The sequence below is a fragment of the Streptomyces sp. NPDC014676 genome (assembly GCF_043084105.1).
GTDB lineage: Bacteria > Actinomycetota > Actinomycetes > Streptomycetales > Streptomycetaceae > Streptomyces.
In genome coordinates, this window is the sequence record NZ_JBIBZI010000019.1 from 20,153 (window position 1) to 76,636 (window position 56,484).

Annotated in this window: 50 protein-coding genes, 9 tRNA genes and 1 other RNA gene (1 of these 60 running past the window's edge); 32 read left to right on the forward strand and 28 right to left on the reverse strand. The window is 72.1% G+C overall.

What is annotated here, in order from left to right; all coding sequences use genetic code 11:
* The 3 genes from ACF1DX_RS34820 to ACF1DX_RS34830 all read right to left on the reverse strand — a co-directional run.
* The coding region (locus ACF1DX_RS34820; protein WP_391795166.1) for a DEAD/DEAH box helicase at positions 1-1,599 on the reverse strand (1,599 nt) is incomplete at its 3' end.
* A 251-nt stretch (positions 1,600-1,850) separates the two neighbouring features.
* Positions 1,851-2,393 (reverse strand): hypothetical protein, encoded by a 543-nt coding sequence (locus ACF1DX_RS34825; protein WP_391795167.1) that lies wholly within the window; start codon positions 2,391-2,393, stop codon positions 1,851-1,853.
* A 95-nt stretch (positions 2,394-2,488) separates the two neighbouring features.
* On the reverse strand, positions 2,489-2,839 hold the full coding sequence (locus ACF1DX_RS34830; protein ID WP_159534388.1) for a metallopeptidase family protein: 351 nt from the start codon (positions 2,837-2,839) through the stop codon (positions 2,489-2,491).
* A gap of 84 nt (positions 2,840-2,923) precedes the next feature.
* Between ACF1DX_RS34830 and ACF1DX_RS34835 the strand changes: the two genes are divergently transcribed.
* The 7 genes from ACF1DX_RS34835 to ACF1DX_RS34865 all read left to right on the forward strand — a co-directional run bounded on the left by ACF1DX_RS34835 (position 2,924) and on the right by ACF1DX_RS34865 (position 10,035).
* Entirely contained in the window at positions 2,924-4,522 is a 1,599-nt protein-coding gene (locus tag ACF1DX_RS34835) for a metallophosphoesterase (protein WP_391795168.1), read from the forward strand.
* Positions 4,523-4,602: 80 nt separating this feature from the next.
* Positions 4,603-4,675, forward strand: a tRNA-Glu gene (locus ACF1DX_RS34840).
* 37 nt (positions 4,676-4,712) lie between these two features.
* Positions 4,713-4,787, forward strand: a tRNA-Asp gene (locus tag ACF1DX_RS34845).
* Between the two features lie 24 nt (positions 4,788-4,811).
* Positions 4,812-4,885, forward strand: a tRNA-Phe gene (locus ACF1DX_RS34850).
* A 163-nt stretch (positions 4,886-5,048) separates the two neighbouring features.
* The gene (gene hrpA, locus ACF1DX_RS34855; RefSeq protein ID WP_391795169.1) at positions 5,049-9,029 is read left to right on the forward strand and encodes an ATP-dependent RNA helicase HrpA; all 3,981 of its coding nucleotides are present in this window, start codon (positions 5,049-5,051) and stop codon (positions 9,027-9,029) included.
* A gap of 118 nt (positions 9,030-9,147) precedes the next feature.
* A tRNA-Asp gene (locus ACF1DX_RS34860) sits at positions 9,148-9,222 on the forward strand.
* 627 nt (positions 9,223-9,849) lie between these two features.
* The gene (locus tag ACF1DX_RS34865; RefSeq protein WP_391795170.1) at positions 9,850-10,035 is read left to right on the forward strand and encodes a DUF6274 family protein; all 186 of its coding nucleotides are present in this window, start codon (positions 9,850-9,852) and stop codon (positions 10,033-10,035) included.
* A gap of 437 nt (positions 10,036-10,472) precedes the next feature.
* On the opposite strand, the gene bldC is transcribed toward ACF1DX_RS34865, so the two are convergent.
* Complete coding sequence (bldC, locus tag ACF1DX_RS34870; protein ID WP_003949541.1) at positions 10,473-10,679, reverse strand: developmental transcriptional regulator BldC; 207 nt, start codon at positions 10,677-10,679, stop codon at positions 10,473-10,475.
* A gap of 539 nt (positions 10,680-11,218) precedes the next feature.
* Positions 11,219-12,061, reverse strand: a complete 843-nt coding sequence (locus ACF1DX_RS34875; RefSeq protein ID WP_391795171.1) for a hypothetical protein — start codon at positions 12,059-12,061, stop codon at positions 11,219-11,221.
* Positions 12,062-12,280: 219 nt separating this feature from the next.
* On the opposite strand from ACF1DX_RS34875, the gene ACF1DX_RS34880 reads away from it, so the two are divergent.
* Together ACF1DX_RS34880 and ACF1DX_RS34885 are read left to right on the forward strand one after the other, a co-directional pair.
* Positions 12,281-13,369: a Leu/Phe/Val dehydrogenase gene (locus tag ACF1DX_RS34880; protein WP_391795172.1), complete on the forward strand. Its 1,089-nt coding sequence runs from the start codon at positions 12,281-12,283 to the stop codon at positions 13,367-13,369.
* A 319-nt stretch (positions 13,370-13,688) separates the two neighbouring features.
* Complete coding sequence (locus ACF1DX_RS34885; RefSeq protein WP_030872124.1) at positions 13,689-13,937, forward strand: DUF3073 domain-containing protein; 249 nt, start codon at positions 13,689-13,691, stop codon at positions 13,935-13,937.
* A 117-nt stretch (positions 13,938-14,054) separates the two neighbouring features.
* Here ACF1DX_RS34885 and purM read toward each other — a convergent pair whose 3' ends face one another.
* From purM to purS, 7 genes are all read right to left on the reverse strand, one after another.
* Positions 14,055-15,122, reverse strand: a complete 1,068-nt coding sequence (gene purM, locus ACF1DX_RS34890) for a phosphoribosylformylglycinamidine cyclo-ligase (RefSeq protein ID WP_391795173.1) — start codon at positions 15,120-15,122, stop codon at positions 14,055-14,057.
* Between the two features lie 33 nt (positions 15,123-15,155).
* Positions 15,156-16,682 (reverse strand): amidophosphoribosyltransferase, encoded by a 1,527-nt coding sequence (purF, locus tag ACF1DX_RS34895; RefSeq protein ID WP_391795174.1) that lies wholly within the window; start codon positions 16,680-16,682, stop codon positions 15,156-15,158.
* Between the two features lie 62 nt (positions 16,683-16,744).
* Entirely contained in the window at positions 16,745-17,530 is a 786-nt protein-coding gene (locus tag ACF1DX_RS34900) for an META domain-containing protein (RefSeq protein ID WP_391795175.1), read from the reverse strand.
* A 49-nt stretch (positions 17,531-17,579) separates the two neighbouring features.
* Positions 17,580-18,377: a sterol carrier family protein gene (locus tag ACF1DX_RS34905; protein ID WP_391795176.1), complete on the reverse strand. Its 798-nt coding sequence runs from the start codon at positions 18,375-18,377 to the stop codon at positions 17,580-17,582.
* Between the two features lie 244 nt (positions 18,378-18,621).
* Positions 18,622-20,880: a phosphoribosylformylglycinamidine synthase subunit PurL gene (gene purL, locus ACF1DX_RS34910; protein ID WP_391795177.1), complete on the reverse strand. Its 2,259-nt coding sequence runs from the start codon at positions 20,878-20,880 to the stop codon at positions 18,622-18,624.
* Positions 20,877-21,557, reverse strand: a complete 681-nt coding sequence (gene purQ / locus ACF1DX_RS34915; protein ID WP_383347031.1) for a phosphoribosylformylglycinamidine synthase subunit PurQ — start codon at positions 21,555-21,557, stop codon at positions 20,877-20,879. Before purQ ends, purL begins: the two co-directional genes overlap by 4 nt.
* Positions 21,554-21,817, reverse strand: coding sequence for a phosphoribosylformylglycinamidine synthase subunit PurS (gene purS, locus ACF1DX_RS34920; protein ID WP_006133353.1), 264 nt, complete (start codon positions 21,815-21,817; stop codon positions 21,554-21,556). The genes purQ and purS overlap by 4 nt, the downstream gene beginning before the upstream one ends.
* A 353-nt stretch (positions 21,818-22,170) precedes the next feature.
* On the opposite strand from purS, the gene ACF1DX_RS34925 reads away from it, so the two are divergent.
* The 8 genes from ACF1DX_RS34925 (at position 22,171) to ACF1DX_RS34960 (ending at position 26,733) form a co-directional block, all read left to right on the forward strand.
* Positions 22,171-22,488, forward strand: a complete 318-nt coding sequence (locus ACF1DX_RS34925; protein WP_030872140.1) for an Lsr2 family protein — start codon at positions 22,171-22,173, stop codon at positions 22,486-22,488.
* 148 nt (positions 22,489-22,636) lie between these two features.
* Positions 22,637-22,708 (forward strand) — tRNA-Gly (locus ACF1DX_RS34930).
* Between the two features lie 80 nt (positions 22,709-22,788).
* Positions 22,789-22,864: transfer RNA gene (locus ACF1DX_RS34935), tRNA-Gly, on the forward strand.
* Between the two features lie 126 nt (positions 22,865-22,990).
* Positions 22,991-23,953, forward strand: coding sequence for an ABC transporter ATP-binding protein (locus ACF1DX_RS34940; RefSeq protein WP_391795178.1), 963 nt, complete (start codon positions 22,991-22,993; stop codon positions 23,951-23,953).
* Complete coding sequence (locus ACF1DX_RS34945) at positions 23,950-24,750, forward strand: ABC transporter permease (protein WP_391795179.1); 801 nt, start codon at positions 23,950-23,952, stop codon at positions 24,748-24,750. The genes ACF1DX_RS34940 and ACF1DX_RS34945 overlap by 4 nt, the downstream gene beginning before the upstream one ends.
* Positions 24,751-24,779: 29 nt before the next feature.
* Entirely contained in the window at positions 24,780-26,024 is a 1,245-nt protein-coding gene (locus ACF1DX_RS34950; protein WP_391795180.1) for a sensor histidine kinase, read from the forward strand.
* The gene (locus ACF1DX_RS34955; protein ID WP_030872152.1) at positions 26,021-26,635 is read left to right on the forward strand and encodes a response regulator transcription factor; all 615 of its coding nucleotides are present in this window, start codon (positions 26,021-26,023) and stop codon (positions 26,633-26,635) included. The genes ACF1DX_RS34950 and ACF1DX_RS34955 overlap by 4 nt, the downstream gene beginning before the upstream one ends.
* A 22-nt stretch (positions 26,636-26,657) precedes the next feature.
* Positions 26,658-26,733, forward strand: a tRNA-Gly gene (locus ACF1DX_RS34960).
* Between the two features lie 43 nt (positions 26,734-26,776).
* On the opposite strand, the gene ACF1DX_RS34965 is transcribed toward ACF1DX_RS34960, so the two are convergent.
* From ACF1DX_RS34965 to ffs, 6 genes are all read right to left on the reverse strand, one after another.
* Positions 26,777-27,676, reverse strand: a complete 900-nt coding sequence (locus ACF1DX_RS34965; RefSeq protein WP_391795181.1) for a phosphoribosylaminoimidazolesuccinocarboxamide synthase — start codon at positions 27,674-27,676, stop codon at positions 26,777-26,779.
* A gap of 69 nt (positions 27,677-27,745) precedes the next feature.
* Positions 27,746-29,272 carry a N,N-dimethylformamidase beta subunit family domain-containing protein gene (locus ACF1DX_RS34970; RefSeq protein WP_391795182.1) on the reverse strand — a complete coding sequence of 509 codons (1,527 nt, stop codon included), beginning with the start codon at positions 29,270-29,272 and terminating at the stop codon, positions 27,746-27,748.
* 171 nt (positions 29,273-29,443) lie between these two features.
* Positions 29,444-31,351, reverse strand: a complete 1,908-nt coding sequence (locus ACF1DX_RS34975) for a hypothetical protein (protein ID WP_391795183.1) — start codon at positions 31,349-31,351, stop codon at positions 29,444-29,446.
* Between the two features lie 293 nt (positions 31,352-31,644).
* Positions 31,645-32,907 carry a phosphoribosylamine--glycine ligase gene (purD, locus tag ACF1DX_RS34980; protein WP_391795184.1) on the reverse strand — a complete coding sequence of 421 codons (1,263 nt, stop codon included), beginning with the start codon at positions 32,905-32,907 and terminating at the stop codon, positions 31,645-31,647.
* 88 nt (positions 32,908-32,995) lie between these two features.
* On the reverse strand, positions 32,996-35,185 hold the full coding sequence (locus ACF1DX_RS34985) for a DNA polymerase III subunit gamma and tau (RefSeq protein WP_391795185.1): 2,190 nt from the start codon (positions 35,183-35,185) through the stop codon (positions 32,996-32,998).
* 47 nt (positions 35,186-35,232) lie between these two features.
* Positions 35,233-35,331, reverse strand: an RNA gene (ffs, locus tag ACF1DX_RS34990) — signal recognition particle sRNA small type.
* Positions 35,332-35,404: 73 nt separating this feature from the next.
* Between ffs and ACF1DX_RS34995 the strand changes: the two genes are divergently transcribed.
* A tRNA-Ser gene (locus ACF1DX_RS34995) sits at positions 35,405-35,492 on the forward strand.
* A 97-nt stretch (positions 35,493-35,589) separates the two neighbouring features.
* Here ACF1DX_RS34995 and gap read toward each other — a convergent pair.
* Positions 35,590-36,588 carry a type I glyceraldehyde-3-phosphate dehydrogenase gene (gap, locus tag ACF1DX_RS35000; RefSeq protein WP_391795186.1) on the reverse strand — a complete coding sequence of 333 codons (999 nt, stop codon included), beginning with the start codon at positions 36,586-36,588 and terminating at the stop codon, positions 35,590-35,592.
* A gap of 113 nt (positions 36,589-36,701) precedes the next feature.
* Entirely contained in the window at positions 36,702-37,658 is a 957-nt protein-coding gene (locus tag ACF1DX_RS35005) for a GlxA family transcriptional regulator (RefSeq protein WP_391795187.1), read from the reverse strand.
* A gap of 143 nt (positions 37,659-37,801) precedes the next feature.
* On the opposite strand from ACF1DX_RS35005, the gene ACF1DX_RS35010 reads away from it, so the two are divergent.
* A complete protein-coding gene (locus ACF1DX_RS35010) occupies positions 37,802-38,467 on the forward strand; it encodes a maleylpyruvate isomerase family mycothiol-dependent enzyme (RefSeq protein ID WP_391795188.1) in 666 nt (221 codons plus the stop codon).
* A 28-nt stretch (positions 38,468-38,495) separates the two neighbouring features.
* Here ACF1DX_RS35010 and ACF1DX_RS35015 read toward each other — a convergent pair whose 3' ends face one another.
* The 6 genes from ACF1DX_RS35015 to ACF1DX_RS35040 all read right to left on the reverse strand — a co-directional run bounded on the left by ACF1DX_RS35015 (position 38,496) and on the right by ACF1DX_RS35040 (position 45,429).
* Positions 38,496-39,065 carry a DM13 domain-containing protein gene (locus ACF1DX_RS35015; RefSeq protein WP_391795189.1) on the reverse strand — a complete coding sequence of 190 codons (570 nt, stop codon included), beginning with the start codon at positions 39,063-39,065 and terminating at the stop codon, positions 38,496-38,498.
* Positions 39,066-39,192: 127 nt separating this feature from the next.
* Complete coding sequence (locus tag ACF1DX_RS35020) at positions 39,193-40,971, reverse strand: copper resistance CopC/CopD family protein (RefSeq protein ID WP_391795190.1); 1,779 nt, start codon at positions 40,969-40,971, stop codon at positions 39,193-39,195.
* 220 nt (positions 40,972-41,191) lie between these two features.
* Entirely contained in the window at positions 41,192-41,959 is a 768-nt protein-coding gene (locus tag ACF1DX_RS35025; RefSeq protein ID WP_391795191.1) for an SDR family NAD(P)-dependent oxidoreductase, read from the reverse strand.
* Positions 41,956-42,435, reverse strand: coding sequence for a cupin domain-containing protein (locus ACF1DX_RS35030; protein WP_391795192.1), 480 nt, complete (start codon positions 42,433-42,435; stop codon positions 41,956-41,958). Before ACF1DX_RS35030 ends, ACF1DX_RS35025 begins: the two co-directional genes overlap by 4 nt.
* Complete coding sequence (locus tag ACF1DX_RS35035; RefSeq protein WP_391795193.1) at positions 42,432-43,040, reverse strand: GNAT family N-acetyltransferase; 609 nt, start codon at positions 43,038-43,040, stop codon at positions 42,432-42,434. The genes ACF1DX_RS35030 and ACF1DX_RS35035 overlap by 4 nt, the downstream gene beginning before the upstream one ends.
* Positions 43,033-45,429: a penicillin acylase family protein gene (locus ACF1DX_RS35040; RefSeq protein WP_391795233.1), complete on the reverse strand. Its 2,397-nt coding sequence runs from the start codon at positions 45,427-45,429 to the stop codon at positions 43,033-43,035. The genes ACF1DX_RS35035 and ACF1DX_RS35040 overlap by 8 nt, the downstream gene beginning before the upstream one ends.
* Positions 45,430-45,547: 118 nt before the next feature.
* On the opposite strand from ACF1DX_RS35040, the gene ACF1DX_RS35045 reads away from it, so the two are divergent.
* The 3 genes from ACF1DX_RS35045 to ACF1DX_RS35055 all read left to right on the forward strand — a co-directional run bounded on the left by ACF1DX_RS35045 (position 45,548) and on the right by ACF1DX_RS35055 (position 47,746).
* Positions 45,548-46,270, forward strand: coding sequence for a siderophore-interacting protein (locus ACF1DX_RS35045; protein ID WP_391795234.1), 723 nt, complete (start codon positions 45,548-45,550; stop codon positions 46,268-46,270).
* A 431-nt stretch (positions 46,271-46,701) separates the two neighbouring features.
* Complete coding sequence (locus ACF1DX_RS35050; protein WP_004943146.1) at positions 46,702-46,998, forward strand: type II toxin-antitoxin system VapB family antitoxin; 297 nt, start codon at positions 46,702-46,704, stop codon at positions 46,996-46,998.
* 136 nt (positions 46,999-47,134) lie between these two features.
* A complete protein-coding gene (locus tag ACF1DX_RS35055) occupies positions 47,135-47,746 on the forward strand; it encodes a LytR C-terminal domain-containing protein (protein WP_391795235.1) in 612 nt (203 codons plus the stop codon).
* A gap of 10 nt (positions 47,747-47,756) precedes the next feature.
* On the opposite strand, the gene upp is transcribed toward ACF1DX_RS35055, so the two are convergent.
* Positions 47,757-48,392 carry a uracil phosphoribosyltransferase gene (upp, locus tag ACF1DX_RS35060; protein ID WP_217128816.1) on the reverse strand — a complete coding sequence of 212 codons (636 nt, stop codon included), beginning with the start codon at positions 48,390-48,392 and terminating at the stop codon, positions 47,757-47,759.
* 137 nt (positions 48,393-48,529) lie between these two features.
* Between upp and ACF1DX_RS35065 the strand changes: the two genes are divergently transcribed.
* The 8 genes from ACF1DX_RS35065 to ACF1DX_RS35100 all read left to right on the forward strand — a co-directional run bounded on the left by ACF1DX_RS35065 (position 48,530) and on the right by ACF1DX_RS35100 (position 53,163).
* Positions 48,530-48,733 carry a hypothetical protein gene (locus ACF1DX_RS35065; RefSeq protein ID WP_391795194.1) on the forward strand — a complete coding sequence of 68 codons (204 nt, stop codon included), beginning with the start codon at positions 48,530-48,532 and terminating at the stop codon, positions 48,731-48,733.
* Between the two features lie 368 nt (positions 48,734-49,101).
* Positions 49,102-49,647, forward strand: a complete 546-nt coding sequence (locus ACF1DX_RS35070; RefSeq protein ID WP_391795236.1) for a hypothetical protein — start codon at positions 49,102-49,104, stop codon at positions 49,645-49,647.
* A 65-nt stretch (positions 49,648-49,712) separates the two neighbouring features.
* Complete coding sequence (gene tadA / locus ACF1DX_RS35075) at positions 49,713-50,144, forward strand: tRNA adenosine(34) deaminase TadA (protein WP_391795237.1); 432 nt, start codon at positions 49,713-49,715, stop codon at positions 50,142-50,144.
* A gap of 45 nt (positions 50,145-50,189) precedes the next feature.
* A tRNA-Ser gene (locus ACF1DX_RS35080) sits at positions 50,190-50,274 on the forward strand.
* Positions 50,275-50,364: 90 nt separating this feature from the next.
* Complete coding sequence (locus ACF1DX_RS35085; RefSeq protein ID WP_385192317.1) at positions 50,365-50,541, forward strand: hypothetical protein; 177 nt, start codon at positions 50,365-50,367, stop codon at positions 50,539-50,541.
* Positions 50,541-50,834: a Dabb family protein gene (locus ACF1DX_RS35090; RefSeq protein ID WP_391795195.1), complete on the forward strand. Its 294-nt coding sequence runs from the start codon at positions 50,541-50,543 to the stop codon at positions 50,832-50,834. The genes ACF1DX_RS35085 and ACF1DX_RS35090 overlap by 1 nt, the downstream gene beginning before the upstream one ends.
* Before the next feature lie 177 nt (positions 50,835-51,011).
* The gene (locus tag ACF1DX_RS35095) at positions 51,012-52,013 is read left to right on the forward strand and encodes an RNA polymerase sigma factor SigF (protein WP_391795238.1); all 1,002 of its coding nucleotides are present in this window, start codon (positions 51,012-51,014) and stop codon (positions 52,011-52,013) included.
* A 247-nt stretch (positions 52,014-52,260) separates the two neighbouring features.
* Positions 52,261-53,163 (forward strand): RNA polymerase sigma factor SigF, encoded by a 903-nt coding sequence (locus ACF1DX_RS35100; RefSeq protein ID WP_030857287.1) that lies wholly within the window; start codon positions 52,261-52,263, stop codon positions 53,161-53,163.
* 105 nt (positions 53,164-53,268) lie between these two features.
* Here the strand turns inward: ACF1DX_RS35100 and ACF1DX_RS35105 are convergent, their stop codons facing one another.
* Positions 53,269-53,466, reverse strand: coding sequence for a hypothetical protein (locus ACF1DX_RS35105; RefSeq protein WP_344569486.1), 198 nt, complete (start codon positions 53,464-53,466; stop codon positions 53,269-53,271).
* A 287-nt stretch (positions 53,467-53,753) separates the two neighbouring features.
* On the opposite strand from ACF1DX_RS35105, the gene ACF1DX_RS35110 reads away from it, so the two are divergent.
* Both ACF1DX_RS35110 and ACF1DX_RS35115 read left to right on the forward strand, forming a co-directional pair.
* On the forward strand, positions 53,754-54,245 hold the full coding sequence (locus ACF1DX_RS35110) for a MarR family winged helix-turn-helix transcriptional regulator (RefSeq protein ID WP_391795196.1): 492 nt from the start codon (positions 53,754-53,756) through the stop codon (positions 54,243-54,245).
* Between the two features lie 13 nt (positions 54,246-54,258).
* Positions 54,259-56,484: the 5' portion of an MFS transporter gene (locus tag ACF1DX_RS35115; RefSeq protein ID WP_391795197.1), read on the forward strand. Its footprint extends 315 nt past the window's final position; only the first 2,226 of its 2,541 coding nucleotides appear in the window; the start codon lies at positions 54,259-54,261; its stop codon lies off the right edge, out of view.

A 56,484-nucleotide genomic window follows, 5' to 3' on the forward strand; every position in this document is an offset into this window, starting at 1 on the left:
ACGCCCACCACGGTCGTCACGACGGTCGTCACGACGGAAACCGCCACGGTCGTCCCGGCGCTCGCGCCGCTCGTACGGTGCCGAAGCCTCCGTACGCTCCACACGCTCGGTCCGCTCGACGTCCCGCACCGTCGGCTGCTCCGGCAGCGAGACCTCGGCCTCGGCCGCCTCGGCGACCACCGTCTCGATGTCCTCGCCCCGCTCCCGCGCGACCCGGGCCAGCAGGCGGTCGGCCTCGTCGCGCAGCTCGGAGGCGCGGCGCTGGGCGCGCTCCAGCTCCTTGGTGAGCTGGGCGACCTCGCGTTCGGCCTGCTGCGCCGCGTTGCCCGCGGACTCGGCCTGCACCTCGGTCATGGACCGGGCGCCGGTGATCTCGGCGACCTCGGGGTCGAAGGCGGCGCCGCCCTGGATGATGTGGCGCGTGGCGTCGACGCCCGCGTCCTCCATCAGCCGGAAGATCTGGCGGCGCTGGTGCGGCAGCGACAGGGAGACGACGGTGCCGGTGCGGCCGGCGCGCGCCGTGCGGCCCGCGCGGTGCAGGTAGTCCTTGTGGTCGCCGGCCGGGTCCACGTTGAGGACCAGGTCGATGCCGTCGACGTGGATGCCGCGCGCGGCGACGTCGGTGGCGACCAGGACGTTGACGTAGCCGTCCTTGAAGTCGGCCAGGGTGCGCGTGCGCGCGCCCTGGGTCATGCCGCCGTGCAGCGCGTCCGACTTCACGCCCGCGTCCCGCAGCTGCTCGGCGACGCGGTCGGCGCCCAGCTGGGTGCGGACGAAGATGATGGTGCGGCCCTTGCGGGAGGCGATGGCCGCGGTGACCGGCGCCTTGTCCTTGGGCTTCACGACGAGGATGTGGTGCGACATGGTCGTCACGGCGCCCTGGGCGGCGTCGACCTCGTGGAGGGCCGGGTCCTTCAGGTACCGGTCGACCAGGGTCTTGATCTCGTTCTCCATGGTGGCGGAGAACAGCATCCGCTGGCCGCCGGCCGGGATCTGGTCGAGCAGTTCGGTGACCTCGGGCAGGAAGCCCAGGTCGGACATCTGGTCGGCCTCGTCGAGGACCGCGATCTGCACATTCTCCAGGGAGCAGGCGCCGCGGTTGATGATGTCGCGCAGGCGGCCGGGGGTGGCGACCAGCACGTCGACGCCGCGCTCGAGGGCATAGATCTGGTTGCCCATCGAGGTGCCGCCGCAGACGACCTTCATCTTCAGGCCGAGGACGTCGCCGTACGGCTGGAGCGCGTCGGCGACCTGCATGGCCAGCTCACGGGTCGGGGTGAGGATGACGGCGCGGGGCTTGTGCTTCTCGGTGCGGCCGCCGGCCAGCGTGGCCAGGGTCGGCAGACCGAAGGAGAGGGTCTTGCCGGAGCCGGTGCGGCCACGGCCGAGGATGTCCTTGCCGGCCAGGGCGTCCGGGATGGTCGCGGCCTGGATCGGGAAGGGGGTGGTCACGCCGTTCTGCGCGAGCTTGCGCACGACGCCCTCGGGCAGGCCGAGGTCGGCGAAGGTGATCTCGGGGGTCGCCTCGGGGGCGGGGGTGATGTCGGTGTCCTCGATGTTCTCGGGCACGACGACGTGATCAGTACTGGCGATGGGCATACGAATGCGAAACCTTCCGGAGTCTCTTCGGCACGCGCCCGTCAACTCCGTGATTCGCAGTTCGCAATTACGACCGCCTCGATGCGGTCCACCACGGCAAGGGAGAGAGTACGCGCCACACGGCGCGCTCTGCAGTGGCGCCGGGCAAATAGGATCAAACGATCTGCCACCATACGCACCCGATACCCCCGAAAGCAAACCGGCAGGTGAGCGGGGGGTCCGGCGGGCAGGGAAGCACGGAGGAGGAGACCTCAGACCGGCACTCCCGCTTCCGGCGTCGGCTCCCGCCGCGCCAACTGCGTCTCGGGCGGCTGGTGCGCCGACGAGGACGGCTCCGCCTGGGTCGGCTCCGGTGTGACCGACGGCTCGGGCGGCGTCGGCGTGGGCTCCGGATCGGGCGTGTGCGAGGGCTCCGGGGGAACGGGTCCGTCGTCCGGGGTCGGTTCCGCGGGCCCGTCCGGCCCGCCGTCGGCCGGCGCGGACCGGCTCGCCCCGGCGGACGGTGTGGCCCCGGCGGACGCCGCCTTCCCGGCCTCGCCCTTCCTTCCCCTGCCCTTGCGTCCCTCGTGCTTGCCGTCCCCGCGCGCCCCGTCGGCCGACGCGGCGCCGTACCCGGCACCGCCGCCCGACACCGTGGCGCCCCCGTCCGGCTCCTCACCGCCGGGCCTCTCCGCGGAGTGCGACGGCCCGCCGCTCCCGCCCGCACCGTCCTCACCCACACTCATGCAGCCGGCGGCGGCGGCGACGGCCACGACCGTGGCGGCCAGGCGGACGGGTACGTAAAAGCGGCGCACGGGGCCACCTCCGGTTGGAGTACAGGGTCAACAACCCCAACTCCCACCACCCGCGAGAAGACACGCGTACGGCACAGGGGTGTCGTACGGACCCCCTATCCGTAGCCGAGCGCGTGCAGCCGGGCGTCGTCGATGCCGAAGTGGTGGGCGATCTCGTGCACCACCGTGATCTCCGTCTCCGCGACGACGTCCTCCCGGGACTCGCACATCCGCAGCGTCGGCCCCCGGTAGATGGTGATCCGGTCCGGCAGCACCCCCGCGTACCACTCGCCCCGTTCCGTCAGCGGAGTCCCCTCGTACAGCCCGAGCAGCTCCGGATCGTCCGCCGGCGGCTCGTCCTCCACGAACACCGCGACGTTGTCCATCAGCCGCGTCAGCTCCGGCGGGATCCGGTCCAGCGCCTCGGCGACCAGCTCCTCGAACATCTCGCGCGTCATCTCCAGCACGAAGCCATTGTCGGGCACGAGCCGTCCGTACGAGTTGCGTACGGCCCCCGCATATCCGGCCACCGACTTGGGCATACGGGACCAATGGCCCGCGTCCCCTCCGCCGTCCTGAACGCCCTCCACCGCCTCCCACGGGTCCTGCGGGCCCCCGGCCGCCGCCGGCGCTCCCCCCGGCCCGCCACCGCGACGCTCACCCTCACCCCGCAGCCGCGGCCCTGGACGCGCGCGGCCGGTCTCGTCGCCGTGGTGGTCCTCGGTGCCTGGCTCGGCCTGCTCGTCGTCGGCAACGTCCGTGTCCCGGTGGGCCCCATGGACACCACCATGACCCTGCGCCCCTCCGTCACCGGCGGCACGAAGATCAACATCTCGCCCCTGGGCGACCTCCAGCTCGCCAGCCACACGGCCCCCGTCCGCCTGGACGTCAACGTCGACCAGCTCGACCCCGAGCGCTCCCAGGCCCTCGTCGACCACCCCGAACGCCTCTCCGGCCTCCAGGACGAGGTGACCGAGGACATCACCCGCGGCACCGCCGATCTCGCCGTGCGCTCCTGCGTCGCCGTGGTCACCGGCGCCACCGCCCTGGGTCTCCTCGTCTACCGCCGCCCCCGCCGCGCCCTCACCGCCGGCGGCCTCGCCCTCGGCCTGCTGGCCGCGTCCGGCGGCACGGCGTACGCCACCTGGAACCCCGACTCCGTCCTGGAGCCGAAGTTCTCCGGCCTGCTCTCCTCCGCCCCGTCCCTGGTCGGTGACGCGCGCAGCATCGTCACGGAGTTCGACGTCTACCAGAAGGAGCTGGCGCGTCTGGTCACCAACGTGACCAAGCTGTACGACGCCACCTCCACCCTCCCCGCCTACCAGCCGGACCCGACCACCCTCCGCGTGCTGCACGTCTCCGACATCCACCTCAACCCGGCGAGCTGGAAGATCATCGCCTCGCTGGTGGAGCAGTACCGGGTGGACGTGATCGTCGACTCGGGCGACACGATGGACCACGGCACCGCCGCCGAGAACGGCTTCCTGGACTCCGTCGAGGACCTGGGCGCCCCCTACGTCTGGGTCCGCGGCAACCACGACTCGCTCGTCACCCAGCGGTATCTCGAAGGCCTGAAGAACGTCCACGTCCTCGACGACGGCAAGGCGAAGACGGTCGCCGGGCTGCGCTTCGCCGGCATCGGCGATCCGCAGTTCACCCCCGACCGCTCGAACCGGACCGGGGCCGAGCAGTCCCAGGAGCTGGCGGGCGCCCGGCTCGCCTCCGCCCTGCGCGACCAGCGGACCGCCGGCACCCCGGTGGACGTGGCGGTCGTCCACGAGCCGTCGGCGGCGCGCGAGGTCGACGGCACCGTGCCGCTGGTGCTGGCCGGGCACATCCACCACGAGGAGACGGAGGTCATGCGGTACGGCACCCGGCTGCGGGTCGAGGGCTCCACCGGGGGCAGCGGCCTGCGCGCGATCGAGGGGAAGTACCCGGACCCGATCGAGACGTCGATCCTCTACTTCGACCGCGACACGCGCCGCCTCCAGGCATGGGACTCCATCGAACTGGGCGGCCTCGGCCTGACCACGGCGGAGGTCAGCCGCCACCTCCCGAAGGAGAACCAGCCGGGTGCGAGCACCTCGCCGTCCCCCTCATCCGGCTCCTCCGGAACCCCCTCGGCCACCGCCTCGACGCCCTCCCCGTAAACCGTTTTGGCGATCGCTCCCGACAGCACGTATGCTTCTCACGTCCCCGACGCGCTGCGAAGCGCCCAGGCGGGCCGATAGCCCTCATCGTCTAGCGGCCTAGGACGCCGCCCTTTCAAGGCGGTAGCACGGGTTCGAATCCCGTTGGGGGCACGCACCACCCTGTGCGACACTGTCGTACGACACGCTTGGTCCTGTGGAGCAGTTTGGAGTGCTCGCCACCCTGTCAAGGTGGAGGCCGCGGGTTCAAATCCCGTCAGGACCGCTGGTGTTTCACGTGAAACACCTCGGCTGGGTAGCTCAGTTGGTACGAGCGATCGCCTGAAAAGCGATAGGTCGCCGGTTCGACCCCGGCCCCAGCCACAGCAAAGGCCCCGATCATCGATCGGGGCCTTGTTGTGTGTCCCCTCACACGGGTCCTCGTGCCTGAGTCTCCGCGCAGGAGCTTCCGTGCAGAGGCCTCGCACCTGTACCCCGGCAAAATCATTGGCCGCGAATTTTCGCGGGATGAGATCCTGGAGTCCGTATGTCTACGCACTCTGCCCCCGCTCTCGGCTCCCTCGCCTCCCGCCTCACCGAGCTGTCGCTGCGCGACGCGCACCGGCTCGGGCGCAGGCTCGAAGGCGCACGCAAGATCCGTAAGCCGGAGGCCCGCGCCGCCGTGCTCGCCGAGATCGAGGCGGAGGTCGCCGGGTCCGAGGAACGGATGGCCGCGCGGCGCGCCCGGGTGCCCGCGGTCACGTATCCCGAACAGCTTCCCGTCAGCCAGAAGAAGGACGCGATCGCCGAGGCGATCCGTGATCACCAGGTGGTGATCGTCGCGGGTGAGACCGGGTCCGGCAAGACCACGCAGATCCCGAAGATCTGCGTGGAGCTGGGCCGGGGCGTCCGGGGCATGATCGGGCACACCCAGCCCCGCCGCATCGCCGCGCGTACGGTCGCGGAGCGGGTGGCGGAGGAGCTGGACACGCCGCTGGGCGAGGCCGTCGGCTGGAAGGTCCGCTTCACCGACCAGGTGAACCCGGACGCCACCTTCATCAAGCTGATGACGGACGGCATCCTGCTCGCGGAGATCCAGACCGACCGCGAGCTGCGCGCCTACGACACGATCATCATCGACGAGGCGCACGAGCGGTCGCTCAACATCGACTTCCTGCTCGGCTACCTCGCCCAGCTCCTGCCGAAGCGGCCGGACCTGAAGGTCGTCATCACATCCGCGACCATCGACCCGGAGCGTTTCTCCCGGCACTTCGGGGACGCGCCGATCATCGAGGTCAGCGGGCGTACGTATCCGGTGGAGGTGCGGTACCGGCCGCTGCTGGAGGAGGACTCCGAGGACGCCGACCGCGACCAGATCACCGCGATCACGGACGCCGTCGAGGAGCTGATGGCCGAGGGGCCCGGCGACATCCTGGTGTTCCTCTCCGGTGAGCGGGAGATCCGGGACACGGCGGACGCGCTGACGAAGAAGCGGTACCGGTCGACCGAGGTGCTGCCGCTGTACGCGCGGCTGTCGCACGCCGAGCAGCACCGGGTGTTCCAGCAGCACGGCGGCCGCCGGATCGTGCTGGCGACGAACGTGGCCGAGACGTCGTTGACCGTGCCGGGCATCAAGTACGTCATCGACCCGGGCTTCGCGCGCATCTCCCGCTACAGCCACCGCACCAAGGTGCAGCGGCTGCCGATCGAGCCGGTCTCGCAGGCCAGCGCCAACCAGCGCAAGGGCCGCTGCGGCCGTACGTCGGACGGCATCTGCATCCGGCTGTACAGCGAGGACGACTTCCTGGCCCGTCCGGAGTTCACGGACGCGGAGATCCTGCGCACCAACCTCGCCTCGGTCATCCTGCAGATGACGGCGGCCGGCCTGGGCGAGATCGAGAAGTTCCCCTTCATCGACCCGCCGGACCACCGCAACATCCGCGACGGCGTGCAGCTGCTCCAGGAGCTGGGCGCGCTCGACGCGGCGCAGAAGGACCCGCGCAAGCGGCTGACGCAGACCGGGCGGAAGCTGGCGCAGCTTCCGGTGGACCCGCGGCTGGCCCGCATGGTGCTGGAGGCGGACAAGAACGGCTGTGTCCGCGAGGTGATGGTCATCGCCGCCGCCCTGTCCATCCAGGATCCGCGGGAGCGGCCGGCCGACAAGCAGACGCAGGCCGACCAGCAGCACGCCCGGTTCCGGGACGAGTCCAGCGACTTCCTCGCCTACCTCAACCTGTGGCGGTACGTCCGCGAGCAGCAGAAGGAGCGCGGCTCGTCGTCGTTCCGCCGGATGTGCAAGCAGGAGTACCTGAACTTCCTGCGGATCCGTGAGTGGCAGGACATCTACACGCAGCTGCGCACGGTCGCCAAGCAGATGGGCATCCACCTCAACGAGGAGGACGCCCCCGGCGACCGGATCCACGTCTCCCTGCTGGCCGGTCTGCTGTCGCACATCGGCATGAAGGACGTGAAGGAGTCCAAGGACTCCGGTCCGGGCGCCGGCCGCAAGGACGGCGGGCGCAACGAGTACCTGGGCGCGCGGAACGCCAAGTTCGCGATCTTCCCGGGCTCGGCGCTGTTCAGGAAACCGCCGCGGTTCGTGATGTCGGCCGAGCTGGTGGAGACGTCCCGGCTGTGGGCGCGGGTCAACGCGAAGATCGAGCCGGAGTGGGTGGAGCCGCTCGCGGAGCACCTGCTCAAGCGCACGTACAGCGAGCCGCACTGGGAGAAGGACCAGGCGGCCGTGATGGCGTACGAGAAGGTCACGCTGTACGGCGTGCCGATCGTGGCGCAGCGCAAGGTGAACTACGGGCGGATCGACCCGGAGGTCTCCCGGGAGCTGTTCATCCGCAACGCCCTGGTCGAGGGCGACTGGCGCACGCACCACAAGTTCTACGCCGACAACCGGAAGCTGCTGACCGAGGTCGAGGAGCTGGAACACCGGGCGCGGCGCCGGGACATCATGGTCGACGACGAGACGCTGTTCGACTTCTACGACCAGCGGATCCCCGAACACGTGGTGTCGGGGGCGCACTTCGACTCGTGGTGGAAGCACAAGCGGCACGAGCAGCCGGACTTCCTCGACTTCGAGCGGGAGATGCTGATCCGTGAGTCGGCGGAGGCGGTCACCAAGGCCGACTACCCGGACTCGTGGCGGCAGGGTCCGCTGAAGTTCCGGGTGACGTACCAGTTCGAGCCGGGCGCGGACGCGGACGGCGTGACGGTCCACGTTCCGCTCCAGGTGCTGAACCAGGTGACGGACGAGGGCTTCGACTGGCAGATCCCCGGCCTGCGCGAGGAGGTCGTCACGGAACTGATCCGTTCGCTTCCCAAGCCGATCCGGCGGAACTACGTGCCGGCGCCGAACTACGCGAAGGCGTTCCTGGAGCGGGCGGTGCCCCTGCAGGAGCCGCTGACCGTGACGATGGCCCGTGAGCTGAAGCGGATGGTCGGGGTGCCCTTCGAGGCGGAGGACTTCGACTGGTCCCGGGTCCCTGACCACTTGAAGGTGACGTTCCGGATCGTCGACGAGCGGCGCCGCACGGTGGCCGAGGACAAGGACCTGGAGGCCCTCAAGCTCCAGTTGCGGCCGAAGGCCCGCAAGGCGCTGTCCCAGGCGGCCGCCGCCACGGCGCAGCGCCAGGGCGGCGAGTCCCTGGAGCGCAAGGGGCTGACGGACTGGACGATCGGCTCGCTGACCCGGGTGTTCGAGACGCGCCGGGCCGGTCAGCCGGTGAAGGCGTATCCGGCGCTGGTCGACGACGGCGACACGGTGTCGGTGCGGCTGTTCGACACGGAGGCCGAGCAGGCGGAGGCGATGTGGAAGGGCACGCGCCGGCTGATCCTGCTGGGGATTCCGGTGAACCCCGCGAAGTTCGCGTCCGAGAGGCTGACGAACGCGCAGAAGCTGGCGTTGTCCGCGAATCCGCACGGTTCGGTGCAGGCGCTGTTCGACGACTGCGCGACGGCGGCGGCGGACCGGCTGATCGCCGACTTCGGCGGGCCGGTGTGGGACGAGGAGTCCTACCGGAAGCTGTACGACAAGGTCCGCGCGGAGATCGTCGACACGACGGTCCGCGCGGTGGGCCAGGTGCAGCAGGTGCTGGCGGCGTGGCAGGCCTGTGAGCGCCGTCTGAAGGCCGTACGGAGCCCCGCGCTGCTCCCGAACCTCCAGGACGTACGGGGGCAGCTGGACGCGCTCGTCCGGCCCGGTTTCGTGACGGAGGCAGGGCTGCGGCGGCTGCCGGACCTGATGCGCTACCTGGTGGCCGCGGACCGGCGCCTGCAGCAGATGCCGGCGAACGTCCAGCGGGACACCACGCGCATGGCGAAGGTCCACGAGATGCGGGACGAGTACGCGTGGCTGCTGGAACAGTTGCCGCAGGGGCGGCCGGTACCGCGGCAGGTGCTGGACATCCGCTGGATGATCGAGGAGCTGCGGGTCAGCTATTTCGCCCACGCGCTCGGCACCGCGTACCCGGTGTCGGACAAGCGGATCGTGAAGGCGATCGACGCGGCGGTACCGTGACGGCACCCGCACGCAGGGTGAGTTCGACCAGGAGGCTCCACCTCCTGTACAGTCCTTCTCGCAGCGCAACGCGGCGGAATCCCCTAGGAGAATCCGTCGCGTGAACACTGCGAAACCTGGTCCTGTGGAGCAGTTTGGAGTGCTCGCCACCCTGTCAAGGTGGAGGCCGCGGGTTCAAATCCCGTCAGGACCGCAACAACCGCAAGGCCCGCACCCCGCAAGGGACGCGGGCCTTCCGCATGAGCACCCCCCACCAAGGCCGCGCCCCGCGGCGGAGCCGCGATCGGGTACGGCAAATCCCGTCAGGACCGCAACAACCGCAAGGCCCACACCCCGCAAGGGACGCGGGCCTTCCGCATGAACACCCCCCACCAAGGCCGCGCCCCGCGGCGGAGCCGCGATCGGGTACGGCAAATCCCGTCAGGACCGCAACAACCGCAAGGCCCACACCCCGCAAGGGACGCGGGCCTTCCGCATGAACACCCCCCACCAAGGCCGCGCCCCGCGGCGGAGCCGCGAACGAACACGACGCAGCCCGTCAGGACCGCAACAACCGCAAGGCCCCACCGGAGCCGCGATCGGGTACGGCGGATCCGTCAGGGCCGTCCTGCACGCGAGACCCGCTCCACGCGAGAGATGGGCGCTCCACGGGAGCCCGCCACCCCGCGGAGGCTCGTATCCTCCCCATGACGGGAGCTCGGGGCTGAAGTCCCGTGCGTGCGGGGCGCTGTGCGCCCTCCACGCCGTCTTGACGGGTCCGCCGTCCCTCGGTACTCCAGGAAGCAGGGCACGACTCCGTGTTGCCCCTCGGAGGTGACGTATGACGGCATCGGCCAGGCACGAGACACGGGCGCTGCTCCGTGCGCATCTGGCGGCCGCGTCGTCGTACCGGCACCTCACCCGGCACTGCCCGGTCTGCCACCGTCTCCTGCGGCTGGCGATGGAGACCCCGGACGCCTCGCGGCCGGCCGGGGAACAACCCGGCTCCCACGCCCGTTCCCTCTAGCGCATATGCCACAGGCTCAACAAGCCGACTGGTATGTGACGGGTGTCACCGTATGAGTTTCAGGAAGTGCGGTACTTACACCTCTCCTACAACAAGTCAATTTAATATGTGCAATTGCACCCCCTCGGAGAGGTCCGCGTCGGCCGGCACACAGGTGATCCCCCACCCGCCCCCAGAGTCCGAGAAGCCCGCGCACAGAGTGCTCCCGGGAGCCCGTCGGGACGGCCCCCGCCCCTTCATGAGCGCACAAAAAGATCGCGCTGGACCCGGCGGGGTCCAGCGCGATCGACGACGCGCCCTTGTTCAGTTGCCTGGAAAGCTCTGATCTGCTGGAGCGAGGGGCCTGTTGGGGCAGTCCCCGCGTCGCTTGGAGCCAGGATTCCCGGGCGTCTCGGCCGGTGGGGGACCAGCCGGTGCTGCCCGGTTCATGCGGTTGTTCAGGCCTCGCTGCGCTGCTGCGGAATGCCCGCGAGCAGTGCGCGGACCTCGGCTTCGCGGTAGCGGCGGTGCCCGCCGAGCGTGCGGATCGACGTGAGCTTGCCTGCCTTCGCCCAGCGCGTGACCGTCTTCGGGTCGACGCGGAACATGGTGGCGACCTCAGCCGGGGTCAGCAGCGGCTCGGCATCAGGGGTGCGAGCGGTCATGAGCGGCCTCCTCGGGAGAACCGAACCTTCTCGGTTCTTTCCTCTAAATTCTGCACCTTGACCCGCGTTGCCCGAAATGGCGGACGCGAGTCGAGTCGGTTATAGGACGAACGGCTTGTCCTCGGCACTACAACTACACCATCTGTCCAGCCACGTCGGCCAAACCGATGGAATTGCCCTCCCAGGTGTTCATCAGCCGCGGAAGCCGATGGACCATGCCATAGCGGACAGTCACGCCACTGTGACGATCAGTCACAGCAGCGATCAGGAGTCACCGGACCCCCTAAAGCGTGCATTACCGAGAATCCGCCCATAGTTGAGCACAGTAGGACGGAAGAGTCCTCCCCGGACTCCTTGTCCTATTTTGGCATGAGGGTGGGCAAGGGGCGCAAGGGCCGCGTAAGTGCGGTCCGTCACGCTTGACGCGCTTGGGACATACGCCCGGATCGGCTTCTACGTCCGTTGTCGGGCCCGCACTGACGGAACCTCAGACACCTCAGGGCGAAGACGAAACCCCAAGAACGGCGTTTGGTCAAACGTCAGTTCGCCGAACGCAGGTCGCGGACCGCCCGCCAGCGCTCCACGAGGCGCCCGTAGGCCTCCTCTGCGCCCTCCCCGTCACCGCGCCGCAGCGCCGCGATCCCCTCGGCCACGTCCGCCGCCGAGTGGTCGTCCTCGAGCGTGCCGGCCGGCAGGGCGTGCACCAGTCCGCCGTAGTCCAGCTCGACCAGCGAGCGCGGATGGAACTCCTCCAGCCAGCGCCCGACGTCCACGAGGCCGTCGATCAGCAGGCTCTCGTCCACGGCGTCCCTGAGCGCCCGCAGCCCCCGCGCCACCCGCCGGCGGGCCTGGACCATCGGGGTCCGGTAGCGCAGGACGGGCTCCTCGCCCCCGGCCCCCTTGACGTACTCCCGCTCGTCGTCCGCGAACAGCACGAACCAGTTGATCGGCACCTGCCAGGTCGCGGTGCGGATCCACGGCCGGGCGTCGGGATGGCCGGCCAGCCAGCGCTCGTAGTCCCGGGTCGCCTGGTGCCGTACGACCGGGGGCAGGAGCGCGTCCAGGACCGGCGGCGGGAAGTCCTCGGCGAGCTCGCCCAGGGCCTGCCAGCCGCGCAGCCGGGTGCGCCAGGGACAGACGCGGACCACGCCGTCGGTCTCCAGCACGAACGCGTCGTCGCTCTCGTGCACCGGCACCGCCACCGGCGGGATGGGCGCCAGGTCGGCCAGGGACCGGCGGAGCTCGTCCTGGCAGGAGGGGAGGTCGGGGCGGCGGGCGTAACGGGCCCAGTGGCCGCGTTCCGGTTCCGGGAAGGCGGCCAGCGGTTCGTACACGCGCAAGTAGGTCGCGTAGGGGACGATCACCGAGGACACCTTGGGCACGCCTGCTCCCTCCCCCGGAGGGCGTCGCGAAAACCTGCCGGGCCCCCGCCCGGACGGACGGGAAACCCCGGCCAACCGTCGCACGGCGGTACTCCGGACGGAGGTGATCCGGGACACAGTGCCGCCGACCGGCGCGTAAGGATCTAATCTCGTGCCACGGTCTCCGCCACCTCTACGGGGCCGACCCCACCCGCCGCTACTTACTCAGGAGTCACCACAGTGACCGACGTATCTGACGGCGTCCTGCACACCCTGTTCCGTTCGGACCAGGGGGGCCACGAGCAAGTCGTGCTCTGTCAGGACCGCGCCACCGGTCTCAAGGCCGTCATCGCCATCCACTCCACCGCGCTGGGCCCCGCCCTCGGCGGTACGCGCTTCTACCCGTACGCCTCCGAGGAGGAGGCCGTCGCCGACGCGCTGAACCTCGCGCGGGGGATGTCGTACAAGAACGCCATGGCCGGGCTCGACCACGGCGGCGGCAAGGCCGTGATCATCGGCGACCCGGAGCAGATCAAGAGCGAGGAGCTGCTGCTGGCCTACGGCCGGTTCGTCGCCTCGCTCGGCGGCCGGTACGTCACCGCCTGCGACGTCGGCACGTACGTCGCCGACATGGACGTCGTGGCCCGCGAGTGCCGCTGGACCACCGGCCGCTCCCCCGAGAACGGCGGCGCGGGCGACTCCTCCGTGCTCACCTCCTACGGCGTCTACCAGGGCATGCGGGCCGCCGCCCAGCACCTGTGGGGCGACCCCTCGCTGCGCGACCGCAAGGTCGGTGTCGCGGGCGTCGGCAAGGTCGGCCACCACCTGGTGGAGCACCTGCGCGCCGAGGGCGCCGAGGTCGTGATCACCGACGTGCGCGAGGACGCCGTGCGGCGCGTCCTCGACCTGCACCCCCAGGGTGTGTCGGCCGTCGCCGACACCGAGGCGCTGATCCGCACCGAGGGCCTGGACATCTACGCCCCGTGCGCCCTCGGCGGGGCGCTCGACGACGACAGCGTGCCGGTGCTCACCGCCGGGATCGTCTGCGGCGCCGCCAACAACCAGCTCGCCCACCCGGGCGTGGAGAAGGACCTCGCCGACCGCGGGATCCTCTACGCGCCGGACTACGTGGTGAACGCCGGCGGTGTCATCCAGGTCGCCGACGAGCTGCACGGTTTCGACTTCGACCGGTGCAAGGCGAAGGCGTCGAGGATCTTCGACACCACGCTCGCCATATTCGCACGTGCGAAGGAAGACGGGATTCCGCCGGCCGCCGCGGCCGACCGGATCGCCGAGCAGCGGATGGCGGAGGCGCGCCCGGTGCGCTGACGCGTACGCGGGCGGCCCGGCCCAGGACACTATTCGTACGTTTGAGCGGTACCCGCCGGAGGGCACTTGGAGAGAACTCTCACTTCTCCCGGCGGGTCGACCGTTGATAAGTGGTTAAAATCGCGGTTGACCAGCGAGGACGGGGCGCCTCGAAGGTCCTGGGCGCGGGCACGTCATGCGGGCGACGTACCGTATGGGCGTGGGCTCAGGTACCGTGGAAGCCCTACGGACCGGACTCTCCGCTGAGAGTCCGTTCTGGACCATGAACGCGTGTCAAGACTCTGGGGCCGTCGAGCCCCGTCGTTGAGGGGGTCGAGCCATGGGGCGCGGCCGGGCCAAGGCCAAGCAGACGAAGGTCGCCCGCCAGCTGAAGTACAACAGCGGTGGGACTGACCTCTCACGCCTGGCCGAGGAGCTGGGCGCATCGCCGTCGAACCAGCCACCGAACGGTGGCCATTTCGAGGACGATGAGCAAGACGACGACCTGTACGCACGGTACGCCGACCTCTATGAGGACGACGACGAGGACGAGGACGGCCCGTCCTCGCAACAACGTCGCGGCGCTTGACCTTGCGTTGAACCCGGTCGGTGACCCCGGTCACCGACCGGGTTCAGTGCTGCCCCGGCAGCACCGGACACCTGATGTGCCGCCCGCACGCTCACCGCGCGGGCGGCACACCGTCGCTCACTTCGCGTAGTCACCGACGAGGGCCGCGCCCGTGGCGTGCTCGCCGCGGTCGGTGATCTCGCCGGCCACCCAGGCGTCCACCCCGCGGTCGGCCAGCGTCGCCAGCGCCACGTCGACGGACTCCTGCGGCACGATCGCGATCATGCCGACGCCCATGTTCAGCGTCTTCTCCAGCTCCAGCCGCTCGACCGAACCGGTCCGGCCGACCAGGTCGAACACCGGTGCGGGGGTCCAGGTGGAGCGGTCCACGGTCGCGTGCAGTCCGTCGGGGATCACACGGGCCAGGTTGGCCGCGAGTCCGCCGCCGGTGACGTGGCTGAAGGCGTGCACCTCGGTGGTGCGGATCAGCGCCAGGCAGTCCAGCGAGTAGATCCTGGTGGGCTCCAGGAGCTCCTCGCCGAGGGTGCGGCCCAGCTCGTCGATCCGGCCGTCCAGGGCGAGCCCGGCCCGCTCCAGCAGCACGTGGCGGACGAGGGAGTAGCCGTTGGAGTGAAGCCCGGAGGACGCCATGGCGATCACCGCGTCACCCGTACGGATACGGTCCGCGCCGAGCAGCCGGTCGGCCTCCACGACGCCCGTACCGGCCCCGGCGACGTCGAAGTCGTCCGGACCCAGCAGGCCGGGGTGTTCGGCCGTCTCACCGCCGACCAGGGCGCATCCGGCCAGCACACAGCCCTCCGCGATGCCCTTGACGACGGCGGCGACGCGCTCGGGATGGACCTTGCCGACACAGATGTAGTCGGTCATGAACAGCGGCTCGGCGCCGCACACCACGATGTCGTCCATGACCATGGCGACCAGGTCGTGGCCGATGGTGTCGTAGACGCCCAGCTGCCGCGCGATGTCGACCTTGGTGCCGACGCCGTCCGTGGCGGAGGCGAGCAGGGGCCGCTCGTAGTTCTTCAGGGCGGAGGCGTCGAAGAGGCCGGCGAATCCGCCGAGGCCGCCGAGGACCTCGGGGCGCCGCGTCTTCCTCACCCACTCCTTCATCAGCTCGACGGCGCGGTCGCCCGCCTCGATGTCGACGCCCGCCGCTGCGTAGCTGGCACCAGTGTTCTGGGACATGACTGTGAGAGCTTTCGTGTCGTCCGTCAGGGCTTACGGGCGGCGGATCGCGTCGACCGAGGCCGGGGCGGCGGTGCCGGCGGCCAGCTCCGTCTCCAGGAGCTGCTTGCCGAGGAGCTCGGGGTCGGGCAGCTCCATCGGGTACTCGCCGTCGAAGCAGGCGCGGCACAGGTTCGGCTTGGCGATGGTGGTCGCCTCGATCATGCCGTCGATGGAGATGTACGCCAGCGAGTCGGCGCCCAGCGAGGTGCCGATCTCGTCGATCGTCATGCCGTTGGCGATGAGCTCCGCGCGGGTGGCGAAGTCGATGCCGAAGAAGCAGGGCCACTTCACGGGCGGCGAGGAGATCCGGATGTGGACCTCGGCCGCGCCCGCCTCACGGAGCATCCGGACCAGGGCCCGCTGGGTGTTGCCGCGCACGATCGAGTCGTCCACGACGACCAGGCGCTTGCCCTTGATGACTTCCTTGAGCGGGTTCAGCTTCAGGCGGATGCCGAGCTGCCGGATGGTCTGCGAGGGCTGGATGAACGTACGTCCGACGTACGCGTTCTTGACCAGGCCGGCGCCGAAGGGGATGCCGGACGCCTCCGCGTAGCCGATCGCGGCCGGAGTGCCGGACTCCGGGGTGGCTATGACCAGGTCGGCCTCGGCCGGGGCCTCCTTGGCCAGCTTGCGGCCCATCTCGACGCGCGAGAGGTACACGTTCCGGCCGGCGATGTCGGTGTCCGGGCGGGCCAGGTACACGTACTCGAAGACACAGCCCTTGGGCTTCGCTTCCGCGAATCGGGAGGTGCGCAGCCCGTTCTGGTCGATGGCGACGAACTCGCCCGGCTCGATCTCGCGCACATAGCTCGCGCCGCAGATGTCGAGGGCGGCGGACTCGGAGGCGACGACCCAGCCGCGCTCCAGGCGGCCGAGGACCAGCGGACGGATGCCCTGCGGGTCACGGGCCGCGTACAGGGTGTTCTCGTCCATGAAGACGAGGCTGAAGGCGCCCCTGACCTTGGGGAGGACCGCGTGCGCGGCCTGCTCCACGGTCACCGGCTCGCCGTCGGCGGCGCGCTGGCCGGCCAGCAGGGCGGTGATCAGGTCGGTGTCGTTGGTGGCCGCCACCTTGGGGGCGCGGCCGTTCTCCTTGGGGAGCTCGGCGACCATCTCGGCGAGCTGCGCCGTGTTGACCAGGTTGCCGTTGTGGCCGAGCGCGATGGATCCGTGCGCGGTGGCGCGGAACGTCGGCTGGGCGTTCTCCCACACGGAGGCGCCGGTGGTCGAGTAGCGGGCGTGTCCGACCGCGATATGACCCTGGAGCGAACCGAGCGAGGTCTCGTCGAAGACCTGGGAGACCAGGCCCATGTCCTTGAAGACGAGGATCTGGGAGCCGTTGCTGACCGCGATTCCCGCGGATTCCTGGCCCCGATGCTGGAGGGCGTAGAGCCCGAAGTACGTGAGCTTGGCGACCTCTTCACCCGGAGCCCAGACACCGAAGACGCCGCAAGCGTCCTGGGGGCCCTTCTCACCGGGGAGCAGGTCGTGGTTGAGTCGTCCGTCACCACGTGGCACGCCTCCGAGTGTAGGCGAGGCAGGCCGCTGGTCCGAATGCGGGATACGGGACCGGCGGTGGATCAGCGTTCTGCGACGGCCCGCACACTGGTGCCGTTTTCGCTGGTCAACGTGAGGGTTCGGCCTTCGATCCGGTAGTCCGCGGTGCCGTTGAACAGCTTCGTCAGCGCCTTCTCGCCGTCCATGAGTGAGTCTTCGCACATCATTCGGGTCAGGGACGGCACGCCGAGGGTGATATGGCCGTCGCGCACGGTGGCGTCGGCGTTCACGTGGTTGCAGCCGAGGCGGCCGGAGACGGTGCCCTCCTCCTTGTCGAAGGTGAGGTGGGCGCGGCCGTCGAGGGCGGGGGTGGTGACGGTCCACTCGGTGCCGTACAGCGGGGTGTCCTCGGTGCGGCTCAGCCGGACGGTGTCGCCGGACCCGGTGGTGAGGGTGAGGCGGTCGCCGTGCACGTCGGTCCTCAGGGCGCCGTCGCCGAGGGTGTCGGCGAGGGTGCTTTCGAGGTCCATGACCTGCGCGTCGCAGGCCCGCAGGGTGGTGTCCCGGTCGCCGAGCCGGATGCGGTCGCCCTCAAAGGCGACCCGGCCCTTGAACTGGTTGCATCCGTAGCCGCCCTCGGCCCCGCCGTCGTCGTCGAGGGTGAGGTGCGCGCCGTCGGGGGCACGGTGGGTGGTGCCGTCGACGGTGACGTCGTCGATGGTCCAGCGGATGCCGGTGACCGGGTTCTCCGCCTGTGCGGTGCCGCTGCCGGCGCCCGCCTTCTCGCTGCCACAGGCCGCCGCGAGCGGGACGACGAGCACGGCGAGGGCCGTCAGGGTCATGCGCTGCTGGTGCTTCTGCCTGTACATGCCGATTCGACGGAGGCGGGGAGCAGGTGGTTCCCCTTGCCTCCCGGACTCATCCCAGCAGCGGCAGATACGGTCCGAGGTCCGCCCGTTCCCCGCTCGCGCTCACCTTCGCGCCGGCCACCGCGTCCTGCCAGGCCGTCCGGCCGGAGGCCAGCCTCGCCCAGGTCAGCGGGTCGGTCTCGACGACGTTCGGCGGGGTGCCCCGGGTGTGCCTCGGTCCCTCCACGCACTGCACGACCGCGTACGGCGGGATCCGCACCTCCGTGGAGCCGCCGGGGGCCTTCGCGGCGAGCGCGTCGGCCAGCAGCCGGGTGCAGGCGGCCAGGGCCTGACGGTCGTACGGGATGCCGAGACCGGGCACGGCGGCGTTCAGGTCGTCGGTGTGGACGACGAGCTCGACGGTGCGGGTGACGACGTAGTCGGCCAGGGGCAGGGCGCCCGCGCTGGTGGGGATCGGCCGGCCGCCGGGGTGTGCGTCGAGGCGGTCGGTGAAGCGCCGCTCGACGTCGGCGAGGTGGGCGTCGAGGTCGGGGTGGTCGGCTGCGAGCCGGCGGGCGGTGCCGGCGATGGCGTCCGCGTCGGCGGCGATGGCGGACGGCCAGTCGAGCAGCCGCCCGTCCTGCCGCGCCGGCTCGGGCTCGTCGAGCAGCCGGTCCACGGCCGTCAGCGCCGCCCCGATGTGCGCGACCAGCTCCCGTACGGTCCAGTCGCCGAGCCGGGTGGGCAGCGCGAGCTGCTCGGGGGTGAGGGTGCGCACGGCCGCCCGTACGTTCCCGAACTGCGCCAGGACGGCGGCGCGGGTCTTGACGGGATCGTAGGAACGGGCGCGCTTCTTGGCCGGTGGCATGGCGGAAGCCTATGCGGGCGCGGCCGGCGCCGGACGGGGTACGCCGGACACCTCGCCGTCGCGGTGTCCGGGGCGGGGCCGTCCACCGGCCCGAGGGCCGCCCGGGTCGCCGACGCGGCGCGTGTCCGCCCGGCGTGCTCCGTCCCCTCCGTCTCGAACGGAGGGGATCCGGCGAGGACCGCGCCGCGCCGCGGCCCCCGCCCGGCGGACCGGGCGGGGGCCGCGGACGGAAGGGGCGGGAGGATCAGGCCAGCAGGGCCGGGATCGTGCCCTCGTGAATCTCGCGCAGCTCGGCCAGGGGGAGCGCGAACTCGCCCTGGACCTCCACCGTGTCGCCGTCGACGACGCCGACGCGGGTGGCCGGGAGGCCGCGCGCGCCGCACATGTCGTTGAAGCGGACCTCCTCCGAGCGCGGCACGGCGACGATCGCGCGGCCCGCCGACTCGGAGAACAGGAAGGTGAAGGCGTCGAGCCCGTCCGGGACGACCAGACGCGCGCCCTTCTCCCCCAGCAGCGCCGACTCGACGACCGCCTGGATCAGACCGCCGTCGGACAGGTCGTGCGCGGAGTCGATCATGCCGTCGCGGGAGGCGGAGATCAGGATCTCGGCGAGCAGGCGCTCGCGCTCCAGGTCGACCTTCGGGGGCAGGCCGCCGAGGTGGTCGTGGACGACCTGGGACCAGGCCGAGCCGCCGAACTCCTCACGCGTGTCGCCCAGCAGGTACAGCAGCTGGCCGTCCTCCTGGAAGGCGACCGGCGTGCGGCGGGCCACGTCGTCGATGACGCCGAGGACCGCGACCACCGGGGTCGGGTGGATGGCGGCCTCACCGGTCTGGTTGTAGAGCGAGACGTTGCCGCCGGTCACCGGGGTGCCGAGCTGCTGACAGCCGTCCGCCAGACCCCGCACCGCCTCGGCGAACTGCCACATGACGGCCGGGTCCTCGGGCGAGCCGAAGTTCAGGCAGTCGGAGACCGCGAGGGGCTTGGCGCCGGTCGTGGCGACGTTGCGGTACGCCTCCGCGAGGGCGAGCTGGGCGCCCGTGTACGGGTCGAGCTTGGCGTAGCGGCCGTTGCCGTCGGTGGCGATCGCGACGCCGAGGCCGGACGCCTCGTCGATGCGGATCATGCCGGAGTCCTCGGGCTGGGCGAGGACGGTGTTGCCCTGCACGAAGTGGTCGTACTGCTGGGTGATCCACTGCTTGGAGGCCTGGTTGGGCGAACCGACCAGCTTCAGGACCTGGTCCTTCAGCTCCTCGGACGTCTCCGGGCGGGGCAGCTTGTTCGCGTCGTCCGCCTGGAGCTCGTCCTGCCAGGACGGGCGGGCGTAGGGGCGCTCGTACGTCGGGCCCTCGTGGGCGACCGTGCGCGGGTCGACGTCGACGATCTTGCCGCCGTGCCAGAAGATCTCCAGCCGGTCGCCGTCGGTCACCTCGCCGATGACGGTGGCGATGACGTCCCACTTATCGCAGATCTCGAGGAAGCGGTCGACCTTGTCGGGCTCGACGACCGCGCACATGCGTTCCTGCGACTCGCTCATGAGGATCTCCTCGGGGGAGAGCGTCGAGTCGCGGAGCGGTACGTCGTCGAGGGTGACGCGCATGCCGCCGGAGCCGTTGGAGGCCAGCTCGGACGTGGCGCAGGACAGGCCGGCCGCGCCGAGGTCCTGGATGCCGACGACCAGCTTCTCCCGGAACGCCTCCAGGGTGCACTCGATGAGGAGCTTCTCCTGGAAGGGGTCGCCGACCTGCACGGCGGGGCGCTTGGAGGGCTTGGCGTCGTCGAAGGTCTCGGAGGCCAGGATCGACGCGCCGCCGATGCCGTCGCCGCCGGTGCGGGCCCCGTACAGGATGACCTTGTTGCCGGCGCCGGACGCCTTCGCGAGGTGGATGTCCTCGTGCCGCATGACGCCGATGGCACCGGCGTTGACCAGCGGGTTGCCCTGGTAGCAGGCGTCGAAGACGACCTCGCCGCCGATGTTGGGCAGGCCCAGGCAGTTGCCGTAGCCGCCGATGCCGGCGACGACGCCCGGCAGGACGCGCTTGGTGTCGGGGTGGTCCGCGGCGCCGAAGCGCAGCGGGTCCACGACCGCGACCGGGCGGGCGCCCATGGCGATGATGTCGCGGACGATGCCGCCCACGCCCGTGGCCGCGCCCTGGTAGGGCTCGACGTACGAGGGGTGGTTGTGCGACTCGACCTTGAAGGTGACCGCGTAGCCCTGACCGACGTCGACGACACCGGCGTTCTCGCCGATGCCGACGAGCAGGGCGTCGGACTCGGGGGCCTTCTCGCCGAACTGGCGGAGGTGCACCTTGGAGGACTTGTACGAGCAGTGCTCGGACCACATGACGGAGTACATGGCGAGCTCGGCGCCGGTCGGGCGGCGGCCGAGGATCTCCACCACCCGCTCGTACTCGTCCTTCTTCAGGCCCAGCTCGGCCCAGGGCAGCTCGACGTCGGGGGTCGCGGCCGCGTGCTCGACCGTGTCCAGAGGCGTCCGGCTCATGCGTTGACCAGCTTCTTGAGGATCGAGGTGAAGAACGGGAGGCCGTCGGTGCGGCCGGTGCCGATCAGCGGCTCGACGGCGTGCTCGGGGTGCGGCATCAGGCCGACGACGTTCCCGGCGGCGTTGGTGATGCCGGCGATGTCGTTGAGCGAGCCGTTGGGGTTGACGTCCAGGTAGCGGAAGGCGACGCGGCCCTCCGCCTCCAGCTCGTCCAGCGTCCGCCGGTCGGCCACGTAGCGGCCGTCCATGTTCTTCAGCGGGATGTGGATCTCCTGGCCGGCCGAGTAGTCGGTGGTCCAGGCGGTGTCCGCGTTCTCCACCCGCAGCTTCTGGTCGCGGCAGATGAAGTGCAGGTGGTCGTTGCCCAGCATGCCGCCGGGCAGCAGGTGGGCCTCCGTGAGGATCTGGAAGCCGTTGCAGATGCCCAGCACCGGGAGGCCGGCCCTGGCCTGGTCGATGACGGTGTCCATCACCGGCGAGAAGCGCGCGATGGCGCCGGCGCGCAGATAGTCGCCGTACGAGAAACCGCCGCAGAGCACCACGGCGTCGACCTGCTTGAGGTCCTTGTCCTTGTGCCAGAGGGCGACGGGTTCGGCACCGGCGACGCGGATCGCGCGCTGGGTGTCCCGGTCGTCCAGACTGCCCGGGAAAGTGACGACGCCGATACGAGCGGTCACTTCGCGGCCTCCGCGACTTCCTCGACCCGTACGGTGAAGTCCTCGATCACGGTGTTGGCGAGGAAGGATTCCGCAAGATCGTGGATACGGGCGAGCGCGGCCTCGTCGACCGGCCCGTCAACTTCCAGTTCGAATCGCTTTCCCTGACGGACGTCCGAGATCCCCTCGAAACCCAGTCGCGGCAGTGCGCGCTGCACCGCCTGGCCCTGGGGGTCGAGGATCTCCGGCTTGAGCATGACGTCGACTACGACGCGTGCCACTGGCACTCCCGGTGTGTGGTGCTGAGCAGGTCCCTTCAGACTACCCGCACAAAATTTCTACGCGAGTAGAGTTGGAGGAATCTACGTGAGCGCCGTCACGATTCGGCATCACGGGCAGACATCCGGGAAAAGTTCCGGGAAAGATCTCCGTTCACCCGCACATCTCTATTGCGCACCGGACACGCGGACAGATTTAGTCGGGCTTCACATTGCAATGCCGGGCACTGTACAAATGAATTGTCATTAGCAGATACTTTGCCCGATTACAGGCGAACAGCCGACATCTCGACGATGTACCGGCACGTCATCACGGACGTCCGGACGAGAGATGCCGCACGAAGGGACCGATATTCGTGGCGCAGAAGGTCGTGGTCACTCTCTTTGACGACATCGACGGCTCGGAAGCGGCGGAAACGATCGCCTTCGGACTGGACGGCACGTCGTACGAGATCGACCTCAATGAAACCAATGCCAGGAAACTGCGTGCGGCCCTCGAGCCCTACGTGGACGCCGGCCGCAAGCGGTCGCGCTCCGGCAAGGCGTACCGGCAGACGGAGGTCGCCCCGGACCCGGCCGCCGTGCGCGCCTGGGCCCAGGCGAACCGGATGGACGTCCCCGCGCGCGGGCGGATCCCCAAGAAGGTCTACGAGGCGTTCGCCGCGGCGCGGTGAACAGCTCGGTGGGCCGGCCGGGTGACCCGCCTCGACGTCCGGTCACCCGTCCCCCGCGGCAACCGACTTGCGCAGCACCCCCGCTGATCAGCTAGAGTCTGGAGCACGCCGAGGGGCAAGGCCGAAAGGCCCGGCTCACGGAGTACACGCGGGTGTAGTTCAGTAGCAGAACATCCCCCTTCCAGGGGGAAGGCGCAGTGTGCAATTCCTGTCACCCGCTCTGCATCGCCGTACCGATCACGCTTGTCGATCGGGTAGGCTGGTGCTCGCGCCGATCGGTGAGAGCCGGTCGGAGGCAATGCGGACGTAGCTCAGTTGGTAGAGCGCAACCTTGCCAAGGTTGAGGTCGCGAGTTCGAGCCTCGTCGTCCGCTCCAGATCAAAGGCCCCGGTCATCGACCGGGGCCTTCGTCGTGCGCGCTCAAGGCCCGTCTGACATTTGTCATGTCCGGTGATGACAGTCCGCACTGCCGCGCCGTCCCGGCCGCCGGGATGCTCAAGGCATGGAAGCGAACGAACACGAACACGTGATTGAGGTCACCGGCCTGCGACGTGTCTACGGGGGCGGGTTCGAAGCGGTCCGCGGGATCGACTTCTCGGTGCGGCGCGGAGAGGTCTTCGCCCTGCTCGGAACCAACGGCGCCGGCAAGACCTCCACCGTCGAACTGCTGGAGGGGCTCGCCGCCCCGGCCGGCGGGCGGGTCCGGGTGCTCGGCCACGACCCGTACACCGAACGCGCCGCCGTACGGCCCCGCACCGGCGTGATGCTCCAGGAAGGCGGGTTCCCCTCCGAGTTGACCGTCGCCGAGACCGCCCGGATGTGGGCGGGATGCGTCAGCGGGGCCCGCCCCGAGCGGGAGGTGCTGGCGCTGGTCGGGCTGGAGGCGAAGACCGGCGTCCGGGTGAAGCAGCTCTCCGGGGGCCAGCGGCGCCGCCTGGACCTGGCGCTCGCGCTGCTCGGCGAGCCCGAGGTGCTCTTCCTCGACGAACCCACCACCGGGCTCGACGCCGAGGGCCGCCGGGACACCTGGGAGCTGGTGGGCGCGCTGCGCGACGGCGGTACGACCGTGCTGCTCACCACGCACTACCTGGAGGAGGCCGAGAACCTCGCCGACCGGCTCGCGATCATGCACGAGGGCCGGATCGCCGCCACCGGCACCCCGGCCGAGGTGACCGCGAGCGAGCCGTCCCGGATCACCTTCGAACTGCCCGAGGGCTACTTCGTGGGCGACCTGCCGCCCCTCGCCGGACTGGGCGTGAGCGAGCACACGGTCGACGGCCGGACCGTCCGGCTGCGCACCCGTGAACTGCAGCGGGCGGCCACCGGACTGCTGATGTGGGCGCAGGGCGCCGGGGTGGAACTGCGCCGGCTGGACGTGCGGTCGGCATCGCTGGAGGAGGCGTTCCTCGGGATCGCCAAGGACGCGTCGGCGGGGACGACGGCGCCGAAGGAGTACGCGGCATGAGCACGACCACGACCACGGGCACGACCAGGACCACGACCACGCCGGTGAGCCGGATGGTCTCCCTCGCCCGTGCCGAACTGACCCTGCTGGGGCGGAGCAAGGGCACGCTCGTCACCGCGCTGTTCGTGCCGCTGGTGCTGCCGCTGAGCGTGCGGTCGGCGGCCGAGGAGATGGACCTCGCCGAGGCGGGACTGACCCCCGGCGCCGTGGTGCTGCCCGCCGCCGTCGGCTTCTCCCTGCTGTTCGCCGTCTACTCCGCCCTCGTCGGTGTCTTCGTCGTCCGGCGTGAGGAACTCGTCCTCAAGCGGCTGCGCACGGGCGAGCTGCGGGACGCCGAGATCCTCGGCGGGTCCGCGCTGCCGTCCCTCCTCACCGGGCTGGTGCAGTGCCTGGTGCTGACCGCGGCCTGCGCGGTGCTGCTGGACATGTCCGCGCCGTCCGCGCCGCATCTGGCCGTCCTCGGACTGCTGTTGGGGCTCGTGATGTGCGCCGCGCTCGCGGCCGGCACCGCGGGCCTCACCCGGACCGCCGAGAGCGCGCAGGTCACACCGATGCCGCTGCTGATGATCTCGATGATCGGCTCCGGCATGTTCGTCCCGCTGGAACTGCTCCCCGACCAGGTGGCCTCGGTCTGCGAGCTGCTGCCGCTGACCCCGGTCGTCACCCTGGTGCGCGGCGGCTGGACCGGCGACCTGTCGGCCTACGAGGCCCTGGGCGCCCTCGTGACGGCGGTGGTCTGGACCCTGCTGGCGGTGTTTGCTGTACGGCGGTGGTTCCGCTGGGAGCCGAGGCGCTGACACGTACGCGAGGGCGGGAGAGACGGGACATGAGCAGGCCGGGCGGCTGGTGGGGGCGCAAGAGCACACCGGCGAAGGTCGAGACGTACACGCGGTGGTCGTTCCACTTCGTCTGCCTCTCCGAGATGGCCGCGGTCGGCCTGCCGGCCTTCGGGCAGGTGGGGGGACGGCTCGCCCTCGCCCTGTCGCTGCCGGTCATCGCGCACGCCGCGCTGGGCCTGGCGGTCGTCTCCCGGTCCCTGGACTGGACCCGCGGACGGCGTCCCCAGCCCCTGCGGCTGCTGTGGACGCACGGTGCCCTGACCGCGGCGCTCGCGGTCACCGCCCTCGCCGTCGCGGAGCACGGGCCGCCGGGCGACGACGTCGACACCGTCGCGGGCTCGGTCTTCGGGGGCGTGCTCTGCTTCGGCGCGGGCATCATCACGCTCGGGGTGCGCGACCGGCGGCGCGTCCTCGCCGTCGTCGGCGGGTTCGTGGCCGGAGCGTTCCTCGTGCTCCTGCTGCTGGGCGCGCCCGCTCTCACCGCGCTGGGAACGGCCGCGATCGCGCTGGCCGGCGCCGGCTTCCTCGCCTTCACCGCGGTCTTCTCCGTCTGGCTGCTCAACGCCGTCTACGCGCTCGACGAGGCGCGCGAGACCCGGGCCCGGCTCGCGGTCGCCGAGGAGCGGCTGCGGTTCGGGCGGGACCTGCACGACGTGATGGGGAGGAACCTCGCCGTGATCGCGCTCAAGAGCGAGCTGGCCGTCCAGCTCGCGCGGCGCGGGCGGCCCGAGGCGGTGGAGCAGATGATCGAGGTGCAGCGCATCGCCCAGGAGTCCCAGCGGGAGGTGCGCGACGTGGTGCGCGGCTACCGGAAGATCGATCTGGAGGCCGAACTCAGCGGTGCGCGGGGAGTCCTGAGGGCGGCCGGGATCGACTGCGAGGTGAGCGGCGAGACGGGCGGGCTGCCCGGTGAGGTGCAGTCGGCCCTCGGCTGGGTCGTGCGGGAGGCGACCACCAACGTGCTGCGGCACGGGGACGCGAAGAAGTGCACCGTGTCGGTGCGGATGCCTGAGGGGCGTGTGGTGTTGACGGTGCAGAACGACGGGGTCACGGCTCCGTCCGGGCCGGCCGGCCCGGACGGCGTGGGCGGCTCGGGTCTGGCGGGGCTGCGGGAGCGGCTGTCGGCGGTGGGCGGCACGCTGACCGCCGGAAGCGTCGGCAAGAGCGCGTTCCGGCTGGTCGCGGAGGTGCCCCTGAGCAGTGCCGAGGCCGCGCTGGAGGTCGCGTCGTGACGGACGTCGTCCGGGTGCTGCTCGCCGACGACGAGCACCTGATCCGGGGCGCGCTGGCCGCCCTGCTCTCCCTGGAGGACGACCTCCTCGTGGTCGCCGAGGCGGCCTCCGGCCCCGAGGCGCTGGCGATGGCGCGGGCGCACGCCCCCGACGTCGCCGTACTGGATCTGCAGATGCCCGGCGCGGACGGTGTGAAGGTCGCCACATCCCTGCGGGCGGAGCTGCCCGGCTGCCGGGTGCTGATCGTGACCGGTCACGGGCGGCCCGGGCATCTGAAGCGGGCGCTCGCGGCGGGTGTGCGGGGGTTCGTCCCCAAGACCGTCAGTGCCCAGCGGCTCGCGGAGCTCATCCGCACGGTGCACGCGGGAAACCGTTACGTCGACCCCGAGTTGGCCGCCGACGCGATCGCCGCCGGTGACTCCCCGCTGACCGCGCGCGAGGCCGAGGTGCTGGAACTCGCGGCGGACGGGGCACCCGTGGCGGAGATCGCGGAGCGGGCCGCGCTGTCCCAGGGGACCGTGCGGAACTACCTCTCCTCGGCCGTCTCGAAGCTCGGCGCGGAGAATCGTCATGCGGCGGTCCGTCTCGCACGGGAGCGGGGTTGGGTATAGTGGGTGTCGCGCCACGGCGCATGCGAACGTAGCTCAGTTGGTAGAGCGCAACCTTGCCAAGGTTGAGGTCGCGAGTTCGAACCTCGTCGTTCGCTCCACATGAAGGCCCCGGTCGATTCGACCGGGGCCTTCGTCGTGCGCTCAGCTCCAGGTGGTGCCGGTCAGGCGCTCGTACGCCTCCACGTACTTGGCGCGGGTCGCGTCCACGATGCGCTCCGGCAGCGGCGGCGGGGGCTGCTCGCTCTTCCGGTCCCAGCCCGACTCGGCGGAGGTCAGCCAGTCCCGCACGAACTGCTTGTCGTACGACGGCTGCGCGCGGCCCGGCTCCCACTGCTCGGCCGGCCAGAAGCGGGAGGAGTCCGGGGTGAGCACCTCGTCGGCGATGACCAGGGTCTCGCCGTCGAAGCCGAACTCGAACTTGGTGTCCGCGAGGATGATGCCCCGGTCGCGGGCGATGTCCCGGGCGCGGGAGTAGGCGGCGAGGGTCGCCTGGCGGAGCTGGGCGGCGGTCTCCGCGCCGACCTGGCGGGCGACCTCCTCGTAGGAGACGTTCTCGTCGTGCTCGCCGACGGCCGCCTTGGTGGCCGGGGTGAAGATCGGGGCGGGCAGCTCGGAGCCGTCCACCAGGCCCTCGGGGAGGGCGAGGCCGCAGACCGTACGGGACGCGTCGTACTCGGCCAGGCCCGAGCCGGTGAGGTAGCCGCGGGCCACGCACTCGACCGGGACCATGTTCAGGGACTTGCAGACCAGGGTGCGGCCGGCCCAGTCGGCGGGGGCGCCGTCCGGGAGCTCGGTGCTCAGGACGTGGTGGGGGAGCAGGTCGGCGAGCTGGTCGAACCACCACAGGGAGAGCTGGGTGAGGACCCGGCCCTTGTCGGGGATCTCGGTCGGCAGCACCCAGTCGTAGGCGGAGATGCGGTCACTGGCGACCATCACGAGGTCGCCCGCCTCGCTCCGGTACAGCTCGCGCACCTTGCCGGTGTGCAGATGCACCAGACCCGGAACCTGGATCGGCTCGGGCTTTTCGACGAATCCGGACACGGTTTCTCCTTGTGGTTCTTTCCAAGTGACTCGATTCTCCCGTACGGGGCGAACGGTCGCGGCCCGGGGTCAGTCGCGTTTGCAGATGCGGTCCAGGAGGTTGGCGGTGGCGCGCTGGACGCGGGCGTCGACGTGGCCGGGGCGGTCCAGGGCCGGTGACCAGGCGAAGGTGCCGGAGGCGAAGACCCAGGCGCCGGAGGGGGCCCGGTAGAGGGACGTCTCCTGGTGGCGGCGGACGCCCCGGCGGTCGGTGTACGGGGAGTGGGCGAGCAGGACGCGCTCCTCGTGCTCGGGCAGCGGGGTGCGCGGGTAGTAGCGGTCGGCCTCGGCGGCGACCATGCCCTCGATGCCGTCGCCCTCCCGCACGCCGGTCGCCTCCCACATCCAGTGGCCGGCGTTGCGGACGATCAGCGGGTGCGGCTCCGGGACGGGGCCGGCGTACTGGATGCCCAGCAGCTGCTGTTCGGCGCGGTCCTGCTCCCGCCACAGCGTGGGTTTCCCCGGGCCCTGGCGTTTGCGGCAGGTCAGCAGGCGGGCGGGGCCGGACGGGGAGGGGGCGAGCTCCACCTGCCAGTACATGGTGTTGGCGGAGAGGAAGACGAGGGACGTGCCGTGCTCACGGGCGTGCTCCACGGCGGTGCGCATGGGGACCGACCAGTACTCGTCGTGGCCGGGGAAGATCAGGCCCCGGTAGCGGGCGGGGTCGATCCGGCCGGCGTGCAGGTCGCGGGCGTCGGCGTAGGCGAGGTCGTAACCGTAGCGCTCGGCCCAGCGGATGACGTCGTAGGCGTGGCCGACGTGCAGCGGGAGGCCGGCGCCCGCGTACGGGCGGTCGAAGGAGACGGTGGTGGCGGCGTCGGCCTCACCGAGCAGCCGGCCCTGCTCGTCCCAGGCGTGGTAGAGGCTCGCGCCGGTGCGGCCGTCCTCCGGGTAGAGGTTGTACGCCTGCCAGGTGACGTCGGGCAGCACCAGGAGGAGGTCGGCGGGGCGGTTGTCGCGGACGGTGAACGGGATGTGCGAGCGGTGGCCGTCGGCGGTGGTGAGGACGGCGACGTAGGCGCCGACGCTCCAGTACGACGGGACCGGTAACCGCCAGGACAGCCACCAGTGGTGGCAGGAGACGGTGCGGTCGGCGGTGAGCGGCGCCGGCTGCACGATGCCGGAGAGGCGGGGGCTGGAGGTGATCTTGGTGGCGCCGTGGCCGCCGTAGTGGCCGATGCGGTAGACGTCGACGTCGAACGGCTGGGGCGGGTCGACGGTGATGTGGAAGTCGATGGAGTCGCCGGGGGCGACCGCGCCGGTGGAGGCGAAGCCCTTGATCTGGCGGTGCACGTCGTCGGCGGCGCGGGGCCCGACGGAGTCGGAGGAGGCCCGGGGGGCGGGGATCCTCGGGCCGCCCTGTTTCGGGAGGCGGGCGGCGGCCCGCTCGGCGTCCGTGTACGGCTCCGGGTCCACGTACCAGGGGACGACCTGGCCGCTGTCGTCGAAGTACGTCTCGCTGCCGCGCAGCCACGGGAGGGGGCCCTGGCCGAAGGGGTCGTTCACGGCGTGCGCCAGTGCTCCCGATTCCCAACGGCGGATCTGCTCCGAACCCATGATCGCTCCCCTCCCCGGTGTTATGTGGTTGTCGTATGTCGCGCGCTCTTGCCAGGGGGCGCGAACGGTCCAAGCACATCACATTGCGCACGTCTTCCGTCACCGTTCGTCTTGAATTGACCGAAAACGGAAGGGTGGGCTCCGGAGCTCCGGGGGAGGCGGGTCGCCGGCTCAGACGAGCCGTACGGGCTTCTCGGGGCGTATGCCCTGCCGGGTCAGCCACAGCCGGAGGGCGGAGGGGTCGCCCTCCTCGATGAGGACCAGGACCTGGGAGGAGAGGTCGGTGGCCCGTGTCCCGCCGAGGAGAAGCGTGGGGCCGTCGAGCCAGTCGAGGCCGGGGGCGGCACCCGCGGTGTCCATCGCGGCGCAGCAGACCATCGCCGCGATGTGATCGGCGAGCAGCTCACGCGCGGTGCGCGGGGGCTGGAGCGGGAAGAGGGGGAGCACCTGACCGTCCCGGAGGGCGACGGCGTCCGCGCCGGCGGCTCCTGCCGCCTCTTCCCGGGCCAGCTCGGCACTCAGCCGGACGGCGAGAGCGGCACTGCGGGGGGTGGCACCGGCCAGGTCCTCGTCGTCGGGGCCTGGGTCGGGAGTCGCGGACAGGCCGAGGCCCATGACCGGCCCGGCGGGCAGGACGGAGGACGCGGCCGGGGCGGGCTCGGCGGGTGAGCCGGGTGCCGTGGGCGGGGCGGGCTCTGTCTGCGGGAGCGGCTTCGTGGACGGGACGGGATCCGCGGGCGGGGCGGGCGTCGCAAGGGGGCCGTGGCCCGTGGGCGGGGCGGGCTGTGGGGGTGGGGTGGTCAGGTGGGTCAGGACCCGGGCGAGGGTGGGGCCGCCGGGGGCCGGGGGACCGTCGGGGGCGGGTGGGACGTGAAGGGCGTCCAGGACGCGGTGGAGGCGGGCGGCGTCGGTGCGCCACTTGCGGTCGACGACCTCCTCCGGGTAGTCGCCCCAGTGGACCGGGGACCAGTCCGGGCCGGTTTCCGCGGGCCCGCCGTGGAAGAGGCGGGCGGCGAGGAGCGAGGCGGCCTCGTCCACCGTGCCGGGTTCCTCCAGCAGGTCGCAGGCGGGACGCTCGCCGAGACGGGAGGCGAAGCCCTCCGCCAGCCGGTCCCGGCGGGACAGCTCGGTCAGCGCCGCCACCACTCCCGCGTTGAGCCGCGAGGGCCAGCGGCCCATCCGCCAGGCCGGCAGCGCCACCCGGGTGAGCAGCCGGTCCCAGCCCGCGTACGCCAGCCCCACCTGCTCCTGGGCGACGATCCGCAGCCCGTAGTCCACGGTCTGCGCACGCTCGGACGCCGCCGCGGCGACCCCGCGCTCCATCTCGGCGGCATGCCCCCGGCAGCCGCGCAGCAGCAGCCGGGCGACCCGGCCGACGCCGGCGAGCACCCCGTGGACCACCGGCCCCCGGCGGGGCGCCGAGGCCACGGCCACCGCGGCGTCCAGCCCCCGCACGAAGCGCCGGGCGGCCGCTATGTCCGGGTGCGCCGAAGGTCCCGTACCGGCCACGACCGGGGCGAGGACCGCGCGCAGCTCGCCCACCCGCATCCACCACAGGAACGGGGAGCCGATCACCAGCACGGGCGCGGGGTCGGCCCTGCCCCCGGCGGGCCGGCCCGCACCGGCTATGTCGCCGTGCTCCTCGGCGGGCGGGGGGCCATGGGCCGGGTGGGTGCGGTCCTCCAGCCAGCTGTCGCAGTCCGGGGTGAGCGCTATCGCGGAGGGGGCGGGAACGTCGAGCCGGTCGGCGAGGTCGCGCACCATCCGGTACAGGTCCGGGGCCGCGTCCTCGGCGATCGGGACCGTGGGGCTCATGGCGGGCCGGGCCCGCGCGACGACCAGGGCGACACCGGCGGCGACGAGCAGGACCAGCACCGCGACCGGTGTGAGGAGCCGGCGGGCGAGGTCCCAGCCGCCGCCCGGCAGATGGCCGGTGGACCCGCCGACGAGCAGGATCACGGCGACGGCGGCCGGCAGCAGCGCACCGGCCAGCGCCCGGCTCCGGACGCGCAGTACGGCCAGCGCGTGCGACCGCGCGGACCGCGCGCCCGTCTCCGCTCCCGCTCCGCTTCCGCTCATGGTCCGTCCTCACCTCCCTCCCGGCGGTCCTGACGCTGTCCCGGCGTTGCCCACTCCCCCACTGTGGCACCCGCCACTGACATCGCAATGCCGATGGGCCAAGTGCCGGAACGCTTGCGCGGCACCCTAGTTGGGGCCCCCGTCCCCGTCAGCCGGATGGCGCATCGCTCACTCGATGGAATGGCTTTGGGGAAAGGTGGATGACAGACGGCAAGGGTCAGGCCCCGGATCCTGAGACGGATCCGGGGCCTGCGGGGTTCATCGGCGTCGGGACGGGGACCGGCCCGTCCGGCTTACGCCTCCCGTTCCTCCCGCGCCGCCTTCGCCGCGATGTCCGTACGGTGCTGGGAGCCGTCGAGGCCGATGCGGGACACCGCGCGGTAGGCGCGGTCGCGGGCCTCGGTGAGGTCCTTGCCGGTCGCCGTGACGGACAGCACGCGCCCGCCCGCGCTGACGACCGCGTCACCGTCCCGCTTCGTCCCCGCGTGCAGCACGTACGCGTGCGGGGCGTCCTGGGCGGCGACCTCGTCCAGGCCCGTGATCGGGTCGCCGGTGCGCGGGGTCCCGGGGTAGTTGTGCGAGGCGACGACCACGGTGACCGCGGCCTCGTCGCTCCACCGCGTCGGCTCCAGGTGAGCGAGGTTGCCGGTGGCGGCGGCCATCAGCAGGCCGCCCAGCGGGGTCTTCAGCCGGGCCAGGACCACCTGGGTCTCGGGGTCGCCGAAACGGGCGTTGAACTCGATCACGCGGACACCGCGCGAGGTGATAGCCAGACCGGCGTAGAGCAGCCCGGAGAACGGGGTGCCGCGGCGCCGCATCTCGTCGACGGTCGGCTGGAGGACCGTCTCCATGACCTCGTCGACCAGCTTGGGGTCGGCCCACGGCAGCGGGGAGTACGCCCCCATGCCGCCGGTGTTCGGACCCTCGTCGCCGTCCAGTGCGCGCTTGAAGTCCTGGGCGGGCTGGAGCGGTACGACCGTCTCGCCGTCGGTGATCGCGAAGAGGGAGACCTCGGGGCCGTCGAGGAACTCCTCGATCACCACCCGCTCACAGGCACCGGCGTGCGCGCGGGCCGCCTCGACGTCGTCGGTGACGACGACGCCCTTGCCGGCCGCGAGCCCGTCGTCCTTGACGACGTACGGGGCGCCGAACGCGCTGAGGGCCGCGTCGACCTCCTCGGGCGTCGTGCAGACGTAGCTGCGGGCGGTGGGCACGCCGGCCCCCGCCATGACGTCCTTCGCGAAGGCCTTGGAACCCTCGAGCCGCGCGGCCTCCCTGGACGGGCCGAAGACCGGGATGCCCGCGTCGCGCACGGCGTCGGCGACACCGGCGACGAGGGGCGCCTCCGGGCCGACCACCACGAGGTCCGCACCGAGCCGCGTGGCCAGCGCGGACACGGCCGCGCCGTCGAGGGCGTCGACCTGGTGCAGCTCGGCGACCCCGGCGATGCCGGCGTTGCCGGGGGCGCAGTGCAGCGCGGTGACGTCGGGGTCGAGGGACAGGCTGTGGCACAGGGCGTGTTCGCGGGCGCCGCTGCCGATGACGAGGACCTTCACGGGGTCAGCCTAACGGGAGACGGCGGGTTCGTTTTGTGCGGGCTTCCGAAGGGGTGGGCGGACGCCGTTCGTACGTTCCTCCGAACGCCTAGTCGTTCGTGACCTCCTCGACGACCGTCGCGCCCAGCTCACGGACGAGCAGGTCCTTCCCGGAGAGGGCGGACTCGTCCAGGTCGGGGTCGTCGTCCTCGGGAACGTCGTCCTCGGGCGAGACGGGCGGCGGCTCGGGGACGGACGGGCGGGGGGCCGGGGCGGGGGCGGGCGGCGGGGTGCTCGCCGGCTGCGCGGGCGCGGCGGCGGGGGCGCTCGCCTGGGGGGCGGAGGGCCGCTGACCGCCACCGCCGTGGCCCCCGTTGCGGCCACCGGCGGGTGGCCCGGCCGGCGCCATGGCCGGGGCCGGTGCCGCCATGCCCCCGCCACCGCCGGACGGGTCGACGACCGCCTCGATCTTCCACTGCACGTTGAACTGCTCGGCCAGCGCCTGCCGCAGTACGTCCTCGCTGCCGCTGCTGAGGAAGTTGTCCCGCGCGCCGGCGTTCACGAAGCCGATCTGGAGGGTCGTGCCGTCGAAGCCGGTCACCTGGGCGTTCTGGCTGAGCAGGATCCAGGTGAAGCGACGACGGTTCTTGACCGTCTCCAGGATGTTCGGCCAGAGCGTGCGGGGGTCGAGCCCGCCACCTCCCGAGAACGCGGGCGCGGGGGCCGCCTGGGGGGCGGCGGGCGCGGGTGTGGGCGCGGGGGCGCCGGCCGGGGGCCGGGTCCCGCCCGCCGGGGCGGCGGTGGGCCAGCCGCCCGGCCGACGGCCGCCGCCACCGGCGGAGGCGGCGGCGGCGGGCCAGGCACCGGGGGCGCTGGGCGCGGGCGGAGCCTCGGACGGCACCGGGGCGGGCGCCGGGGGCTGCTGAACCTGCGGGGCGGGGGGAGCGGGCGCGGGAGCGGGAGCGGGCGGCGCCGGGACAGGGGCCGGACCGGGCCCCCGTACCGCCGCCCGTGCGGCAGCGGGACCGCTCCCCGGCTCGACGAAGCCCTGCCCGGGCGCTCCCCCGTGGGTCTCCGGCCCGGGTACGTACGCCATGGCGGGCATACCGGCACCCGCGCCGGCGCCGCCCGCGGAGAAGTTCACCCCGCGCTCGATCCGGTCCAGCCGGGCCATGACCGAGCGCTCGTCGCCGTAGGCGGCGGGCAGCAGCACGCGTGCGCAGATCAGCTCGAGCTGGAGGCGCGGCGAGCCTGCGCCGCGCATCTCGGTGAGCCCCTCGTTGACGAGGTCGGCGGCGCGGCTCAGCTCGGCGGCCCCGAAGATGCCGGCCTGTGCCTTCATCCGCTCGATCACGTCGGCGGGGGCGTCGATGAGTCCCTTCTCGGCGGCGTCGGGAACGGCGGCGAGGATGACGAGGTCCCGCAGCCGCTCCAGCAGATCGGCGACGAACCGCCGCGGATCATTGCCTCCCTCGATCACCCGGTCGACGATCTCGAAGGCGGCGGCACCGTCACCGGTCGCGAAGGCCTCGACGACGGAGTCGAGCAGCGAGCTGTCCGTGTACCCCAGCAGGGAGGTGGCCATGGCATACGTCACACCGTCCGCACCCGCGCCGGCGAGGAGCTGGTCCATGACGGACATCGAGTCACGCACGGACCCGGCGCCGGCCCGCACGACGAGCGGCAGCACGCCCTCCTCGACGGGGATGTCCTCCTTGCCGCACACCTCGCCGAGGTAGTCCCGCAGGGTGCCGGGCGGCACCAGCCGGAACGGGTAGTGGTGCGTACGCGACCGGATGGTCCCGATGACCTTCTCGGGCTCGGTGGTCGCGAAGATGAACTTCAGATGCTCCGGGGGCTCCTCGACGACCTTGAGCAGCGCGTTGAAGCCGGCCGGCGTGACCATGTGGGCCTCGTCGATGATGTAGATCTTGTACCGGCTGGAGGCGGGCCCGAAGAACGCCTTCTCGCGCAGGTCACGGGCATCGTCCACACCACCGTGCGAAGCGGCGTCGATCTCGATGACGTCGATCGACCCCGGCCCGTTGCGCGCGAGGTCCCGGCAGGACTGGCACTCCCCGCACGGCGTCGGGGTCGGGCCCTGCTCGCAGTTCAGGCACCGCGCCAGGATCCGCGCGCTGGTCGTCTTGCCGCACCCGCGCGGACCGCTGAACAGGTACGCGTGATTGACCCGGTTGTTCCGCAGCGCCTGCTGCAGCGGGTCGGTGACATGCTCCTGCCCGATGACCTCGGCGAAGGACTCCGGGCGGTAGCGGCGGTACAACGCGAGAGACGACACGCATACGAGGTTATAGGCGCCCACCGACAACCGGCCCCGGCGCCGGAAACACAAGCGCCCCCCACGCACCCGCCAGAGCCGACCTACCCTTGCTGCCTTCCGGCCCTGGGGGAGTTCAGTCAGATAGCGCCGCGTGAGGGGCTACGGCAGAGGCTACCCCATGTCGCGGGTGAGGAACGAGTTCGCGAGCACTCCTCTCGGTCATGTAATGTTCCCACCGGAGGATTCGCCTAGAGGCCTAGGGCGCACGCTTGGAAAGCGTGTTGGGGGCAACCCCTCACGAGTTCGAATCTCGTATCCTCCGCCAGTGCCTCACCGGGCACGATGTCGAAGGGCCCCCTGGAAACAGGGGGCCCTTCGACGTGTGGGGTCACAGTTCCGCGGGGCGGGCCGCCCCGCCCCCGTCAGCGGGCGGCGAGGAGCCCGAGCGTGTCGATCACCCGGTTCGAGAAGCCCCACTCGTTGTCGTACCAGGCGACCACCTTGACGTGACGGCCGTCGACGCGGGTGAGGGCCGAGTCGAAGATCGACGAGGCCGGGTTGCCCGTGATGTCGGACGACACGAGCGGGTCCTCCGAGTACTCGAGGACGCCGGCGAGCGGTCCCTCCGCCGCGGCGCGGTACGCCGCCAGCACCTCGTCGCGCGTCACGTCGCGGGCGACGGTCGTGTTGAGTTCGACGATCGAGCCCACCGGGACCGGCACCCGGATCGAGTCGCCCGACAGCTTGCCGTCGAGGTTCGGCAGCACCAGACCGATCGCCTTGGCGGCGCCCGTCGTGGTCGGCACGATGTTGACGGCGGCGGCACGGGCGCGGCGGGCGTCGCGGTGCGGACCGTCCTGCAGGTTCTGCTCCTGCGTGTAGGCGTGCACCGTCGTCATGAAGCCGTGCTCGATGCCGGCGAGCTCGTCGAGCACCGCGGCCAGCGGCGCGAGCGCGTTGGTCGTGCACGAGGCGTTCGAGACGATCGTGTGCACGTCCGGGTCGTACGCGCCGGTGTTGACCCCGAACGCGAGCGTGACGTCGGCGCCGTCCGACGGAGCGCCGACGAGCACCTTCTTCGCGCCGGCGTCGAGGTGGGCGCGGGCGGCCTTGGCCGACGTGAAGCGGCCGGTCGCCTCGAGGACGATGTCCACGCCCAGCTCGGCCCAGGGCAGCCGCGCCGGTTCGCGCTCGGCGAGCACCTTGATGCGACGGCCGTCGACGACGAGGGCGTCCCCGTCGGCGGTCACCGGGCGGCCGAGCCGGCCGGCCGTCGTGTCGTAGGCGAGCAGCCGGGCGAGGGTGGCGGGCTCCGTGAGGTCGTTGACGGCGACGACGTCGAGGTCGCTGTCGCGTTCGAGCAGCGCGCGCAGCACATTGCGTCCGATGCGGCCGAATCCGTTGATCGCGATGCGGGTCATGAGTGGTGTCCCTTCGGTCCCTGCGGGGTCATCACCAGCGTCGCGCGCGGCGTCCGACCGTGACAGCGGCGCGATCGCCACGGTTCAAAAGGATCGTGCCACGTGCCGACGGGTTACTCGCCCTGGGCGAAAGTGCGCCGGTACTCGCTCGGCGTGGTGCCGAGGATGTGCTGGAAGTGCAGCCGCAGATTCGCGCCGGTGCCCAGACCGACGTCGGCGGCGATCTGCTCCACGCTCCGCTGCGAACGCTCGAGCAGCTCACGGGCCACGTCGACGCGGGCGCGCATGACCCACTGCATCGGCGTGTACCCCGTGTCCTCGACGAAGCGCCGCGACAACGTGCGCGGCGAGACCCCCGCGTGCCGCGCGAGCACCTCGAGGGTGAGGGGTTCGCCGAGCCGGTGCAGTGCCCACTCGCGGGTGGCGGCGAACCGTTCGCCGAGCGGCTCGGGCACGCTGCGCGGTACGTACTGCGCCTGGCCGCCGCTGCGGTAGGGGGCCGCGACCAGGCGCCGGGCCGCGTGGTTCGACGCGGCCACCCCGAGGTCGCCGCGCAGGATGTGCAGGCACAGGTCGATGCCCGAGGCGGCGCCCGCCGACGTCAGCACGCTGCCCTCGTCGACGAACAGGACGTTCTCGTCGACCCGGACGAGCGGATGCTTCGCCGCGAGCGCCCGCGTGTAGTGCCAGTGCGTCGTGGCGCGTCTGCCGTCGAGCAGGCCCGTGGCGGCGAGCGCGAAGGCGCCCGTCGAGATGGCGGCGAGCCGCGTGCCCCGGCCGTGGGCCGCGATCAGCGCGTCGACGACGGCCCCCGGCGGGTCGTCGCGGTCCGGGAACCGGTAGCCGGGGATGAAGACGATGTCGGCCCACGCGAGCGCGTCGAGACCGTGGGCGACGGAGTACGACAGCCCGTCGCCACCGGTCACCAGACCGGGCTCCGCCCCGCACACGCGCACCTCGTACGGCATGCTCGCGCGAGTCGTGAACACCTGCGCGGGAATACCGACGTCGAGCGGCTTCGCCCCCACGAGCACGAGAACGGCGACACGATGCAGGCGGGAGGACGGCACGGGGACAGGGTACGAGGGAGCGCGAAGCCGTACCCGCCGTCCGCGACCACCGGAAACCGGTCACGTACCGTCGGACCTCGGTCTCGCGGACAAAGATCGCTCATGGACGATGACTTTGCTCCGGGGCGGGAGTCCTCCTTCGTATGACTGATCCGGCACAGACAACAGACCGCCGTCGTGAGACCGGGGTCTGGTCCTTGATCCACGCCGAGCGGGCGGCGCTGGCGGCCGACCTCGCGGGGCTGACGGACGAACGGTGGGCGACTCCCTCGCTCTGCGACGGTTTGACGGTGCGTGAGGTACTGGCGCACCTGACCGCGGGCGCGAGTCTCGGCACCGTGCGCTGGCTGGCGGGTGTGATCCGCTGCCGGTTCGACTTCGACAAGCAGGTGGCCGTGCGGCTGGCCGAACAGCTCGGCGCGACCCCGGGCGAGACCCTCGAGCGTTTCCGGCGCGTCGTCCCGAGCACGACCAAGCCTCCCCTGCCCGCCATCGCCATGCTGGGCGAGACGATCGTGCACGGAGAGGACATCCGGCGCCCGCTGGGCATCCGCCGCGGCCGTCCGGTCGACGTCGTCACCCGGACGGCCGAGTACTACCGGGGCACGGACCTCGTGGTCGTCGCCAAGGGACGCATCGGGGGCCTGAGACTCGTGGCGGACGACGGCCCGTTCACGACCGGTTCCGGGCCTCTCGTGTCCGGCCCCACCTTGGCCCTGATCATGGCCATGACCGGGCGAGCGGCGTACTGCGACGATCTCGAAGGCGACGGCGTGGAACTCCTCCGCAGTCGCTGCGGGACGGCGTGACGCGGTGCCGTGACGTCCGGCCCGGCCGTCAGGCGCGGGCGAGTTCCGCCGCTCCGAAGGAGACGTCGAAGCGGTCGCACCAGATGCTGACGCTGGTGTAGCGGGACGGGTCGACGTCCTCGGGCACGGCGTAGTTCTGGCTGCCCTTGTTGCCCTTGAGCTTGCCGAGGCTGACGTACCGGCCGTCGTCGAAGACGTGCCAGCCGGCGCGTCCTTCCTTCACCGGCGCGTCGGTCAGCCACACGTGCAGGTCGGGGCCGTTGCTGGTGTCGAGCCCTTCCAGGCGCACCACATGGCTGCCGTCGGACAGCCGCACGAACTTCACCGTGCCGGACGTCGCGTGTTCGTGGCTGATCAACTCGCCGCTCGCCAGCGTCTTCGGGCCGGCCGGGGGCGGGGTGGCCGCCGTCCCGGACGGTTCCCCGGCAGGCGGTGCCGAGGCGGCTGCCGTGACCTCGGGCAGCGCCTCCCGCACCGTCTCGTCCTGCCACAGCTTCCACGGCTGGAACCAGTACAGCCCGAAACCGGCCCCGGCGACCACCACCACCAGCACCCCGACCGTCCACGGCCTGACCAGCGCGCTCCGCACCCGTCCCATGTCGTTCGCCTTCCTGGGAATCATCCGTCTCGGTTCCCATCCAACGGGGGCGGACCGGCCGTCCGGAACAGCGTGGCGGATGACGAAATCCTTACGTGTCACGCGTCATCGACGGCCTGGCACGCGTTCAGCGGGTGATCTCCACCTGCCGCGTCTCGCTCACCTGGTCCACCTCGGAGACCCGGATCGTCAGTGTCATCGTCCAGGTGCCTTCGAGGGGGAGGGTGAGGTCGTTGGTGGCCCAGTAGCCGCCGCGGTCGGTCAGTTTCGCGTCGATGGGGCCGATGTCCTTCGCCGCGAGGGTGAAGGAGGCGCGGAGTTCCGGTACGGAGGTCAGGGCGCCCCGGGGGCCGAAGACCACCGCCTGGAGGCCGTTCTCGCCCACCCGGCCCGGGTCCATCGTGAGCTGCACCGTGCCCCGGCCGCCGGGCGTGCCCACGTCGTAGGGGATGGTGAACGCCTCCGCGCCGGGGAGGCCGGCCACCTGCGGCTCGGGTGCCCTGGCCGCCTCCGCCTCCGCGCGGGCGGGGAGGGTGCCGGTCAGCACCGTGGTGACCAGCAGGACAGCCACCGCCACGACGGCTTCGGCCAGTACGGAGCGGCGCAGGGCTCGGCGGTGACGGTCCTCCGGTTCCTCCGGTTCCTCCGGTCCGTCCGGTCCGTACGTCGGTGAGGTCACCGGTCTCGGCTCCGGATCCGGCGGGGCTCCGGACGCGCCCACCGGTTCCGGTACGCGTTCCTCCACCACCGCCGGTGCCGCCAGGAGGGCCGTCCAGCGGCGGGACAGGGCCGCCGCCGACAGCAGGAAGAGCGTCGCGGCGAGTTTGACGGTCAGGGTCCGGCCGTACGACGTCCCCGTGAGGGCGGACCAGGAGCCGAGGCCGCGCCAGGACTGGTAGACGCCGGTGACGACGAGGACGGTCACCGAGACGAAGGCCAGGCGGGAGAAGCGCGTGACCGTGGCGGTCGGCGGCGGGGTCTTCGCGCGGTGGAGGGTGAGGAGGAGGGCGGTCAGGCCGCCGAGCCAGCACGCCATCGCCAGCAGGTGGAGCACGGACGACGCCATGGCCAGCGGGACCTGGATACCGGCGGAGGCGTGTTCGGCCGCCGCCCAGGTCAGGGCCAGGGCGATCGCGAGTGCCGCACCGGCCGGCCGGCGGGTCCGCGGGTCGCGGCGCCTCAGGAGCGGTACGAGAAGCGCTGCCGCCGACAGCAGGGCCAGGCGGGTCAGCAGGGCGATGCCCGGGCGGCCGGTGAGGGTGTCGGTGAACGTCTGGAGGTCGAGGGCGGTCGCCGGCGAGGTGCCGTTCTCGTACGGGGCGCGCAGGACGAGCAGGGCGGTCGTGGCCGTCAGCAGGGTCCACCAGCCGGTGAGCAGCGGCAGCCGCAGCGGGGCGGGGTCCGGTGGCCGGCACAGCGCCGCGAACGCCGCCGTGCCGATGAGCAGCGCGGCGGCGATGTACGCGAGGTAGCGGCCGGTGTCGTAGAGGCTCTTGGTGACCGGGTGCTCGGCGTGGTCCGCGGGGGCGGCGGGCGGGGTGGGCGAGGGTGCGCCGATGGAGAAGGTGAAGGCGCCGGAGACCGGGTGGCTGTCGGCGGAGACGACCCGCCAGGCCACCGTGTACGTGCCGTCGGCGAGGTCGCCGGGCAGGTCCGCGCGGGCGGTGTCGGAGGCGCCGTCCGCGTGCCGCGGCTCGCCCAGGTGGACCCGGCGGTTGTCGGGACCGTAGACGCGGAAGGAGTCGTCGAGCAGGCCGACGGACTCCGTGAAGGTCAGGGTGAGCCGGCGGGGCGCGGACTCGACGACGCTTCCGTCCCCGGGGTCGCTGCCGCGGAGGGCGGCGTGGGCGCTCGCCGGGGCCGCGCCGCCGAGGACGAACAGGACCAGCAGGGCGCCCAGCAGCACCAGCCCTTGAAGCCGCTGGGGGCCGCGGCGGTTCGGGGCTCTGCGGCCGCCCGGGGTTCCGTGGCCGTCCAGGGTCCCGTGGCCGCTCGGGGTTCCGTGGCCGTCCGGGGTTCCGTCTCGTCCGCCATCGCCCGCCGCCCCGCTCCGCCGTCGCTCCACGTCGTACCCGCCTCCCGGCCGTCCCGCTCCGGGTTACGTACGGATGGCGGGCCCGGTGTGCTCACCAGGTCGGCCGGGCCGTGGCTCCCCCGTCCACCACCAGGTCGTGGCCGGTCACCCAGGACGCGAGCCGGGAGGCGAGGAACACGCAGGCGTCGCCGACGTCCTCCGGACGGCCGAGCCGGCCCACGGCGGACGCCCGCCGCCAGCGGCGTACGCCCTCGGGCCAGGCGTCGGCCAGGCCCTCCCGGTCGATCAGGCCGGGTGAGACCGTGTTGACGCGCACGCCCCACGGCCCGTACTCCTGGGCCGCCGCGCGGGCGTGCGCCACCACCGCCGCCTTGGAGGCGGTGTAGTGGGCGTGGCCGGGTGCCGGAATGCGGGCCTCGACGGAGGCGATGTGGGTGATGGTTCCCCCGGCGTCCCGCATCATCTCCGCCGCCGCCTGGGTGCAGGCGAAGACGGTGGTGAGGTTGGTGTCCACGACCGCCCGCCACTCGGCCGCCGTCATTCCGGCGAGCTCCCGGACCGGCTGGACGCCGGCGTTGTTGACGAGCGCGGTCAGCCGGCCGCCGAACCGGTCGGCCGCCTCGGCCACCACGCGGTGGCAGGCGTCCTCGTCGGTGAGGTCGGCCTGGAGGACGACGGCCTCGCCGCCCGACTCCCGGATGCGGTCGGCGGTCTCCCGCGCGGCGGCCGTCGCCGTACGGCAGTGCAGCGCGACGGCCGCGCCCTCCTCGGCGAACCTCCGCGCGATGCCCCGGCCGATGCCGCCGCCCGCGCCGGTGACCAGGGCGGCCTGGCCGTCGAGCAGACCCTTTCGGCTCATGGACGGCAGAGTTCCACGATGAGCGCCGCCCGGTCCGGGTAGCGCGCCGTCAGTTCCGCCGCGTCGCCGTGCTCGTAGCCCTCGTAGGTGAAGCCGGGTGCCATCGTGCAGCCGAACAGCGTCCAGGCGCCGCCCGCCGCCACCCGCGCGCCCATCCAGGTGCCGGCCGGGACGGTGAGCTGGACGTGCTGGCCGCCGAGGACGTCCGGGCCGAGCACGGGGGTGCGGGCGGTGCCGTCGGGGGCGAGGAGGAGCAGGTCGAGCGGGTCGCCGAGGTGGAAGTGCCAGATCTCGTCGGTGGGGAGACGGTGCATCGCGGAGAAGTCGCCGGGGGCACCGGTGAGCAGGGCGACGATGGCGGTGCCCTCGGGGCGGCCGTCGGGGCGTGCCGGACCGGCCCAGGTCTGCCGGAACCGGCCGCCCTCGCGGGGGATCGGCTCCAGTCCGTAGTGGGCGACGAGGTCGTCGGGGGTCACCCGCCGAAGGCTACCTCGCGGGTGAGGAAGGCGAGTTGTGCCTTCTTCTCGGGCAGGTACACGTCCGGGAGGTCGATCTCCGGGAGGACGACCACGGGGCCGGCGGTGAAACCCTGCCGGAGGAAGCGGGCGACGGCCTTCTCGTTGGCCACGTCCGGGTCGACCACTATGCGCTTGCGGCCGAGGCCGAGCAGGACGTACGCGGCCAGGACGCCCGTCAGGGCGGCGGTCCAGCCGGGGCGCGGACTCCCGGTTCCGGCGGGGGCGATCAGCAGGTGGATGCCGATGTCGCCGGGTTCGACGGGGTAGCACTCGCCGACGCGGTCGGCCTCCGGTTCGTACGTCTGGAGCAGCGCGGCGGGTCCGCCGTCCTTCAGGACGAGGTACGCGTGGTGGGTGTCGAGGGTGTCCAGGTGGGCGTAGATCTCGGCGACCCGCTGTGCGGTGAGGCCGTTCATGCCCCAGAAGACGGCGCGTTCCTCGCTCACCCAGCGGTGCAGGAGGGGCGCGTCGGCGGCCGGGTCCAGCGGCAGGACGCGTACGGTGCCGAAACCGTCGACCGCCTGCTCGTGGACGGCCGTGCGGGAGGCGTACGGGTCAGACATCGGTCTCCTTCTTCAGCTGTGCCCAGTCGGTGAGGACCGGGGCCAGGTCTCCGGCGAGCCACAGGGGCTGCTGGTCGCGGTGGTGGGGTGAGCCGGGTACGCCGGACGCGCCCAGCGGCACCACCCAGCGGCTGTTCTCCCGGTCGGCCAGGTCCCAGACGTAGCGGGCGGCCGGGCCGCGCGCGGCGAGGTCGGTGAGACCGGGCACGGGGGAGGTGCACAGCACGCAGTCGTGGTCGCCGGAGAGGCCGGGTTCGTCGTACGGCACGGCCGGCGGCAGCGCCCGCCAGGGGGCCAGGCGGTGGGTGTCGCCCCAGGTGCCGGCGGGCGGCCGGGCGGCCACCTCCTCCAGCGCCGCGCGGACCACCGCCGGGCGGTCGACGCCGAACAGTTCCTCGGCGGAGAGGAGGTGTTCGAGGGCGTGGCCGACGCGGGGGACGAGGGCGAGCCAGGGGCGGAAGACCTCGGGGTACGGGGGTGGCGCGGCGGCCGCGGCGAAGGCGGGGTGTGCGGCGAGCCGCCGTACGACGGCGCCCCGCACGGCCGCGAAGAGCGCCGCGTCGGCGCTGTCCGCGTCCATGTGACGGTCCCATCGGAGGAGACGGTCGCGCAGGGCGGCGGCGGGGGCGGAGAGGGGGCCGCCGCGTGGGGCCGGGTCACCGCTCCCGGCGACAGGGCCGTCGGCTGCGGCAGGGGCAGGGGCGGTGGGGCCGTCGAGGGTGGCGAGGAGGTCCAGCAGGGGGGTGGCGGAGGCGAGGTGGGTGTCCATGTGGAGGGCGGACATGTCGGCTGCGGACCAGCGGGTCTGCCGGGCCAGCAGGGTGGTGATGCGGTCGGCGCGGTGCGGCGGGGCGAACTCGACGCCCAGCGGGGCCGCCGGGCCGCGCTGGTTCGCCATGACCGCGACACCGTCGGTCAGTCCGGCGCGCGGCGGCTCGTGCCAGCCCCGCCACTCGTGGCCCGGCTCCCACGCGGGCACCAGGCGGGTCCCGTTCGCCTCGGAGCGGACCGGGACCCGGCCGGCCACCCGGTGCAGGGTGCCGCCCTCGGTGTCGGCGGCCATGACCACGTTGACCGGCTCGGCCCACCGGTCGACGGCCCGGTCCACGTCGGCGGCCCGGCGGGCCCGCAGCAGCGGCAGCAGGGCGCCGAAGCCGAGGTCGCCGGTGACGCGGGGCGGGTAGCGCAGGGCGACGGCGAGCGGGGGCTCGCCGGGCTCGGGCACGCCGTCGTCGAGGCCCTCGGGGCCACCGATGACGACGGGGCCGCGGTCGGTCTCGACGACCTCGACCTCGACCGGTTCCTCGCCCGCCACCTCGACGGTCTCGGTGTGCCGGGCGGCCCGGTGCCACGCCCCGTCCGGGCCGAGCGCCTCCACCCCGGCGCCGGTGCGCCGCAGCCGTTCGCGGTAGAGGTCCTGGTAGTCGGCCATGGCGTTGGTGATGGCCCAGGCGACCGTGCCGGTGTGGCCGAAGTGGGCGATGCCGGGGACACCGGGCACGGCGAGGCCGACGACGTCGAACTCCGGGCAGGACAGGCGGATCTGCTGGTAGACGCCGGGGTCCTCGATGAAGCGGTGCGGGTCCCCGGCGATGACCGCGTGCCCGGTGACCGTGCGGTCCCCGGTGACCATCCAGCCGTTGCTGCCGGCGGTGCCGGGACCGTCGGAGGCGAACAGGCCCACGGCGTCCGCGCCGAGGCGGGCGGTGATGTGTGCGCGCCAGAGCTTGGCGGGGAAGCCGGCGAACAGGATGTGGGTGGAGAGCCAGACCGCGAGCGGGGTCCAGGGCTCCCAGCGACCGGGCCGAAGGCCCGTACGGGCGAACTCGGGGGCGGCCCCGGACACCGGACCCTTGGCAGGGCGGCCCGCCGCCCCGGTCCCGCTCGCGGCGGAGCCGCTGCCCGACGCTCCGGAACCAGCGGCCGGCCCCCGCGCCCCCACGCCCCCGGCCGACGCGGAGGCGGCCCCGGACGCCGGACCTCCGCCACCGCCCTGCCCGACCGAACCCCCGGCAGGGCGGTCCGCCGAAACGCTCCCGCTCGCGGCGGAGCCGGCGGCCGTCGGGTCGAAGTCCCCGCCCGGCGCGGGCGTCGGACCGGAGTCCGTCCCACCGGTGGATGCCAGGCCGTCGTTCACGCCGGACACGTACGCCCGTACCCACTCCGCCGTCTCCGGGTCCGTCCGCCGCAGTTCGGTCCAGCAGCGGCGGGCCGTGTCGGCCAGGCGTGCGCGGCGGACGAAACGGTCCCAGGGGAGCGCCTCGGGGCCGAGGAACGAGGCCGAGGTGCCCTGCGCGCGGTGCCGTTCCACCTCGAGCTGCCAGGCCCGGTCGAGGGCGGTGACCCGGCCCTGGGCGTACGCGAGCTCGTTCGCACTCCCCGCGCGCAGATGGGGGACGCCCCAGGGGTCCCGGAAGATCTCGCCACCCACTGTGCCCTCATTTCCCATTAGGTTAGGCTCCCCTAAGTAAATCGTGACGAAATCGTACGCGAAGGGTGAGGGCGCGATGGGGCAGGGGCGGGGTTGGGAGGGCGCGGTCCTCAAACTGTTCCGCGCGAAGGACTTCACGTTCACCGTGACCGGCGCGGAGGACGTCACCGCCGGCTACCGGCGGGTGCGCCTCACCGACGGCGGGATGCTGGCGGCGACCGGCGTCCACCCGACGATGTGGGTGCGGCTGTGGTTCGACAACGCGGGCAGGCCGCACCAGCGGGCGTACACCCTGGTCGACCCCGACCCGGTGGCCGGCACCTTCGGCCTGGAGTTCGCCCTGCACGAGGGGTGCGCCAGCGACTGGGCCAGGGCGGCGAAACCCGGCGACACCGTCGAGGCGACCGTCCAGGGCACGGGGTTCGAGGAGCCGGACCCCGGCCCCTCCCACATCGTCGCGATCGGCGACCCGGCCTCGCTGCCGGCCATCAACTCGCTGCTCGGCGCACTGTGTGCGGCTCCGGCGACCGTCTGGTTCGAGGGCACCCTCGACGGGCTGCCCTTCCGGGCCGACCCCGACCGGATCGAGGTCCGCGAGGTGCCACGGTCGGGGGCCGGGGCGGCGCTGCTCGAACGGGTCCGGGCCGACCTGCCCGAGCTGCTGCGGTCCACCCCCGACCCGTACGTGTGGATCGCCTGCGACACCGCGACCACCCGCGCGCTGTCGGCGTTCGTGCGCAGGGAACTGGGCGTGCCGAAGCAGCGGGTGCACGCGCTGGGGTACTGGCGCGCGACCTGAGCCGGGACGCGGCCGGCCCGCCGCGGACGATCCGGCCGCACACGGGAGCGCGGCGCACGTCCCCGAGACGTTCGCCGCGCGCCGGTACCTCGTCCACCTCGTCGAGCACTACGACGACGGCGGGGAGCCGCGGGGACGACCTGAGGAACCCCGGCTCCGGCACGCGGCCCACGGGCCGGCGGGAGGCCGCGGCAACGGCCGCGAAGGACTCCGGGAAGCGGACGGAAGCCTCCCTCCGGGAAGGGCGGAACAACGGCCGGGGGCCTCGGAAGCGGTGGCCGGGGTCCCGGAAGCGGTGGCCGACGGCGCGCACTCGCGATCGGTCGTATCAGATCACCATCCCGTTTCGTCCCGTATTCGGGTGCCTTTTCCGGCGTCGCACTGCGTCGCCATGGCTGCGCCCGGAACGCGTCGACCGGTAGGCTTTCCGTGTGATCTTCAAGCGCATCGGAAACGGCCGGCCGTACCCCGACCACGGCCGGGAGAGCACCCGGCAGTGGGCGGACGTCGCGCCGCGCCCGGTCCGCCTCGATCAGCTCGTGACGACCAAGCAGCAGCTCGACCTCGAGACCCTCCTCGCCGAGGACTCGACCTTCTACGGCGACCTCTTCGCGCACGTCGTGAAGTGGCAGGGCGATCTGTACCTGGAGGACGGGCTGCACCGCGCGGTGCGGGCCGCGCTCCAGCAGCGCCAGGTGCTGCACGCCCGCGTCCTCGAACTGGACTGACGCCCGGCCGGCGTCCTCCCGTGCGGACAGGCTTGCCCCTTTCGGGTCGGACTACACGCAGTCGGATGATCATCTGGTATGCATTGCCGCCCGAGCGCACTACGCTGCGCCCATGAGCATGCTCACTCCACCCGGCATGGGCGGCCAGTACCGGATCACGGGTGACAAGTACCCGCGGATGCGCCGGCCCCGGCGCCGCGGCAGGTTCGTCGTCCTGTCCGTCGCCTCCGCGGCCGTGCTCGGCGTGGGCGGCTGGGGCACGCTCCAGCTCATCGACGTGTTCACCGGCGGCGGCGACCCCGCTTCCGCGAACGGCACCAAGGCGGCCTGCGCCGACACGGTGAGCCGTACGGCCGCCCCGAAGGCGCTGCCCCGGCCCGGGACCATCACGGTCAACGTCCTCAACGCCACGACCCGCGGCGGACTCGCCCAGAAGACCGCCGACGAGCTGAAGAAGCGCGGCTTCAAGGTCGGCGAGATCGGCAACGCGACCAAGGAGTACGACAAGAAGGTCAAGGGCACCGGCGTACTCCTCGGGCCCGCCGCCGCCCTCGACACCTCGCTGCCGGTGCTCGGCACCCAGCTCGCCGACGCCGAACGCCGTACCGACCCCGCCCGCAAGGGCACCGAGATCGACCTGATCATCGGCGACGGGTTCAAGGCCCTGACGACGAAGGCGGACGCCGACCGGGCCCTGACCGCACTGGCCGAACCCGAGGCGACGCCCGCCTCGAAGAAGAACTGCTGAGCCGCGGGCCCTACTCCGCCGCCCCGTACATCCGGTCCCCCGCGTCGCCGAGGCCCGGCACGATGTAGCCGTGCTCGTTGAGCCGCTCGTCGACCGACGCCGTCACCACGGTCACCGGGGTGCCGGCCAGCTCGCGCTCCATGACCTCGACGCCCTCGGGCGCGGCCAGCAGCACCACGGCGGTCACATCGTCCGCGCCGCGCCGGATCAGCTCCTGGATCGCCGCGACCAGCGTGCCGCCGGTGGCGAGCATCGGGTCCAGGACGTAGACCTGGCGCCCGGAGAGGTCCTCCGGCATCCGGGTGGCGTACGTCGACGCCTGCAGCGTCTCCTCGTTGCGGATCATGCCGAGGAAACCCACCTCGGCGGTCGGCAGCAGCCGCACCATGCCGTCCAGCATGCCGAGACCGGCCCGCAGGATCGGCACCACCAGCGGACGCGGGTGGGAGAGCTTGACACCCGTGGTCCGCTCGACCGGCGTCTGGATGTCGACCTGTTCGGTGCGCACGTCGCGCGTGGCCTCGTAGGCGAGCAGGGTGACCAGCTCGTCGGCGAGACGGCGGAAGGTCGCGGAGTCGGTGCGCTGGTCGCGCAGCGTGGTGAGCTTGTGGGCGACCAGAGGGTGGTCGACGACGTGGAGACGCATGGCGTCAACATTAACCGGGCCCGGCCGGCCCGGCGTCCCCGCACACGGCAAGCCCCCCGTGCGTCCGTCACTCGTTCGCTGGCGTCAAACCGCCCGTCCGGGGGAAGGTGGGAGGGACGGACTGGGGTGGTGAACCGATGCCTGAGCAGGACGACCGAGACAATCCGTCACCGCGCGGGACACACGGTCCGGCGGAGACGGAGGCCGAGCGGCGGCGCCGCCGCGCCCGGTTCCTGCGCGAACTCGCCGAGGCCCGGGCGCTGCGCGACCGGGTCCAGCCGCGCCGCGCCAAGGCCGCCCGGCTGCGTCACGCGATGCGCATGCGTACCTTCCGCTGGTAGCCGGCGCCGGACTCCGCCGGCCGGCGGCACCGGGGAGAGCCGGCAGGCGGCACCGGGGAAAATCGCATCCGGCCGCGGGAAGATCGCACCACGCGCACACGTTTGCCGAAGTGCCCGTGCGGGAAAGGCGCGTGAGTCCGCGTACGATCCGCACGTGGCGGCAAGGAGTGCGCTGGTGAGTCCTTCGTGGGCGCACTCGGCGTACTGCGATCAAAATGCCGGACACAGGGAGCCGAAGACGTCCCCTGATGGCCTTGTTTCTGCCACGATTCCGAGTGGGTGGGGCTCGCAGTGCCGTCTCCCCGCCCGCAACACCTCCGCCGGGGGGACCCCCAACCGGCACGCCTATGACCAGTGGGAGAGTCACGGTGTACTTCGCCGCACTGCTCGCGCGCACCGAAGACGGGTGGGAAGCGAGCGACACGGAACTCGACGATGTGGAAACCCTGTCGGATCTGGCCGACCTGGCCCGGGAGGCCTCTCCCGACGAGGACACGGTGCTCGTGCTGATCGAGCAGGAGGACGGCTGGTTCGGTGTCGTCCGCGTGGACGGCGAGGAGGATCCCCGGGTCTACGTCTCCGACGCCGCCGCCGCCGCCCGCAGCAGCTACGGGGAGATCCTCCTCACCGACGAGCTGCTCGGCCGGGAACCCGGGGACGACGGACCCGACCTGGACGCCCTCGACCTCGACGGCACGGAGGACGGTGAACCGGACGACGAGGACGCCGACGCCGACGCCGGCACCGTGTCCGCCGGCTCCACCGACGCCGTGCCGCACGGACCGGTCGGCGACGCGCAGGTCCTGGAGGACCTGGGCGTGAGCGAGAAGGAGTTGCGTTCGATGACCGAGGACGCCGTCACCGAGATCGCCGAGGCCCTGGGCGCCTCGGAGGTCCTGGAGACCGTCCGCTGACCGTGCCGTCCACCACCACCCCGCCCGGACCGCCGGACCCGGTACGCGACCCCTGGCGGGCGGCGATGCGGCTCGCCCTGGACGAGGCCTCACGGGCCGTCCAGGGCGGGGACGTACCCGTCGGCGCCGTCGTGCTGGCCCCGGACGGCACCACCGTGCTGGCCGCCGCCCACAACGAGCGCGAGGCCGTCGGCGACCCCACGGCCCACGCGGAGATCCTCGCCGTCCGGCGGGCCGCCGCGAGGCTCGGGGAGTGGCGGCTGGCCGGCTGCACCCTGGTGGTGACGCTGGAGCCGTGCACGATGTGCGCGGGCGCCCTCCAGCAGTCGCGGGTGGACCGGGTGGTCTACGGCGCCCGGGACGAGAAGGCGGGCGCGGCCGGCTCCCTGTGGGACCTGGTCCGCGACCGGCGGCTCAACCACCGCCCCGAAGTCGTCGGGGGCGTACTCGCCGAGGAGTGCGCCCGGCTGCTCACGGAGTTCTTCCGGAACCGCTGAATACCGATTTCAAACCACGCCCCACCTTGTTGTAGGGTCTCCCTCGGTAGCGTGTCCGAGCGGCCGAAGGAGCTCGCCTCGAAAGCGAGTGTGGCGCAAGTCACCGAGGGTTCAAATCCCTCCGCTACCGCTGGTGAAGGGCCCCGTCGTCAGACGGGGCCCTTCGTGCGATCATGGGGCCGCTCGATGCTCGTGTGACACCAGTGACAGGGGGGCCGCGGTGGCGGTGAACGCGAAGAAGATCGCCGTCTACGTCGTCGTGGTCTTCGTGCTGTACCTGATCATCACGGACCCGGAGACCGCGGCCGACTACGTCCAGATAGGGTTCGAGGGCATATCGGAGGCCGCGAAGGCCATCGGCGACTTCATGACCTGGCTGGCCAACGGAGGAAAGTGATGATCCGCCACCTGGTGCTCTTCCGGCTGAACGAGGGCGTCGAGCGCGACGACCCGAGGGTCGTGAGGGGCGTGGAGGCCTTCCGCGCGCTGGACGGCAGGATCCCGGAGATCCGCTTCTGGGAGTGCGCCTGGAACATCAGCGACCGCCCCATCGCCTACGACTTCGCCATCAACTCGGCGTTCGAGGACGCGGAGGCGCTGCGCCGGTACGTGGAGCACCCGGAGCACCAGGCGGGCGTCGGACTGTGGCGCGAGTTCGCCACGTGGGTGATCGCCGACTACGAGTTCTGACACTCCGCCCCCAGGAGCCCCTCGCCATGACGGCGGGGGGTTTCGTCGTTCCGTACGTCCACGTTTGGCGCTCAACACGGAATATGCGGTACTTGCGCACACTGAGTCAGTCTTGTGATGCTATGACCGCTTTTGAGGGATGAGTCGACGGACGATGTGAGCGATGAAGAGGTGGCGTTGACCGTGCCGGCCAGTACTGCGCCGCCCCAGGACGAGGTGTCCCCCGACGCGGTCCAGGCCCCGGCCCCCGCCCGGTCCCCCCTCGCCCCGCCCTCCCCCGCCCCGCCCTCCTCCGTTCCGGACTCTCCCGATCCCGCTTCTCCCGGCCCCGCTTCTCCCGACCCCGCTTCTCCCGACCCGGCCTCTCCCGACCCGGCCGCGACCGCCGACGACCGGCCGGTGAGCCCCGCCAAGCGGCGCGGCGCCGACACCCGGGCCCTGACCCAGCTGCTCTTCGGCCAGCTCAAGGAGCTGGAGCCGGGCATGCCGGAGCACACCCGCGTGCGCGCCGCGCTCATCGAGGCCAACCTGCCGCTGGTGCGCTACGCCGCCGCCCGCTTCCGCTCCCGCAACGAACCGATGGAGGACGTCGTCCAGGTCGGCACCATCGGGCTGATCAACGCCATCGACCGCTTCGACCCCGACCGGGGCGTCCAGTTCCCGACGTTCGCGATGCCGACGGTGGTCGGCGAGATCAAGCGGTACTTCCGGGACAACGTCCGCACCGTCCACGTACCGCGCCGGCTGCACGAGCTGTGGGTGCAGGTCAACAGCGCGACCGAGGACCTGACGACCGCCTTCGGGCGCTCCCCGTCGACCGCCGAGATCGCCCAGCGGCTGCGCATCTCCGAGGAGGAGGTGCTGTCCTGCATCGAGGCGGGACGGTCGTACCACGCCACCTCGCTGGAGGCCGCGCAGGAGGGCGACGGGATGCCCGGACTGCTGGACCGGCTGGGATACGAGGATCCCGCCCTGGACGGCGTCGAGCACCGCGACCTCGTCCGGCACCTCCTCGTCCAGCTCCCCGAGCGGGAGCAGCGCATCCTGCTGCTGCGTTACTACAGCAATCTCACCCAGTCGCAGATCAGCGCGGAGCTCGGTGTCTCGCAGATGCACGTGTCCCGGCTGCTGGCGCGCAGCTTCCAGCGGCTGCGGTCCGCAAACAGGATCGAGGCGTAACCGGAAAGAGCGAATCGTCCCACAGCACTCTTCTGTGCGCTTCTGGTCCGAAAGCCCGTCAGACCCCTTGTTTCCAGGGCTGATTCACATCTCGGATGTCGATATGTCACTACAGCGCGTTGCCGACATGTGACATTCTGCGGAAAGCGCGTTTGCCGGAGCCTCGGCGCCGGTATTCCAGGTGATGGCTGCGTTCCTCGATCGGGGAGCGTCCGCCGCGACCGTCCCGCGACCCAAAGGGGGTGGCATGTCCGCAGAACAGGGCAGCTCGAAGGTGCTCACGCTCGCGGAGAGCGAGACAGCTCCCCATGCTCTCGACGCACTCGGCCCCATCGACGAGGGCCCGGCCCTCCCGACCACGCCCGCTCCGGAACTCCCGGACACGGCGGCCCTCGACACCCGCACCCTGTCCCGCTCCCTGTTCCTGCGGCTCGCCGCGCTGGACGAGGACAGCCCGGAGCGCGCCTACGTCCGGGACACCCTGATCGAGCTCAACCTGCCGCTGGTGCGGTACGCGGCGGCGCGGTTCCGCTCGCGCAACGAGCCGATGGAGGACATCGTCCAGGTCGGCACCATCGGGCTGATCAAGGCGATCGACCGCTTCGACTGCGAACGGGGCGTGGAGTTCCCGACGTTCGCGATGCCGACGGTGGTCGGCGAGATCAAGCGGTTCTTCCGCGACACGTCGTGGTCGGTGCGGGTACCGCGCCGGCTGCAGGAGCTGCGCCTGGCGCTGACGAAGGCCGGCGACGAGCTCTCCCAGAAGCTGGACCGCTCCCCGACGGTCGCCGAACTCGCCGCCGTGCTGGGCGTGTCGGAGGAGGACGTCGTCGACGGGCTCGCGGTCGGCAACGCGTACACGGCGTCCTCGCTGGACTCCCCCGCCCCCGAGGACGACGGCGGAGAGGGCTCGCTCGCGGACCGTCTCGGCTACGAGGACACGGCGCTGGAGGGTGTGGAGTACCGCGAGTCCCTCAAGCCGCTGCTGGCCAAGCTGCCGCCCAGGGAGCGGCGGATCATCATGCTCCGCTTCTTCGCCAACATGACCCAGTCGCAGATCGGCGAGGAGGTCGGCATCTCCCAGATGCACGTCTCGCGCCTGCTCACCCGGACGCTGGCCCAGCTGCGGGAGGGCCTCATCTCGGACTGAGGCACGACGGAAGGCGGAGCGCCCGAGGGACGCTCCGCGCGTGACATCGGTTTCGTGGCCGCCGGGGCGCCTTGTGGGGCGCAACGGCGGCCGCCGCGTTGCCGGCTACTTCAATGCGAGCCAAGCCACCGCCGCGACGACCGCCACGGCGACGACGACGCCGACGATCAGGCCGATCCGCGGGCCGCCGCCGGTGGTCGCGGCGGCCTGTCGGCCCTGGGGTTCCTCGTCGACGAACGCGCGGAACATCTGGGTGCTGCCGGCGGGGTCGTGGTTGCCCTGCGGGCCCTGGGTGTTAGCCATGCCCCGAGACCCTAGCGAATGCCCGGTGAGGCGCCCAAGTGGGGGCGTCGGCAAGGACCGACGGGTGGTGCCGACCGGGAGTGACGAGCGGCGCCGGCAAGGAGTGACAGGTGGCGTCGGCCGGGGCTGAGGGGCGGAGCCACCGGTGCGGACACCCTCGGACCTGCGGGTTTACTTTCGCGATTACTTGCCTTTGCCAAGTTTTTGAGCCAGGAGGCCCGTTTTTATTTGCCTTCAGCAACCATCAATTCCTATCGTTGCCCTAAGCAATCAAAACGGGAGGTGCCATGGCCGGGCAGGCGCAGTACGAGGAACTGGTCCGACAGTTCAGCGCCTTCGGCGCCGTCAAGCGGGAAATGAACCGGATCATGCCGACCGGCTGCCCCAGCGGCTCCGCCGCCGTGCTGGCGCTGCTCGGCCGCCACGGCGACATGCGCATGAGCAGGCTCGCCGAGCTGCTGTCCGTGGACATGTCGGTCACCAGCCGCCACGTCGCACACCTGGCCGAGCGCGGCTGGATCGAACGCTCTCCCGACCCCGCCGACAAACGGTCCCGCATCCTGCACCTCACCCCCGCCGGCCGGACCCAGCTCGACGAGCTGTTCCGGCGGTCCACCCAGCTCCTCTCGGAGCGCCTGGACGACTGGTCCGACGACGAGGTCAGCCGGCTCACCCAGCTGATGACCCGGCTCAGGGACAGCTTCGGCGACTGCCGGACGGCGCCCCGCCCGGCACCTCCCGCTCCCGAACAGACCACCCGTACACCCGCAAGCACGTAAGAGAAGGAAGTCCATGGCAACGACCACACCGAACGGTGTGCGGGCTCATGCCAAGCACGGGGGAGGCTCCTCCGCAGACGCTCCGATGACCCATCGGCAGATCATGGAGGCGCTGTCCGGGCTGCTGCTCGGCATGTTCTGCGCCATCCTGTCGTCGACCATCGTCACCAACGCCCTGCCCGAGATCGTGGGCGACCTCGGCGGCGGCCAGAGCGCCTACACCTGGGTCGTCACCGCCTCGCTGCTGACGATGACCGCCTCCACCCCCCTGTGGGGCAAGCTCGCCGACCTCACCAGCAAGAAGATCCTGGTCCAGGCGGCCCTGGTCGTCTTCGTCATCGGCTCCGTCGTGGCCGGTCTGGCGCAGAACCCGGGCATGCTGATCACCGCGCGGGCCATCCAGGGCCTGGGCGCCGGCGGTCTGTCCGCCCTGGCGCAGATCATCATGGCCGCGATGATCTCCCCGCGCGAGCGCGGCCGGTACTCCGGCTACATCGGCGCCACCTTCGCCGTCGCGACCGTCGGCGGCCCGCTGCTCGGCGGCGTGATCACCGACACCAGTTGGCTCGGCTGGCGCTGGTGCCTCTACGTCGGCGTGCCCTTCGCGGTCATCGCGCTGATCGTGCTGCAGAAGACGCTGAACCTGCCCGTGGTCAAGCGGAAGGTCAAGGTCGACTGGGCCGGCGCCTTCTTCGTCACCGCGGCCGTCTGCCTGCTGCTCGTCTGGGTCACCTTCGCCGACGACAAGTACGACTGGATGTCCTGGCAGACCGGCGTCATGGTCGGCGGCGCGCTCGTCCTGACGATGGTCTTCCTCTTCGTCGAGTCGAAGGCCAGCGAGCCGATCATCCCGCTGCGCCTGTTCAGGAACCGCACCATCGCGCTGGCCTCGCTGGCCTCGCTGTTCGTCGGCATCGCGATGTTCGCGGGCACCGTCTACTTCAGCCAGTACTTCCAGCTGGCCCGGGACAAGTCCCCGACGATGTCGGGCGTCATGACCATCCCGATGATCGGCGGCCTGTTCATATCGTCGACGGTCTCCGGCATCGTCATCACCAAGACCGGCAAGTGGAAGAGCTGGCTGCTGGCCGGCGGCGTGCTGCTCACGGCGGGCCTGGGCCTGCTGGGCACCATGCGCTACGACACCCCGTACTGGCACATCGGCGTCTTCATGGCGCTCATGGGTCTCGGCGTCGGCATGATGATGCAGAACCTGGTCCTGTGCACGCAGAACCAGGTGGCCCCGGGCGACCTGGGCGCGGCCTCCTCCGTCGTGACCTTCTTCCGGTCCCTCGGCGGCGCGGTGGGCGTCTCCGTGCTCGGCTCGGTCATGTCCAGCCGGATCAGCGGCTACGCCCAGGACACCATCGGGCAGCTCGGCCCGCGGGAGCAGACGGCGGCCGCCCAGGCCTCCGGCAGCGGCACGATCCCCGACATGGACCTGCTGCCCCCGGCCATCCGCACCTGGCTGGAGAGCGCCTACGGGCACGGCATCGCCGACATCTTCCTGTACGTCGCGCCGATCGCCCTGCTCGCCTTCCTGGTGACGCTGTTCATCAAGGAGGTCCCGCTGCGGACCTCCGGCGCGCTGGCCCAGGCCGCGGAGGCCTCGGCCGAGGCCGCCCCGCCGGCGGCCCCGGCCCCGGCGGAGACCGCCCGCGTCGCCGCCGAGCCGGTTCCGGCCGGTGCGGTGGCCGCCGTGGCATCGGAGCCCCAGGGCGCCTCGGCCACGCAGCGCCCCGTCGCCGTCGCCACGGCGGCCGGCCCCGGTGAGCCGGAGGCGCCCGTCTCCGGTGGCGTCCCGGTACGCGGTGTCGTGCGCGGCGCCGACAGCGTGCCCGTGCCGCAGGCCGCCGTCACGCTGATATCGCTGGGCGGGCGTCAGCTCGGCCGGTCGGTGGCGCAGGCCGACGGCGCGTACGCGGTGGACGCGCCCGGCGCCGGGTCGTACGTCCTGATCGCCGCCGCCGACGGCCACCAGCCGCAGGCGTCCACGATCGTCGTGAACGGCGAACCCGTCTCCTACGACATCCTGCTCAGCGGCACCAGCGGGCTGACCGGACTGGTCCGCACGGCGGACGGCGGGCTGCCGGTGAAGGACGCGATGGTGATCGTCACCGATGTGCGCGGCGATCTGCTGGCCACCGGGAGCACCGGTGAGCAGGGCGAGTTCTCGTTCGCCGAGCTGGTGCCGGGCGCGGTGACCGTGGCGGTGAACGCCGCCGGGTACCGGCCGCGC

Bases quoted from the DNA above. Each gene is read 5' to 3' on its own strand.
- ACF1DX_RS35090 (WP_391795195.1), top strand. From the start codon at position 50,541: ATGATCCGCCACCTGGTGCTCTTCCGGCTGAACGAGGGCGTCGAGCGC.
- ACF1DX_RS35025 (WP_391795191.1), bottom strand. From the start codon at position 41,959: ATGAGCCGAAAGGGTCTGCTCGACGGCCAGGCCGCCCTGGTCACCGGC.
- ACF1DX_RS35010 (WP_391795188.1), top strand. From the start codon at position 37,802: ATGACTGATCCGGCACAGACAACAGACCGCCGTCGTGAGACCGGGGTC.
- ACF1DX_RS34885 (WP_030872124.1), top strand. From the start codon at position 13,689: ATGGGGCGCGGCCGGGCCAAGGCCAAGCAGACGAAGGTCGCCCGCCAG.
- ACF1DX_RS35110 (WP_391795196.1), top strand. From the start codon at position 53,754: ATGGCCGGGCAGGCGCAGTACGAGGAACTGGTCCGACAGTTCAGCGCC.
- tadA (WP_391795237.1), top strand. From the start codon at position 49,713: ATGCGGCTCGCCCTGGACGAGGCCTCACGGGCCGTCCAGGGCGGGGAC.
- ACF1DX_RS34835 (WP_391795168.1), top strand. From the start codon at position 2,924: ATGGCCCGCGTCCCCTCCGCCGTCCTGAACGCCCTCCACCGCCTCCCA.
- ACF1DX_RS34950 (WP_391795180.1), top strand. From the start codon at position 24,780: ATGAGCAGGCCGGGCGGCTGGTGGGGGCGCAAGAGCACACCGGCGAAG.
- ACF1DX_RS34945 (WP_391795179.1), top strand. From the start codon at position 23,950: ATGAGCACGACCACGACCACGGGCACGACCAGGACCACGACCACGCCG.
- ACF1DX_RS35015 (WP_391795189.1), bottom strand. From the start codon at position 39,065: ATGGGACGGGTGCGGAGCGCGCTGGTCAGGCCGTGGACGGTCGGGGTG.
- ACF1DX_RS35065 (WP_391795194.1), top strand. From the start codon at position 48,530: ATGCCTGAGCAGGACGACCGAGACAATCCGTCACCGCGCGGGACACAC.
- ACF1DX_RS34940 (WP_391795178.1), top strand. From the start codon at position 22,991: ATGGAAGCGAACGAACACGAACACGTGATTGAGGTCACCGGCCTGCGA.
- ACF1DX_RS34905 (WP_391795176.1), bottom strand. From the start codon at position 18,377: ATGCCACCGGCCAAGAAGCGCGCCCGTTCCTACGATCCCGTCAAGACC.
- ACF1DX_RS35105 (WP_344569486.1), bottom strand. From the start codon at position 53,466: ATGGCTAACACCCAGGGCCCGCAGGGCAACCACGACCCCGCCGGCAGC.
- ACF1DX_RS35055 (WP_391795235.1), top strand. From the start codon at position 47,135: ATGGGCGGCCAGTACCGGATCACGGGTGACAAGTACCCGCGGATGCGC.
- ACF1DX_RS34975 (WP_391795183.1), bottom strand. From the start codon at position 31,351: ATGAGCGGAAGCGGAGCGGGAGCGGAGACGGGCGCGCGGTCCGCGCGG.
- purM (WP_391795173.1), bottom strand. From the start codon at position 15,122: ATGTCCCAGAACACTGGTGCCAGCTACGCAGCGGCGGGCGTCGACATC.
- gap (WP_391795186.1), bottom strand. From the start codon at position 36,588: ATGACCCGCATCGCGATCAACGGATTCGGCCGCATCGGACGCAATGTG.
- ACF1DX_RS34970 (WP_391795182.1), bottom strand. From the start codon at position 29,272: ATGGGTTCGGAGCAGATCCGCCGTTGGGAATCGGGAGCACTGGCGCAC.
- hrpA (WP_391795169.1), top strand. From the start codon at position 5,049: ATGTCTACGCACTCTGCCCCCGCTCTCGGCTCCCTCGCCTCCCGCCTC.
- ACF1DX_RS34865 (WP_391795170.1), top strand. From the start codon at position 9,850: ATGACGGCATCGGCCAGGCACGAGACACGGGCGCTGCTCCGTGCGCAT.
- ACF1DX_RS35045 (WP_391795234.1), top strand. From the start codon at position 45,548: ATGGGGCAGGGGCGGGGTTGGGAGGGCGCGGTCCTCAAACTGTTCCGC.
- ACF1DX_RS35035 (WP_391795193.1), bottom strand. From the start codon at position 43,040: ATGTCTGACCCGTACGCCTCCCGCACGGCCGTCCACGAGCAGGCGGTC.
- purL (WP_391795177.1), bottom strand. From the start codon at position 20,880: ATGAGCCGGACGCCTCTGGACACGGTCGAGCACGCGGCCGCGACCCCC.
- ACF1DX_RS34900 (WP_391795175.1), bottom strand. From the start codon at position 17,530: ATGTACAGGCAGAAGCACCAGCAGCGCATGACCCTGACGGCCCTCGCC.
- upp (WP_217128816.1), bottom strand. From the start codon at position 48,392: ATGCGTCTCCACGTCGTCGACCACCCTCTGGTCGCCCACAAGCTCACC.
- bldC (WP_003949541.1), bottom strand. From the start codon at position 10,679: ATGACCGCTCGCACCCCTGATGCCGAGCCGCTGCTGACCCCGGCTGAG.
- ACF1DX_RS35100 (WP_030857287.1), top strand. From the start codon at position 52,261: ATGTCCGCAGAACAGGGCAGCTCGAAGGTGCTCACGCTCGCGGAGAGC.